Annotated in this window: 54 protein-coding genes and 1 riboswitch (1 of these 55 only partly in view); of the genes, 31 read left to right on the top strand and 23 right to left on the bottom strand. The window is 62.8% G+C overall.

Features of this window, described 5'->3' with window-relative positions:
• Together PSV05_RS05805 and PSV05_RS05800 are read right to left on the bottom strand one after the other, a co-directional pair.
• Positions 1–1037 carry the 5' portion of a 3-oxoacyl-[acyl-carrier-protein] synthase III C-terminal domain-containing protein gene (locus PSV05_RS05805; RefSeq protein ID WP_300062847.1) on the bottom strand. Its footprint begins 22 nt before the window's first position, so only the first 1037 of its 1059 coding nucleotides appear in the window; its start codon is at positions 1035–1037; its stop codon lies off the left edge, out of view.
• 88 nt (positions 1038–1125) lie between these two features.
• Positions 1126–1503 (bottom strand): YciI family protein, encoded by a 378-nt coding sequence (locus tag PSV05_RS05800; protein ID WP_300062844.1) that lies wholly within the window; start codon positions 1501–1503, stop codon positions 1126–1128.
• Between the two features lie 169 nt (positions 1504–1672).
• Here PSV05_RS05800 and PSV05_RS05795 point away from each other — a divergent pair, with 169 nt between their 5' ends.
• From PSV05_RS05795 to PSV05_RS05780, 4 genes are read left to right on the top strand one after another with little or no spacing between them, the layout of a single operon-like run.
• Positions 1673–2095 (top strand): YciI family protein, encoded by a 423-nt coding sequence (locus tag PSV05_RS05795; RefSeq protein WP_300062841.1) that lies wholly within the window; start codon positions 1673–1675, stop codon positions 2093–2095.
• 47 nt (positions 2096–2142) lie between these two features.
• Positions 2143–2550, top strand: a complete 408-nt coding sequence (locus PSV05_RS05790) for a VOC family protein (RefSeq protein WP_300062838.1) — start codon at positions 2143–2145, stop codon at positions 2548–2550.
• A 59-nt stretch (positions 2551–2609) separates the two neighbouring features.
• The gene (locus PSV05_RS05785; RefSeq protein WP_300062835.1) at positions 2610–3014 is read left to right on the top strand and encodes a VOC family protein; all 405 of its coding nucleotides are present in this window, start codon (positions 2610–2612) and stop codon (positions 3012–3014) included.
• 21 nt (positions 3015–3035) lie between these two features.
• Positions 3036–4331 carry an RNA polymerase sigma factor gene (locus tag PSV05_RS05780; RefSeq protein WP_300062832.1) on the top strand — a complete coding sequence of 432 codons (1296 nt, stop codon included), beginning with the start codon at positions 3036–3038 and terminating at the stop codon, positions 4329–4331.
• A 24-nt stretch (positions 4332–4355) separates the two neighbouring features.
• On the opposite strand, the gene PSV05_RS05775 is transcribed toward PSV05_RS05780, so the two are convergent.
• From PSV05_RS05775 to PSV05_RS05755, 5 genes are all read right to left on the bottom strand, one after another.
• Positions 4356–5132 carry a LytTR family DNA-binding domain-containing protein gene (locus tag PSV05_RS05775; protein ID WP_300062830.1) on the bottom strand — a complete coding sequence of 259 codons (777 nt, stop codon included), beginning with the start codon at positions 5130–5132 and terminating at the stop codon, positions 4356–4358.
• Positions 5125–6408: a histidine kinase gene (locus tag PSV05_RS05770; protein WP_300062827.1), complete on the bottom strand. Its 1284-nt coding sequence runs from the start codon at positions 6406–6408 to the stop codon at positions 5125–5127. The genes PSV05_RS05775 and PSV05_RS05770 overlap by 8 nt, the downstream gene beginning before the upstream one ends.
• A 214-nt stretch (positions 6409–6622) precedes the next feature.
• The gene (locus PSV05_RS05765) at positions 6623–7189 is read right to left on the bottom strand and encodes a DUF3016 domain-containing protein (RefSeq protein ID WP_300062824.1); all 567 of its coding nucleotides are present in this window, start codon (positions 7187–7189) and stop codon (positions 6623–6625) included.
• 71 nt (positions 7190–7260) lie between these two features.
• Positions 7261–7560 (bottom strand): DUF3297 family protein, encoded by a 300-nt coding sequence (locus PSV05_RS05760; protein ID WP_300062822.1) that lies wholly within the window; start codon positions 7558–7560, stop codon positions 7261–7263.
• A gap of 80 nt (positions 7561–7640) precedes the next feature.
• Positions 7641–7967: a DUF6249 domain-containing protein gene (locus tag PSV05_RS05755; protein WP_300062819.1), complete on the bottom strand. Its 327-nt coding sequence runs from the start codon at positions 7965–7967 to the stop codon at positions 7641–7643.
• Between the two features lie 152 nt (positions 7968–8119).
• Between PSV05_RS05755 and PSV05_RS05750 the strand changes: the two genes are divergently transcribed.
• From PSV05_RS05750 to PSV05_RS05735, 4 genes are read left to right on the top strand one after another with little or no spacing between them, the layout of a single operon-like run.
• Positions 8120–8698, top strand: coding sequence for a sigma-70 family RNA polymerase sigma factor (locus tag PSV05_RS05750; protein ID WP_300062816.1), 579 nt, complete (start codon positions 8120–8122; stop codon positions 8696–8698).
• Positions 8695–9135: a hypothetical protein gene (locus PSV05_RS05745; protein ID WP_300062814.1), complete on the top strand. Its 441-nt coding sequence runs from the start codon at positions 8695–8697 to the stop codon at positions 9133–9135. Before PSV05_RS05750 ends, PSV05_RS05745 begins: the two co-directional genes overlap by 4 nt.
• Before the next feature lie 39 nt (positions 9136–9174).
• Positions 9175–10296 (top strand): methyltransferase, encoded by a 1122-nt coding sequence (locus tag PSV05_RS05740; protein WP_300062811.1) that lies wholly within the window; start codon positions 9175–9177, stop codon positions 10294–10296.
• Entirely contained in the window at positions 10293–10994 is a 702-nt protein-coding gene (locus PSV05_RS05735) for a pseudouridine synthase (protein WP_300062808.1), read from the top strand. The genes PSV05_RS05740 and PSV05_RS05735 overlap by 4 nt, the downstream gene beginning before the upstream one ends.
• A 162-nt stretch (positions 10995–11156) precedes the next feature.
• Here the strand turns inward: PSV05_RS05735 and PSV05_RS05730 are convergent, their stop codons facing one another.
• The 3 genes from PSV05_RS05730 to PSV05_RS05720 form a co-directional block, all read right to left on the bottom strand.
• Positions 11157–11702, bottom strand: a complete 546-nt coding sequence (locus tag PSV05_RS05730; RefSeq protein ID WP_300063152.1) for a DUF1415 domain-containing protein — start codon at positions 11700–11702, stop codon at positions 11157–11159.
• A 24-nt stretch (positions 11703–11726) separates the two neighbouring features.
• Positions 11727–12209 carry a YajQ family cyclic di-GMP-binding protein gene (locus PSV05_RS05725; RefSeq protein ID WP_300062805.1) on the bottom strand — a complete coding sequence of 161 codons (483 nt, stop codon included), beginning with the start codon at positions 12207–12209 and terminating at the stop codon, positions 11727–11729.
• A gap of 83 nt (positions 12210–12292) precedes the next feature.
• Positions 12293–13999 carry an endonuclease gene (locus PSV05_RS05720; RefSeq protein WP_300062802.1) on the bottom strand — a complete coding sequence of 569 codons (1707 nt, stop codon included), beginning with the start codon at positions 13997–13999 and terminating at the stop codon, positions 12293–12295.
• A gap of 154 nt (positions 14000–14153) precedes the next feature.
• Here PSV05_RS05720 and PSV05_RS05715 point away from each other — a divergent pair, with 154 nt between their 5' ends.
• The 15 genes from PSV05_RS05715 (at position 14154) to PSV05_RS05645 (ending at position 30171) form a co-directional block, all read left to right on the top strand.
• Positions 14154–15074 carry a DMT family transporter gene (locus PSV05_RS05715; RefSeq protein ID WP_300062799.1) on the top strand — a complete coding sequence of 307 codons (921 nt, stop codon included), beginning with the start codon at positions 14154–14156 and terminating at the stop codon, positions 15072–15074.
• A gap of 113 nt (positions 15075–15187) precedes the next feature.
• Positions 15188–16561, top strand: coding sequence for a dihydrolipoyllysine-residue acetyltransferase (gene aceF / locus PSV05_RS05710; protein ID WP_300062796.1), 1374 nt, complete (start codon positions 15188–15190; stop codon positions 16559–16561).
• A gap of 3 nt (positions 16562–16564) precedes the next feature.
• The gene (locus PSV05_RS05705; RefSeq protein ID WP_300062793.1) at positions 16565–17728 is read left to right on the top strand and encodes a mechanosensitive ion channel domain-containing protein; all 1164 of its coding nucleotides are present in this window, start codon (positions 16565–16567) and stop codon (positions 17726–17728) included.
• 15 nt (positions 17729–17743) lie between these two features.
• Positions 17744–19306, top strand: coding sequence for a bifunctional GNAT family N-acetyltransferase/carbon-nitrogen hydrolase family protein (locus PSV05_RS05700; RefSeq protein WP_300062790.1), 1563 nt, complete (start codon positions 17744–17746; stop codon positions 19304–19306).
• A 12-nt stretch (positions 19307–19318) separates the two neighbouring features.
• Entirely contained in the window at positions 19319–21241 is a 1923-nt protein-coding gene (lpdA, locus tag PSV05_RS05695) for a dihydrolipoyl dehydrogenase (RefSeq protein WP_300062787.1), read from the top strand.
• Positions 21242–21598: 357 nt separating this feature from the next.
• Complete coding sequence (locus tag PSV05_RS05690) at positions 21599–22006, top strand: ATP synthase subunit I (RefSeq protein ID WP_300062784.1); 408 nt, start codon at positions 21599–21601, stop codon at positions 22004–22006.
• 4 nt (positions 22007–22010) lie between these two features.
• Entirely contained in the window at positions 22011–22901 is an 891-nt protein-coding gene (gene atpB / locus PSV05_RS05685) for a F0F1 ATP synthase subunit A (protein WP_300062781.1), read from the top strand.
• A 68-nt stretch (positions 22902–22969) separates the two neighbouring features.
• Complete coding sequence (gene atpE / locus PSV05_RS05680) at positions 22970–23245, top strand: F0F1 ATP synthase subunit C (RefSeq protein WP_300062778.1); 276 nt, start codon at positions 22970–22972, stop codon at positions 23243–23245.
• Positions 23246–23308: 63 nt separating this feature from the next.
• Entirely contained in the window at positions 23309–23779 is a 471-nt protein-coding gene (locus tag PSV05_RS05675; protein WP_300062775.1) for a F0F1 ATP synthase subunit B, read from the top strand.
• A gap of 10 nt (positions 23780–23789) precedes the next feature.
• Positions 23790–24317, top strand: coding sequence for a F0F1 ATP synthase subunit delta (locus PSV05_RS05670; protein WP_300062772.1), 528 nt, complete (start codon positions 23790–23792; stop codon positions 24315–24317).
• A gap of 62 nt (positions 24318–24379) precedes the next feature.
• Positions 24380–25945: a F0F1 ATP synthase subunit alpha gene (atpA, locus tag PSV05_RS05665; RefSeq protein ID WP_300063150.1), complete on the top strand. Its 1566-nt coding sequence runs from the start codon at positions 24380–24382 to the stop codon at positions 25943–25945.
• Positions 25946–26054: 109 nt separating this feature from the next.
• Positions 26055–26918 carry a F0F1 ATP synthase subunit gamma gene (atpG, locus tag PSV05_RS05660; protein ID WP_300062769.1) on the top strand — a complete coding sequence of 288 codons (864 nt, stop codon included), beginning with the start codon at positions 26055–26057 and terminating at the stop codon, positions 26916–26918.
• A gap of 140 nt (positions 26919–27058) precedes the next feature.
• Positions 27059–28462, top strand: coding sequence for a F0F1 ATP synthase subunit beta (gene atpD, locus PSV05_RS05655; protein WP_300062766.1), 1404 nt, complete (start codon positions 27059–27061; stop codon positions 28460–28462).
• A 9-nt stretch (positions 28463–28471) separates the two neighbouring features.
• Positions 28472–28897 (top strand): F0F1 ATP synthase subunit epsilon, encoded by a 426-nt coding sequence (locus tag PSV05_RS05650; RefSeq protein ID WP_300062763.1) that lies wholly within the window; start codon positions 28472–28474, stop codon positions 28895–28897.
• 257 nt (positions 28898–29154) lie between these two features.
• Positions 29155–30171 carry a hypothetical protein gene (locus PSV05_RS05645; RefSeq protein ID WP_300062760.1) on the top strand — a complete coding sequence of 339 codons (1017 nt, stop codon included), beginning with the start codon at positions 29155–29157 and terminating at the stop codon, positions 30169–30171.
• A 33-nt stretch (positions 30172–30204) separates the two neighbouring features.
• On the opposite strand, the gene PSV05_RS05640 is transcribed toward PSV05_RS05645, so the two are convergent.
• Both PSV05_RS05640 and PSV05_RS05635 read right to left on the bottom strand, forming a co-directional pair.
• Positions 30205–30615, bottom strand: coding sequence for a GtrA family protein (locus tag PSV05_RS05640; RefSeq protein WP_300062757.1), 411 nt, complete (start codon positions 30613–30615; stop codon positions 30205–30207).
• On the bottom strand, positions 30612–32618 hold the full coding sequence (locus tag PSV05_RS05635) for a hypothetical protein (protein ID WP_300062754.1): 2007 nt from the start codon (positions 32616–32618) through the stop codon (positions 30612–30614). The genes PSV05_RS05640 and PSV05_RS05635 overlap by 4 nt, the downstream gene beginning before the upstream one ends.
• Before the next feature lie 110 nt (positions 32619–32728).
• Here PSV05_RS05635 and glmU point away from each other — a divergent pair, with 110 nt between their 5' ends.
• On the top strand, positions 32729–34099 hold the full coding sequence (gene glmU / locus PSV05_RS05630; protein WP_300062751.1) for a bifunctional UDP-N-acetylglucosamine diphosphorylase/glucosamine-1-phosphate N-acetyltransferase GlmU: 1371 nt from the start codon (positions 32729–32731) through the stop codon (positions 34097–34099).
• 129 nt (positions 34100–34228) lie between these two features.
• On the opposite strand, the gene PSV05_RS05625 is transcribed toward glmU, so the two are convergent.
• The 7 genes from PSV05_RS05625 to PSV05_RS05595 form a co-directional block, all read right to left on the bottom strand.
• Entirely contained in the window at positions 34229–35557 is a 1329-nt protein-coding gene (locus PSV05_RS05625) for a HAMP domain-containing sensor histidine kinase (RefSeq protein WP_345782240.1), read from the bottom strand.
• The gene (locus PSV05_RS05620; RefSeq protein WP_300062748.1) at positions 35557–36897 is read right to left on the bottom strand and encodes a sigma-54 dependent transcriptional regulator; all 1341 of its coding nucleotides are present in this window, start codon (positions 36895–36897) and stop codon (positions 35557–35559) included. The genes PSV05_RS05625 and PSV05_RS05620 overlap by 1 nt, the downstream gene beginning before the upstream one ends.
• Positions 36898–36963: 66 nt before the next feature.
• Positions 36964–38196, bottom strand: coding sequence for an FtsX-like permease family protein (locus PSV05_RS05615; protein ID WP_300062745.1), 1233 nt, complete (start codon positions 38194–38196; stop codon positions 36964–36966).
• A gap of 159 nt (positions 38197–38355) precedes the next feature.
• Positions 38356–39669, bottom strand: a complete 1314-nt coding sequence (locus PSV05_RS05610) for an ABC transporter permease (RefSeq protein WP_300062742.1) — start codon at positions 39667–39669, stop codon at positions 38356–38358.
• An 88-nt stretch (positions 39670–39757) separates the two neighbouring features.
• Positions 39758–40486: an ABC transporter ATP-binding protein gene (locus PSV05_RS05605; protein ID WP_300062739.1), complete on the bottom strand. Its 729-nt coding sequence runs from the start codon at positions 40484–40486 to the stop codon at positions 39758–39760.
• Between the two features lie 28 nt (positions 40487–40514).
• Positions 40515–40763 carry a hypothetical protein gene (locus PSV05_RS05600; protein WP_300062736.1) on the bottom strand — a complete coding sequence of 83 codons (249 nt, stop codon included), beginning with the start codon at positions 40761–40763 and terminating at the stop codon, positions 40515–40517.
• A 28-nt stretch (positions 40764–40791) separates the two neighbouring features.
• Entirely contained in the window at positions 40792–42087 is a 1296-nt protein-coding gene (locus tag PSV05_RS05595) for an efflux RND transporter periplasmic adaptor subunit (protein WP_300062732.1), read from the bottom strand.
• A 188-nt stretch (positions 42088–42275) separates the two neighbouring features.
• On the opposite strand from PSV05_RS05595, the gene glmS reads away from it, so the two are divergent.
• A complete protein-coding gene (gene glmS / locus PSV05_RS05590) occupies positions 42276–44108 on the top strand; it encodes a glutamine--fructose-6-phosphate transaminase (isomerizing) (RefSeq protein WP_300062729.1) in 1833 nt (610 codons plus the stop codon).
• A 16-nt stretch (positions 44109–44124) separates the two neighbouring features.
• Positions 44125–45957, top strand: coding sequence for a sialate O-acetylesterase (locus tag PSV05_RS05585; RefSeq protein WP_300062726.1), 1833 nt, complete (start codon positions 44125–44127; stop codon positions 45955–45957).
• Positions 45958–46057: 100 nt separating this feature from the next.
• On the opposite strand, the gene PSV05_RS05580 is transcribed toward PSV05_RS05585, so the two are convergent.
• The gene (locus PSV05_RS05580; RefSeq protein ID WP_300062723.1) at positions 46058–48145 is read right to left on the bottom strand and encodes a molybdopterin-dependent oxidoreductase; all 2088 of its coding nucleotides are present in this window, start codon (positions 48143–48145) and stop codon (positions 46058–46060) included.
• A gap of 160 nt (positions 48146–48305) precedes the next feature.
• Here PSV05_RS05580 and PSV05_RS05575 point away from each other — a divergent pair, with 160 nt between their 5' ends.
• Genes PSV05_RS05575 through PSV05_RS05560 form a run of 4 tightly spaced genes read left to right on the top strand, consistent with a single transcriptional unit; the run spans position 48306 to position 52211 of the window.
• Positions 48306–49550, top strand: a complete 1245-nt coding sequence (locus tag PSV05_RS05575) for an acyl-CoA dehydrogenase family protein (RefSeq protein ID WP_300062720.1) — start codon at positions 48306–48308, stop codon at positions 49548–49550.
• A complete protein-coding gene (locus PSV05_RS05570; protein ID WP_300062717.1) occupies positions 49547–50377 on the top strand; it encodes an SDR family oxidoreductase in 831 nt (276 codons plus the stop codon). The genes PSV05_RS05575 and PSV05_RS05570 overlap by 4 nt, the downstream gene beginning before the upstream one ends.
• Positions 50377–51465 carry a phosphotransferase family protein gene (locus PSV05_RS05565; protein WP_300062714.1) on the top strand — a complete coding sequence of 363 codons (1089 nt, stop codon included), beginning with the start codon at positions 50377–50379 and terminating at the stop codon, positions 51463–51465. The genes PSV05_RS05570 and PSV05_RS05565 overlap by 1 nt, the downstream gene beginning before the upstream one ends.
• Positions 51462–52211, top strand: a complete 750-nt coding sequence (locus PSV05_RS05560; RefSeq protein WP_300062710.1) for an SDR family oxidoreductase — start codon at positions 51462–51464, stop codon at positions 52209–52211. Before PSV05_RS05565 ends, PSV05_RS05560 begins: the two co-directional genes overlap by 4 nt.
• A 92-nt stretch (positions 52212–52303) precedes the next feature.
• On the opposite strand, the gene PSV05_RS05555 is transcribed toward PSV05_RS05560, so the two are convergent.
• The 3 genes from PSV05_RS05555 to PSV05_RS05545 all read right to left on the bottom strand — a co-directional run bounded on the left by PSV05_RS05555 (position 52304) and on the right by PSV05_RS05545 (position 55524).
• The gene (locus PSV05_RS05555; RefSeq protein ID WP_300062707.1) at positions 52304–54205 is read right to left on the bottom strand and encodes a TonB-dependent receptor; all 1902 of its coding nucleotides are present in this window, start codon (positions 54203–54205) and stop codon (positions 52304–52306) included.
• A gap of 123 nt (positions 54206–54328) precedes the next feature.
• A riboswitch (cobalamin riboswitch) is annotated at positions 54329–54587 on the bottom strand.
• Between the two features lie 74 nt (positions 54588–54661).
• The gene (locus tag PSV05_RS05550; RefSeq protein ID WP_300062704.1) at positions 54662–55018 is read right to left on the bottom strand and encodes a TfoX/Sxy family protein; all 357 of its coding nucleotides are present in this window, start codon (positions 55016–55018) and stop codon (positions 54662–54664) included.
• A gap of 20 nt (positions 55019–55038) precedes the next feature.
• Positions 55039–55524: a GAF domain-containing protein gene (locus PSV05_RS05545; protein ID WP_300062702.1), complete on the bottom strand. Its 486-nt coding sequence runs from the start codon at positions 55522–55524 to the stop codon at positions 55039–55041.
• 76 nt (positions 55525–55600) lie between these two features.
• Here PSV05_RS05545 and bioD point away from each other — a divergent pair, with 76 nt between their 5' ends.
• Complete coding sequence (gene bioD / locus PSV05_RS05540; RefSeq protein ID WP_300063148.1) at positions 55601–56284, top strand: dethiobiotin synthase; 684 nt, start codon at positions 55601–55603, stop codon at positions 56282–56284.
• The last annotated feature ends 24 nt before the right edge of the window (positions 56285–56308 follow it).

Here is a 56308-nt window from a genome sequence, read left to right as displayed (position 1 = left end):
CCGTGGCTGCTGAAGCCGGCACCGAATGAGGCCAGCCACCAATGACCACCTGGCTCGTCGGCGGCAAGCGCGGCCTGCAACACGAAATAGACGAACGCACTGCTGAGATTGCCGTAATCGCGCAGGATATCGGCGCTATGCCGGATATCAGTGTCGGAGAGCGATAAGCGCTTGCACAGCGCGGCAAGCACATCGCGGCCACCGGCATGCCAGATCCAACCGGTGATGTCGGTGCGTTGCAGGCCTTCGGCATTCAGTACTTCATCAAGCACGCGCGGCGCGTAGGTCGCGGCCAGCCCCGGTACCTCGCGGGTCAGGATATTGCGCAGCAGGCCGCCACGTTGCTCGAAACGCAAAGCATCGCGCTGCGATGGATCCATGATCGATGCCGCGCGCACCCAGCGCACGCTGCGCTTGCCTTCGACTGGCGTTGCCGACAGGACTGCTGCGCCAGCACCGTCGCCGAACAGGCAAGCGCTGATCAGCACGCCGATGTCGTTGTCCAGGTACATCGCCGCGCTGCTGACTTCCACGCAGATCGACAGCACCCGCGAACACCGGCCCGACGCGATCAGGGCCTCGCCGGTGCGCAGGTTTGGCAGGGCCGCGCCGCAGCCTTGGCCGACCAGGTCCAGGGCCATCACATCGCTGCGCAAGCCTAGTGACTCGGTGACGTAACTGCTAAGCGCCGGGCACAGGTAGCCGGTGCAGGTGCTGACGATCACCGCATCGATGTCGCTCGCCTGCATTCCGGCATCTGCCAGCGCGCGCGTCGCAGCCTGCGCTGCCAATGCCGGTGCATATGCCTGGAAACGCGCATGCAAGGTGTCCGGATCGATCGAGAAGACCTCGTCGAGCGTACCTACTGCAAGGTATCGGGCATCAATGCCGTTATCGCGTGAGAGCACCAGTTCTGTGACCATCCGCGCACGACGATCCAGGCGGTCGAACCATAGGGACGCTTTGAACGAGTCCCAGCAGTCGGCTTTCGTATAGCGCCATTCAGGGTGCGCGGTGCCCAAGCCTACGATGTACATGCCACCTCGATTCAATGTCGGGCGGCGTACCCGGGAGTCGTGATTTTAAGTGATGCTGGTGAAGCCAGTGTCAGCGCGGGCGTCGACTTCAGGTGGCGCCGACCCGATCGCGCACGGCCTGCGTGTCGCGCACCGGGCGCACTTCAATACTGCCGAAGCGCGCCCATGGGAACTGCTGGGCGATCTGCATCGCCGCGTCCATCGAATCGGCTTCGATCAGGTTGAAGCCGGCCAGGAACTCTCGTGTTTCGGCGAACGGGCCGTCGGTCACGCGGCTGATGCCATCGCGCACGCGCAAGGTCTTGGCGGTCTCGGGAGCTTCCAGCTGTTGCGAACCATGCAGGCAGCCGTCTTGCTGCAGGGCATCGGCTTTCTCGAAACAACCGCGCATCAGGCGGTCGAACTTGGCGTCCGGCAGGTCGGCCATCAACGTCGGGTCGATGTGGATCAGGGTCAGGTATTGCATCGCGGGCTCCGCATCGCACACTTCAGGACGCCGATCATGCACGCACCGGGTATCGAGCTCAAATCTTGATGTCGAAATAATTTGCATGGGCCTGTCGATCCCGGCCGCACCCATTCGTCGTCATCTCTGAAAGCGGCAAAAATGCTGTGCCGCGATGCAGGAGAACGACATGAAAGTCATGGTGATGGTCAAGGCCACCGTGGAGTCCGAAGCCGGCGTGATGCCGACGCAGGAATTGCTGGAAGCGATGGGCAAGTTCAACGAAGATCTGGTCAATGCCGGGGTGATGCTGGCCTGTGAAGGCCTGCATCCGAGTTCACGTGGCGTGCACATCGCGTTCGATGGTGCGCAGCGCCGGATGATCGACGGCCCGTTCACCGAAACCCGCGAGCTGGTCGCCGGATTCTGGCTGTGGCAGGTGCGCTCGCTGGACGAGGCGATCGAATGGGCGAGGCGCTGCCCGAACCCGATGCCAGGCCCGTCCGAAATCGAGATCCGCCCGCTCTTCGAAGCCGAGGACTTCGGCGAAGAATTCACCCCGCAACTGCGCGAGCAGGAAGATCGCCTGCGCGAACGCATCGGCAACAACTGATCGTTCAACTCAAGGCCAACTCATGGCCAAACCCAAGGAGAACCACCATGCAACTGGTCGCTTACCTCAACTTCCCCGGCAGCGCCCGCGAGGCCATGGATTTCTACGCCGCGGCACTCGGTGGCACTGTCACCCAGCGTTTCACCTACGGCGAGTCGCCGATGGCCGAGCAATGCGGCCCGGCGTCGGCGGACAAGATCATGCATTCACAAGTTGGGGCTGGCAGCGCGATGCTGATGGGCGCCGATGGCCCGCCCCCTCACGAGGCCGGCAGCACCACCATCAACATCATGCCGGACACGCCGGAAGAAGCCGAACGCATCTTCCACGCGCTGGCCGAAGGCGGGACCATCACCATGCCGCTGGAAGAGACGTTCTGGGCGCATCGCTTTGGGGGTATCAAGGACAAGTACGGAAAGGGCTGGATGGTCAATTGCCTGAAGCACATGCCGTAACCGATCTTTCATCTCCAATCCTCCAAATCCGCTTTTCCACATCCACTCAGGACATCACCATGCCCCGCAACCTTTATGTCAGCCTGCCCGTCAAGGACCTGGAACGCTCGGTGGAGTTCTTCGCCGCGCTCGGTTTCTCGTTCAACCCGAAGTTCACCGACGAAAACGCCGCATCCCTAATCATCAATGACAATACCGGCGTGATGCTGCTTGTCGAGTCATTCTTCACGACCCTGACCACCAAACCGATCATCGATGCGCGCATCGGCACCGAGGTACTACTGGCAATCTCGGTGGACAGTCGCGAGGCGGTGGATGCACTGGTGGCCAAGGCGATCACCGCCGGCGGGTCCGCGCCAGGCGAAGCCAAGGACTACGGCTTCATGTACGACCACGGCTTCGAGGACCTGGACCACCATCAGTGGGGTGTGTTCTGGATGGACGAATCGCAGATGCCGGGGTGATGATTGCCCGCAATGCAAGCAATGATGCCCGCCGACACTCGCCCTGACGCGATCCATCGGACCCTCGACACGCTGTGGCGAATGGAATCGCCGCGGCTGCTGGCGCGCATCGCGCGCATCACCGGCAGTCTCGATGTAGCCGAGGAACTGGCGCAGGACGTCTTGCTGGGCGCGTTGGAGCGATGGCCACGCGATGGCCTGCCAGACAAGCCGGCGGCGTGGCTGATGACTGCGGCCAAGCATCGCGCCATCGACCACCTGCGCCAGCGCGCGCTGCACGCACGCAAGCAGAATGAATTCGGCATCGAACTCGAACTGCACGGAGCCGACATGCAGGGCGACGACGCACAACGGCTGGCGGACGACGATATTGGCGACGACCTGTTGCGTCTGCTGTTCGTCGCCTGCCATCCGGCGTTGCCGATGGAATCAAAGGTCGCATTGACCCTGCGCCTGCTCGGCGGTTTGAGCACGGCGGAAATCGCGCGCGCGTTCCTGCAGGCCGAGCCGACCGTGGCCCAACGTATCGTGCGCGCCAAACGCACGCTGGCGAAGGAGCAGGTGGCGTTCGAGGTGCCTCGTAAGGCCGAACTGCCGGAGCGGCTGGACGCGGTTCTCGAGGTGGTCTACCTGGTGTTCAACGAAGGCTACGCGGCGACCAGTGGCGATGACTGGATGCGGCCGGCGCTATGCGAGGAAGCGCTGCGGCTGGGACGGGTGCTGGCCGGGCTGTTGCCGACCGAGCCCGAAGTGCTGGGTCTGCTCGCACTGATGGAACTGCAGGCCTCGCGGATGCCGGCACGCACCCAGACCGATGGCACGCCGATCCTGTTGCCGGAACAGAATCGTGCGCGTTGGGATCGGTTGCAGATCCAGCGCGGACTTGCAGCACTCGATCGCGCGCAACGCCTGGGTGGCGGCGGCGGTATATATGCGCTGCAAGCCGCGATTGCCGCTTGCCATGCACGCGCGCTGCGGATGCAGGACACCGACTGGCCGCGTATCGCCGCCCTGTATGCGCAACTGGCGCAAGTGCTGCCGTCGCCCGTTGTCGAACTCAACCGTGCGGTGGCCGTGAGCCGCGCGCAGGGTGCGCAGGCCGGTCTGGCCATCGTCGATGCCTTGGTCGACGTACCTCAACTGCGTGACTACGCACCATTGCCGGCGGTGCGTGGCGATTTGTTGCAGCAGTTGGGTCGTCTCGATGAAGCCCGCGAGGCCTTTATTCGTGCCGCAACGTTGACCGGCAATGCACGCGAGCGCGAGGTGCTACAGGCGCGCGCCGATGCATGCGCCGGCATGCCACCATCAGGGTGATGCCGCTGCCGCAACGCGCAGCGCTCACATGTTCCGGAACAAGGTCATGAACGGCACGCTGACGGTCAGGGTTTCGGGGCGATTCTTCAGGCGCATGATGCCGCGGCCGGCGTCGTCACGGGTGATCCCGGCGATTGCCTTGAGATTCACGATTGTAGAGCGATGAATCTGCTTGAAGCTGGCCGGGTCCAGCACCGCAACCAGCTCCTTGATCGGCGTGCGCAACAACGCTTCGCCCTCGGCGGTGACTACGGTGGTGTATTTGTTGTCGGCGCGGAAATAGGCGACTTCATCAATCAGGATCAACCGGGTTTCCTTGCCGGCGCTGGCGGTGATCCAGGTCAGCGGTTCGCGCGCTTCGTTCGCGCGCGACGTCGCGCCCAGGTGTTCGATCAATGCGATAAGCGTCGCCGCATCCGGATTGCCGCTACGCGCCTGCAGGCGTTCGATCGTGGCGGCCAGGCGTTCGGGATGGACCGGTTTGAGCAGGTAATCGATCGCGCCGCGTTCGAATGCGTCGATGGCGTACTGGTCATAGGCGGTGACGAATACGATCTGCGTGCGCGGGCTGGCCTGCACGGCGGCGGTGGCGACTTCCAGGCCGGTCAGGCCGGGCATGCGGATGTCGAGGAAGGCGATGTCCGGGGTGTATTCGGCCAGTGCTTCCACCGCGCTGGCGCCGTCCTCGCATTCGGCCAGCACCTGCAGTTCCGGCCATGACGCGCGCAACTGGTCGATGAGCGCTTGCCGCAGCAAGGACTCGTCTTCGGCAACGATGCAGGTGCGTACGAGTTCAGACATCGTCATGGCTCTTTATGGAGGCGTTGTTGTTAGCTGATTCCGCGCCAACTGCCGGAACCGTGATCGTGGCAGCGATGCCAGTCGGGAAATTGGCGATCACCGCCAGCGCAGCCTTGCCACCGAACATCAGGCGCAGGCGTTCACGCACGTTCTTCAGGCCGATGCCGGTACCGCTGTTCTTGGTGTTCAGGCCTTCGCCATCGTCCGCGACCGTGACTGCAACCATGCCGTCCTCGCCACGGCGCGCGCGGATCCACACGGTACCGCCGCCGGTGCGTGGTTCCAGTCCGTGCTTGATCGCGTTTTCGACCAGGGTCTGCAGCATCATTGGCGGCAGGGGGGTGGCGCGCAGGTTGTCTGGTATGTCGACCTGCACCGACAGGCGATCGCCCATGCGGATCTTGAGGATTTCCAGATAGGCCAGCGCGCGTTCCAGTTCGGTGCCGAGCTGCGACATCGCATCATCGGCATCCGGCAATGAGTTGCGCAAAAACTGGATCAGGTGGCCAAGCATCTGTTCCGCGCGAACCGGGTCACTTTTCGTCAACAGCTGTGCGCTGGCCAGGGTGTTGTAAAGGAAATGGGGTTCCACCTGCGCATGCAACCGGCTCAGCTTGGCGACAGTGAGTTCCTTTTCGGTTTCGGTTTGCGCGGCGCTGGCTTGCTCGCCACGGCGACGATCGGCGACGCGACGACTGATGGCGCGGGTGATCGCCTCGGCGTTCTCGTAGTTGGTGCCATCATCGACCAGGAACCAATCGCTCCAGGCCGGGTTCTCGGGTTCGCAGATCAGCAGCACGCTGCCGGCGTCGTGGCCGGGGGTGACCGTGGCCAGGATCTGGTTGCGCGTGACCCCGAACCACAGCAGCGGGTTATAGCGACGCAGTGGTGGCTCCCCATACGTGCGCGGGCGGCTGAGCTTGGCGCGGATCTGCAAGCTGTCGCGCGCGCTTTCGACTTGTTCGATGCGCGGTAGTTCGCGGATCGCGGCATCCAGCAAGTCGAAGGCTTCGCCGGCTTCGAACGGGATCTCGATTTGCCGGCGTTGGCGGTTGTCGAGCGCGCCATTGTCGATGTGCCCGGCGATCAGCCGCACCCGCTTGAGATGCGAGAACGCGCCGGTGATCACCAACGCCATGGTGGCCATGCCGGCCAGCACCATCGGGAATTCCCAATCGCCAATCAGTGGCAGGCTGGAATACAGCGAAGCGACCAGCAGGACGGCCAAGCCCCAGGCAAGGGTGATGCGCAGGACGAAGAACGCGCTCTTGATCATGGTGACGCCTGTATACGACTTGATTGCAGGCGAGCATAGCGGGGCGTTTGCGGCCACGCGCCCGCCATGCGATGGAAGCGACCATGCGCCGATGGAATGGGTGGCGATGGTGATGGTCGCCGTGCAAGCCGCGATGGAATCGCATTGTGGCGCCGGGCCAGCAATATGAAAGCCGCCATGACGGTGGCTTTCCAAACTCTGTGGACTTGCTGAATCAGCGCGAAGCGATGTCCAGTTCGCGGCGCAGCCACGTATCTATCATGCGTTTCTCGTAACGCAGCGGATCGGTGCTGTTTATCGGACTGGCATGGAGCAGGAAGGCCAGGTCGGTCAGCTTGCGTTCGCCTTCGGCAAGTACCGCGCCATTGGCATCCACGCGGCGGAACTGCACTGTCATACGTGGCGGGTATTGGTCGCGGATGATGCGGACGTTCTGCATGTCGATGCTATGCCACGGTTCGTACTGGCCGGCCCGATCAATGTCGACGATGGTCAGGTCAAGATGTTCCCCCGGCGCCAGCTCCTGCTGCGCGCGTTTGCGCATGTATTGCGCCAGCTCCTGCAGCCAGTTGCCTTCGGAGGCCGCCCAACGGTTGCTGCTCAGGCGCACCTCGGTGAATGTTGCCGGGTCGTTCCAGTGCACGCTGACCGGGCCGGATTCCGGCAGGGCGCGCGGCGCATCGGCGGCCAGCATGCCGGTCGCGCCGGTGGATGCGCAGCCGGCCAGGGCAAACAACAAGGCCGCTGAGAGTGAGAGGGACAGGCCGTGATGGGTACGCATGGCGGACTCCTCAGCTTGGAAGGCTCTAGTCTGCGCCGGCGAGGATGTACCTGACGGCAACCGTCCGCGGATCAGTCAGCCGGTGTTTCGGCTTCGCCGTCATTGCCATCGACCAGGAACCAGGCCTCGACCTTGCCCTTCAGCTTCATCGTCATCGGCTGGCCGCGACGGTTCAGCGACTTGCCGACCGGCACGCGCACCCAGCCTTCGCTGATGCAGTACTCGTCGACGTTGTGGCGTTCCACGCCATTGAAGCGGATGCCGATGCCGCGTTCCAGCACGGACGGATCATGGAACTTGCTGCGTGGATCGTTCGACATGTGGTCGGGCGGGCTGCCCTGATTAGGAGTGTTCTGGTCTTGATCGGACATCGGAATGCTGCCGGCTTGCGGGGCCGACAGCATACCGGGATGTGTCTTTTCAATCAGCTGATGGAATCAGCTGCACGCGATCAGCCCAACTTGCGCGACAGCGCGTAGAAGGCCAGGTTGCCCAGCCCCAGCGAACCGACCAGCAGGGCGATCACGCCAGGATTGACCTCGGTCCAGCCAGCGCCCTGGACGATGCCGAAGCCGATGGCCAAGGCCACCATGGTGATGCCCCAGCGCAGCGAGGACAGGCGGCGGTTGGTTTCGTCGTTGGCCATGATCGACTGCACCAATTCCGGGGAACCATTGCTGCTGACCAGTTGCTTGCGGACGCGTGAATCCATTACGACCTTGATGGCATAAGTGATGCAGATGAAAAAGGTGATCGGGATCAGCAGTTCGAAGTTCATGGGAAATCCTTTGTCGTGGTGTGATGCGGTGCGCTTGTATTTGCCGTTCGGGCAAAGAGATACGGCGGGGGCGCACCCGGTTGCAGCTGACCCGTAAATGATTTCTGCCCGATGCTTGCAACCGATTCCGCCTTGGGCGTATCTGATGTTGGATGGATGCCACTCCGGACCTTGACCGCAGGCTTGTCGAAGCCGTGCTCGCCAATCGTGCGGGTGCGTTCGAACAGCTGGTGCGTGAGTACCAAGGTCTGTGTTGGCACGTGATCCAGCGCATGGTGCGCCATCCTGAAGACACCCGTGAGCTGTGCCAGGAAGCCTTCCTGCGCGTGCATCGTTACTTGCACCAATACCGCTTCGACAGTCCGCTGAAATCGTGGATCGGGCAGATCGCTTACTCGGTTGCGTGCCGGCACCTGGAGCGCAAGCGCATTCCGTTGGCCGAAGCGGCTGAGGATACTGACGGCCTGTCCCTGCTCGACAACATCGGTGATGGCCACGACCTACAGGCTGTGCATGCGCAGGGCGAGGACGAACGCGAGCTGCATGCTGCGATCGAGGCGCTACCACCGATGCAACGCATGGTGCTGACCCTGTATCACCTGGAAGAACTGCCTATTGCCGAGATCGCCACGATCACCGGCATGGCTGAAGGCACCATCAAAAGCCACCTGTTCCGCAGCCGCAAGCATTTGCGCGAGATACTCAGCCCGCGTATCGGAGTTGCCGCATGACCCATCGACCGAATTTTCCCGATTACGAGGAAGCCCAATGGCAGGCGCAAGAGCATGCGCGTCTGGCCGTTCGCGAGGGCACCGCCGATGCCGATGCCAGTGACCTGCGTGTCGCGCGTGCATTGCGGCAAGCGCCGCCCATCGGCTTGCCTATCGATTTCGCAGCGCAGGTGGCAGGGCTTGCACGCGTGCAGGCCACGAACAACTCGCTGTTCGAGCAGCGCCTGCTGCGCGGGCTGTCGGTGCTGTTCGGCCTGTCGGCGCTGGTCACCGTGGCCTGGTTTGGTCGCAGTTGGCCAGCCGATCTCGCGGCGATCCTGCCGGGCGGCAGCGAAGCGGCCAGCTGGAGCATGGCGGCAGGCCTGTGCGTGCTCGGTAACTGGGCGCTTACCCTGCTGCGCCGCAAGCACGAAGAACGTGATGCCGCATCGACCTGAGGCGTGCCTGTCTGTCCTGCACATCGTTAAACTTCGCGGATGTCATATACATCACGCGATATCGCCCTAGATGCCCTGTTCTACCCGTTCAGCGCCGGCCTGCTGCAATGGCCGGCCGATGGCGTGTTATTCCTGCGTGGTCGCGAAGGCGCGGCCCTGCATGCGCAGCGTGGCGACGGAATGGTCGGCACCCAGCCGTTCAAGCCGGAAGCCGTACGGCTGACCCGGATCGGCATCGACCTGATTGACGAAGACGCCCTGCCGCCCGGGAAATTTCCACTGGTACTGGTGCTGCCCCCGCGCCAACGCGAGGAAGCGCGTGCGCTGCTGGCCAAGGCCTGTGCAGCGGTCGCCGAGGGTGGCGTCGTCGTCGTGTCAGTGTCGAATGACGAAGGCGCGAAATCACGCGAGGCCGACCTGAAGCAATTGGCTGGCTCGGTTTCCCTGGTCAGCAAGCACCATTGCCGCGTGTTCTGGACCGCGCCCGACGCCGCCATCGATACGGCGTTGCAGGCGCAATGGGCATGCGGTGACGTGCCGCGTCGGATCGCATCGCCCGATGTGCCCGGCGACGGATTCCAGACCCGGCCTGGCGTGTTCGCCTGGGATCGGGTGGATGCGGCATCGGCGATGCTGGCTTCTGCGCTGCCAAACGACGTCCGTGGACGCGTTGCCGATTTCGGCGCGGGTTGGGGTTACCTCGCTTTGCAGGTCATGGCGCGCTGCCCGCAGGTCACGTCGCTGGATCTTTACGAGGCCGATGCGCGCGCATTGGCGCTGGCCGATGCCAACCTTGCCGACGCACCTGGCTCAGAACGGAAAGTCCCAGTGCATTTCCATTGGCAGGATGTCGCGGCCGGTGTGGCCGAGCGCTTCGATGCCATTGTCTGCAATCCGCCATTCCATGCGCTTGGTCGTGGCGACCGACCTGACATCGGCCGCGCCTTCATCGATGCCGCAGCGCAGGCGCTGAATCCGGGTGGCCGGCTGTGGCTGGTCGCCAACCGGCATCTTCCCTACGAACAGGCCTTGGCAGACGGTTTTGCCGACGTGGCCATCGTCGCCCAACAAGGTGGTTTCAAGATCGTGCAGGCGACGAAAGCGGCGGCTGCACGGGCTGTACAGGTACGTGCCCCCAAGTCGACTCGGAACAGGCGATGAAACTGCTCAAGCACATCGCCAATCTGGGCTACGGCAGTCGCAAGCAGGTTGCCTGGTTGTTCCGCGAAGGCCGCATCACCGATGCCGCCGGGGAGGTCCTGTATGCCGACGACACGCCGACTCACGACGAGATCCGCGTCGATAGCGAGCCACTGGATCCGGCGCCCGGCATCCTAGTGATGCTGCACAAGCCGCTCGATGTGACCTGTTCCAAGAAGGATCGGGGGCGGGTGGTGTTCGACCTGCTGCCGCCACGATTCCGCCTGCGCGATCCGGTGCTGTCCACGGTTGGCCGGCTCGACCGCGACACGTCGGGCTTGCTGTTGCTCACCGACGACGGTCTGTTGTTGCACCGGATCATTTCGCCGAAATCAAAACTGCCAAAGGTGTATCTGGCAACGTTGGCGCAGGACCTGCGTGGCGATGAAGTCGCGAACTTCGCCAATGGCGGTCTTATGCTGGAAAGCGAGAAGACGCCGCTGTTACCGGCGGAGCTTGAAGTGCTCGGCCCGCGTGAGGCGCGCTTGACCCTGCACGAAGGCCGCTACCACCAGGTGCGACGGATGTTCGCCGCGGTCGGCAACCATGTCGATGCGCTACACCGCGAACGGATTGGTGGGCTCGATCTTGGCGATCTTGTCGAAGGCCAATGGCGGATGCTGGGTGAAGCGGAGCGAGAGGGGTTGTTCGGCTCTTGATGTTGTATAGAGTCGCGGTGGGAATTCATGCGTGTGAGGTCCCGCTTGCCATGGCTGCGGAAAGCGCGCCATGGATGGCGCGCGGCGGCGCCTCGAACAGGACGTTCGCAGAAGCCGAGGAGCAGCCATGGCAAGCGGGGCCTCACACGCTTCTACGCAGATCTAGTTCGCCAGCAGCTTGCGGAACCCCTCGACCCCCAATTCCCGCATCGTCGCGACATTGCGTTCGATGATCGCGTCCGGTTCCGGATAGGCCTCGACCGCACGCGCCACGCTGTCTTCGCGCAGCAGGTGCAACGTGGGGTATGGCGCGCGGTTGGTCAGGTTTTCGGCATCGTCCGGCCGGGTATCGGCGAACTGGTAGTCCGGGTGGAAACTGGCGACCTGCAACACGCCTTCCAGGTCCATCGCATCGATGAGCGCATCAGCCTGGTCGAGGAAATCGTTGTAGTCCAGGAAATCCTGCAGTACTTGTGGATGCACCAGCAGGGTGGTGTCGACCTGGTCGGCCGGCGTGTCGCGCAACAGGACGAGTTCTTCGCCCAGCTGTTCGAGCAAGGCGGCTTCGGTGCTGGCATCGCTGATGACGATCCGCACCTGGTTCTTCGCGTACACCGCCTTGGCGAACGGGCACAGGTTCAGCCCTATGACGGCGCGTTCCAGCCAGCGCCGGATATTCCGTTCAACAGACGTGGCCTCGACCTGCATCGCATCCATCGCCATCTATTGCCTTTAATCGCGGAAGTTATCGAACTGCAACGGCACGCCGAACTCGCCTGCGCGCAGCAGCGCCATCGCCGCCTGCAGGTCGTCGCGCTTCTTGCCGTTGACCCGCAGCTTGTCGCCATTGATCTGCGAGTCGACCTTGAGCTTCGCGTCCTTCATTGCAGTCTGCAGCTTCTTCCCCATCTCGCGTTCGATACCTTGTTTGACGGTGACAGTCTGTCGCGCACCTGCAAGATTGGTTTCGATGTCGCCGAACTCCAGGCAGCGCGCATCTATCTTCCGTGCGACCAGCCGCGCGCGCAGGATATCGGTCATCTGCTGCAGCTGGAATTCGCTGGGCGCGGACTGCTTGATCGTCGCGTCGTCCAGCTCGAAGCTGGCTTCCACACCCTTGAAATCGAAGCGGGTGGTGAGCTCGCGGTTGGCTTGATCGACCGCGTTGGTGAGTTCGTGGGTGTCGACTTCGGAGACGATATCGAAGGAAGGCATTGGAGTGACCGGTTGATTCTGGTCCAGTCAGGATAACGCGCACCGGCACGGGACCGAAGCCCGTGCCGATGCCGTCGTCATGCTCAGGGGCAGACGTTCTGGTAGATGCAGGCGATCCACTCGGGATGGTCGACGAACGGATTGCGGTTGCCCTGGTAGGTTTGTATCGCGTCGTTGCGGATCCGCTCATAGGCATCGACCGGATCCTGCTGGCTCCACTGCAACAGCACCGACAGCAGCCCCATGTAGGCGATGGAGGCATTGCCATTGGTGTTGGCGATCAACGATGCGTTGTCGGTCAGGCGCAGGTCGGGCTCGCTGTTGCCGCCATTGGTACCGCCCTCGTAGCGGATGTCCATGTAAAGCACGGCGCGTGCGACGTTGCCCTTCATTCCGCTCCAGGTCTGGAAGATGCTGCCGTTGCTCCAGTTGGAATTGCCCGGGAACGTGCCGCTGCCGCCGCCGCGGCCGTTATGGGCAACGGTCGGATATTCGGAGCAACTGGCCGTGCAGTTGCCGTAGGGCAGATTGCTGCGAGCGCTGTTGTAGCTGATGTCGGCCAGCATCAGCATGTGCAGATCGGTATAGGCAAAGTTGGTCGGGCCATCGACCGAGAAACCGTACGAATTCGGCCAGGTGTGCTCTCGGTTGTAGAAGTTGTTGCCGCCGCCCGCCTTGGCATACGCGGTGTTCTTGTAGACGTCGAGAATTTTGGTGGAATCCAGCGGGTCTTCGTCGGCGAAGTCCAGTGCGTCCCAGCTGTCGGTGGTGCTGGCGGTGTACGGGATCTTGGTGCTGGCCATGATCTTCGCGTGCAGAGTGCTGCGCAACGCCGCCGCACTGGAGGTGTTGACGCCGCTGTAATACGGATCGCTGCCACCACCGCCACCGCCACCACCGCCCGCTGCGGTGAAGCTGCCGGCGAGGCTGGCGCCGGAGAAGGTGGTGTACGTCCGCAGCATCACATGCCAGGTGCCCGCCTGAGGTGCGGCGAAACTGCAGCTCTCGTTGTTGCCGCTGAGGTAGGGACGGCAGTCATAGCTGGTGGTGGTCGGTGCGCTGCCGAAGCGTACGTACAGGTCCGCGTCGCCGCTGCCGCCATTGCTGGCGACTTGCAGGTTGCTCGCGCCCGTGGGCACCACGAGTGTGTAGGACACGCTATTACCCGTGGTCGCAGTCAATCCGGTGACCGGTACGCCGTTCTGCAGCACAGTGCCGCCGGTTCCGCCGCCACCCGTACCGCCGGTTGGGGTTTGCCCGGTATTGCAGGCGCCGAATGAACTGGTGCGCGACGCCTGCCAGCTGAAGTCCACATAACGGCTGCCGCTCCCGGCCAGCTGCAGTGAGGTGCCGGTGGCGGTGGAGGACGTTTCCGATTGCGGAATCGCGATGCTGGCCTGACCGGAGGCCGGGCCGTTGGTCGCGGTGAACGTGCCCTCGTAGCTTAACAACTGAACCAGCACGCCGCTGGGATTGACCAGAGCTACGCCGTCCGGTGCGCCGTTCTGGATGCCGGGAGCAGCCACGCTCGCGGTGCCGAAGCCATTGCACTGGTTGGCGACGGTGCCCGACAGCGACAGCGTGGCGTAGCTCTTGCCGTCGCCGCCGTTGTAGAGCACGACGCTCCAGCCGGCGAGGTTGGTGCCGGCGGGGGCCAGCACCTCGATTTTCTCCGACACGTCGGTACCGACGTTGTCGTAGTGGATTTCGTTGATGAAGACGTCGGCACGCGCGGGGGCGGTGGCGAGCATTCCCAGGAAAACGGGCACGGCAATAGCAGAAAAGCGCATGGCGCAACCTCTTTGACGTTGGATGGACAGGGGTGGCGTCGCGCTGCGGGGGAGGTGCAGATTCTGGTTGGCGACGTTTCCGAGGCCTAGTCTGCGGGCTGAGTGTGACAGCAAGGCGCGTGACGCAGGTGCTGCTCTGCCGCATGCTCCCGCGATGCCAGCCCACGTGAATGCCGACCATGATCATCGCCGCAGCGTCTGGATGATGCTTGTCGCCGTGCTGATGTTCGCGCTGATGGATGCCGGCCTGAAGACTTTGACCGCACATTACCCACCGTTGCAGGTTGCGACCTTGCGCGGCCTGTCGTCGCTGCCGCTGGTGCTGGCGTGGGCGCTATGGACCACCGGGTTGCGGCCACTGTTGCGTATCCGTTGGCCGCTGCACCTGCTGCGCGGCTGGCTCGGCATCCTGATGATGGGCAGTTTTGTCTACGCGCTGAAGCGCCTGCCACTGTCCACCGCGTATTCGATCTTCTTCGTTGCACCGCTGCTGATCACCGCATTGTCGGTGCCGATCCTGGGTGAAAAGGTCGGGCCGCGCCGCTGGACAGCGATTGGCGTGGGCCTGATCGGCGTGCTGACCGTGCTGCGTCCGACCGGCGCAGGCATGTTCACTTGGGCGGGACTGGCTGTGCTTGTCGCGGCGCTGGCCTATGCGGTGTCGGCCATTACCGTGCGAGTGCTGGCGCGCACCGACTCCAATCAGGCAATGGTGGTGTGGATGCTGGCGATGATGGCGCTGGGTGCAGGCGTGCTGGCGTGGCCGGGTTGGGTGTCATTGCGATTACAGGATGCCTGGATCATCGCGGTGGTAGGCATCACCGGCTCGCTGGGCCAATACACGATCACCGAGGCCTTCCGCCGCGGCGAGGCCTCGCTGATCGCGCCACTGGAATACACCGCGTTGGTCTGGGGGGTGGGGCTGGACCTGGCGCTGTGGGGCGTATTGCCGAAGGCCATGACCTGGCTGGGCGCGGCGATCATCATTGCCAGTGGCCTGTACCTGCTGCGCCGCGAGCGCGTGCCGAGGCCGAGCATCCCTGAGGCCCGTGCATGCCCTTGGGCGGGCGAGTGATGTGGCTGTGTTTGTAAATCATCCGGATAAAAATAGAAATCCACGCAAGATTTGTTCCAAAGCTCTGGATATGGCAACAATACCGGTCTTAAATTGCACAATCGGAGTAGCGCATGGCCGACCTGAAGGAAGCACGTGTTCCCGATATTGGCAGCCATGGCGATGTGCCGGTGATCGAATTGCTGGTCGCGGTGGGCGATACCGTCACCAAAGACCAGGGCCTGGTCACGCTGGAATCGGACAAGGCGACGATGGAAGTCCCGTCGCCGTTTGCCGGCGTGGTCAAGGAGCTCAAGGTCAAATTGGGCGACAGCCTGTCCGAAGGCGGGCTGGTGGCGATGATCGAAACCGCCGACGCGGCGCCAGAGACGGCAAAAGCGCCTGCCGCCGAAGCGCCAGCAAAGCCGGAGCCGAAACAGGAATCCGAGCCCAAGCCCAAGCCTGAACCGAAGGCCGAACCCGCGCCGCCCGCGAAGCCATCGCCCACCGATAGCGCCGCGCCGATGGGCGCAGGCCTGCCGCCGGTCCGCTTCGAGGCCGATGCGGTGCTGCCGGACAAAGTCCCGTATGCCAGCCCGGCCGTGCGCCTGTTCGCGCGCGAGCTCGGCGTGGATCTGTCACAGGTCAGCGGCAGCGAGCGTGGTGGCCGGATCAGCAAGGATGATGTGCAGAAGTACGTCAAGGGCGTGCTGTCCGGCGGCGCGCCGGCATCTGCCCCGTCTGTTGGCGGCGGCAATGGCCTGAACCTGATTCCGTGGCCGAAGGTCGACTTCGCCAAGTTCGGCGAGATCGAAACCAAGCCGCTGTCGCGCATCCAGAAGATTTCCGGCGCCAACCTGGCGCGCAACTGGGCAATGATCCCGCACGTCACCCAGTTTGACGATGCCGACATCACCGCGCTGGAAGACCTGCGGGTCACGCTCAACGACGAGAACGCCAAGGCGATTGCCGCGGGCAAGGCCGGCAAGGTGACCATGCTCGCTTTCATGATCAAAGCCTGCGTGGCTGCGTTGCAGAAATACCCGAACTTCAATGCTTCGCTGGATGGCGAGCAGCTGGTGCTGAAGAAGTACTTCCACATCGGCTTCGCCGCCGACACCCCGAACGGGCTGGTGGTGCCGGTGCTGCGCGACGTAGACAAGAAGGGAGTGACCCAGATCGCCCGCGAAATGGGCGAACTGGCTGGCCTGGCCCGCGACGGCAAATTGAAGCTTGACCAGATGCAGGGCGGCTGCTTCACCATCAGTTCGCTGGGCGGGATCGGCGGCACTGCGTTCACCCCGATCATCAATGCGCCGGAAGTAGCGATCCTGGGCGTGTCGAAGTCGTCGATGAAGCCGGTCTGGAACGGCGAGAAATTCAAGCCGCGGATGATCCTGCCGCTGTCATTGAGCTACGACCATCGGGTGATCGATGGCGCCGCCGCGGCGCGCTTCACCGCTTATCTCGCGCAACTTCTTGGCGACATGCGCCGGGCGATGCTGTAGCCAGTGGGCCTGAATCCCGACATAGGCCAAAAGCTGGAGAAAGCCGGGGATGCCGTGCGTGACGCGGCCAACGATTCCGCGCGTGCCGGCTGGAATGGTTTGCAGCCGTTGCTGGATTTCCAGCTGCTTTACCTGGGGGGCATCTCCATCACCGTTGGCGGGCTGGTGGGCGCGGTGGTCGCGTTCGTGCTTGCCTGGTTGGTTTCACTGTTGCTGCGTCGTGCGCTCAAGCGCTATGGCGAACGCAATCAGTCGGCGAATCAAGCTGCGCTTTACACGCTGTCGACACTGCTCCATTACTTCTTGCTGGCGATCGGGCTGTTCATGGCGCTGGATTCGATCGGCGTATCGCTCGGAAAGTTCGCGGTGTTCGCCGGCGCGATTGGCGTGGGCTTGGGCTTCGGCTTGCAGGCGATCTTCAGCAATTTCATTTCAGGCCTGATCCTGCTGTTCGACCGCTCGTTGAAGGTGGGCGATTTCGTCGAACTGGATGCCAGCACGCGCGGTACCGTGCGCGCGATCAATATCCGCGCCACCCGCATCACCACCAACGACAACATCGATCTGCTGGTGCCGAACTCGGAATTCGTCACTGGACGCGTGGTGAACTGGACCCATGGTTCCGAGAATCGCCGGATCCGTGTGTCATTCAGCGTGGCCTACGGCGCTGACAAGGAGTTGGTGAAGAAAGCGGCGCTGGAAGCGGCCAGCCGGGTTTCTTTCACGCTGGCCACCGAAGGCGACAAGCGTCCGCAGGTGTGGCTCACGAATTTTGCGGACAGCAAGGTGGAGTACATGCTGGTGGTCTGGTTGACGGTGGAGGCCGCGCGCCGCAATGCCGCCATCAATGCCGCGTACCTGTGGGAGATCGATACCGCGATGCGGGCGCATGGCATCGAAATGCCGTTCCCGCAGAGTGACCTCAACCTGCGCAGCCTGTTCGGGCTTACTGGCGACGAGGCCTTGGCCGCATTGCAAGGAAAAAGTGTACAAGCGAAGACTAGTGCCGATGTATTCACAGCACCCGAGCGACTTCCGGCGCATGAGCGGGAGCAGCTGGCGAGCAACGATGCCGGCAAGGATGTCGAGGCTGGCGTCACGCAGGCCGCGGCCGAGGACGCGAACCAGCCACGCGACGAAGACCACCGTGACCCCGCCTCGCCATGACCTGAGGGACGCCTGATGCCCACCACGCAAGATCACAAACCCCGTCTGCTGATTCGCCCGTTGCAGCAGTCCGACTTCGGCGCGGTCGCTGCGCTGTCGGCCCGCGTGTATGGCAAGGGCTACAGCCAGGACATGGTGCGCGGCCAGCTGGGCAACTTCCCCGAAGGCCAATTCGTGGCCGAGTACGACAGCAAGATCGTCGGCCATTGCGCCACCTTCCGCATTGATGAAGCCACCTCGATGGCACCGCACACCTGGCGTGAAATCAGTGCCGGTGGCTATGCCGCCCGCCACGACCCTTTGGGCGACTGGTTGTACGGCATGGAAGTGTGCGTGGACCCGGAATACCGCGGACTGCGCATCGGCCGTCGCCTGTATGACCAGCGCAAGAAGCTGTGCCAATCGCTCGAGCTCAAGGGGATTGTCTTTGTCGGCCGCCTGCCCGGGCTCAAGCGCAAGCTGCGCCAACACGGCAGCGTCGAGGCTTACGTCGAGGCGGTTGAGTCGGCGCGCGTGCGCGATGCCACCCTTAGTTTCCAGCTGCGCAACGGATTCGTAGCGCATGGCGTGATCCCTGATTACCTGCCCAGCGATGCGGAGTCGATGGGCTATGGGGTGCGCCTGATGTGGCGCAATCCCAAGCGTGCGGAGAACCCCGTGGTGCGGCTGCACCAGAAGCGCGGAAACCTGCCGGACAGCGTGCGGGTAGCCACGGTCCAGTACCAACAGCGGCGCATCGCCGACTTCGCTGCGTTCGCCCAGCAGGTCGAATACTTCGTCGATATCGCCGCTGACTACCGCAGCGATTTCGTGGTGTTCCCGGAACTATTTACCTTGCAGCTGCTGTCGGTCGCCAACGAACCGCTGTCGCCGGCTGATTCGCTGCGCACCCTGACCCAGTACACCGAACAGCTGCGCGACCTGCTCAAGCGGCTGGCGGTGCAATACAACATCAACATTATTGGCGGCTCGCACCCGACTTACGTCGAGGACGGCGATATCCACAACGTCTGCTACGTGGCGTTGCGCGATGGTTCGCTGCATACCCAGGAAAAACTCCACCCGACGCCTAACGAGCGTCACTGGTGGAAAATCACCGGCGGCGAACAGGCCGCGGCGATCCTGACCGACTGCGGCCCGATCGGCGTGATGATCTGCTACGACTCCGAGTTTCCGGAGCTGGCACGCCACCTGGTCGACCAGGGCGCGCTGATGCTGTTCGTGCCGTTCTGTACCGACGTGCGCCAGGGCTATCTGCGGGTGCGCTACTGCTGCCAGGCGCGCGCGGTCGAGAACCAGTGTTATGTCGTCACCTCTGGCAACGTCGGCAACCTGCCGGGCGTGACCAATTTCGATATCCAGTACGCGCAGAGTGGCATCTTCACGCCGGTCGATTTCCCGTTCCCGCCGGACGGGATCGCGGCGATCTGCACCGAGAACACCGAACAGGTGGCCTTCGCCGATCTTCGGCTGGACGCACTGGTGGAGTTTCGCGCCAACGGCACAGTGCTCAACCTAAAGGACCGCCGCCACGACCTCTACCAGACCACCTGGGCCGTGGTCGACCACAAGAATTGACCGGGAGCTGACATGGGCAATGCAATCGAAGTACGCGTCCCCGACATTGGTGGGCACGGCGATGTACCGGTGATCGAACTGCTGGTCGCGGTAGGCGACACCGTTACCAAGGATCAGGGACTGGTCACGCTGGAATCCGACAAGGCCACGATGGAAGTGCCGTCGCCGGCGGCCGGCGTGATCACCGCGCTGAAGATCAAGCTGGGCGATACCGTCTCGGAAGGTGCGGTGATTGCGATGCTGGAATTGGAAGGCGCCAGTTCCTCACCTGTGCCGCAGGCAGGAGAAGTCGACGCGCGTAGCGCGGCGGGTGAAGGTGGCGGCCAGAGTGCTGTGACTGCAAAAGCGCCCCCATCCCAACCTTCCCCCGCGCCCCAGCCTGCGCCAGCGGCGCAGGCGTTCGATTCCGCGCGCGCCGTTGGCACGCCAGCTGCGGGCTCTCACCCCGCTTCGCAGGAGAAGGAGCCAGAAGCAACCGCTCCGAAAGCCGCAGGCGCTTCCGGCCGCAGCGCTGACATCAGCTGCGCCATGGTCGTGTTGGGCGCCGGTCCCGGCGGCTATACGGCTGCGTTCCGCGCCGCCGACCTAGGTCTCGATACGGTGTTGATCGAACGCTACGCCGAGCTGGGCGGTGTCTGCCTCAACGTCGGTTGCATCCCGTCCAAGGCGCTGCTGCACGCCGCCGCCGTCATCGACGAAGCTGCGCATGCCAGCGAGTACGGCGTGGAGTTCGGCGCACCGAAGATCAGCCTCGACAAGCTGCGCAGCTACAAGGAAAAAGTGGTCGGCCAGCTCACCAATGGCCTGGCAGGCATGGCCAAGCAACGCAAGATCCGCGTGGTGCACGGCACGGGTCGGTTCGTCTCGGCCAACGAGCTGGAAATCACCGATGCCGACAGCAAGGCCCAACTGCTGCACTTCACCAACTGCATCATCGCCGCTGGTTCGCAGCCGGTGAAGCTGCCGGGCTTCCCGTGGGACGACCCGCGGGTGATGGACTCCACCGATGCGCTGGAGCTGGCCGAAGTACCGAAGAAGTTGCTGGTCGTCGGCGGCGGCATCATCGGGCTCGAAATGGCCACTGTCTATCGCGCGCTGGGTAGCGAAGTGACCGTGGTCGAGTTCATGCCGCAGCTGATGCCGGGGGCGGACCTTGATCTTGTCAAGCCGCTCGCTGATCGCCTGAAGAAGCAGGGTGTGGCCGTGCACCTGAAGACCAAGGTGATTGAGGCCAAGGCACAGAAGAACGGCATCACCTGCACGTTCGAGGGCGAAAGCATGCCTGACGGCAAGCTCTTTGATCGCGTTTTGGTGGCCGTGGGTCGCAGCGCCAACGGCGGAAAACTCGATGCCGAAAAGGCCGGCGTGCGCGTCGGCGAGCGCGGGCTGATCCCGGTCGATGTTCAGATGCGCACCAATGTGCCGCACATCTTCGCCATCGGCGACCTGGTCGGCCAGCCGATGCTGGCGCACAAGGCCACGCACGAAGGCAAGCTCGCCGCCGAAGTCGCGGCCGGCGAAAAGAAAGAGTGGGTGGCCCGCGTGATTCCGTCGGTGGCTTATACCGATCCGGAAATCGCCTGGGTCGGCGTCACGGAGATCGAAGCCAAGGCCAAGGGGCTGAAGATCGGCGTCGGCAAGTTCCCGTGGGCGGCCTCGGGGCGTGCAATCGGCATTTCGCGCACCGAAGGCTTCACCAAGCTGATATTCGACGAAGCCAGCCATCGGGTGATCGGCGGCGGCATTGTCGGGGTGCACGCGGGCGAGCTGATCAGCGAAGTCGCGCTGGCGATCGAGATGGGCTGCGAAGCTGCCGACATCGGCAACACGATCCATCCGCACCCGACCCTGGGTGAGTCGGTGGGCATGGCGGCCGAGGTCTACGAAGGCACGATTACCGACCTCTACATCCCCAAGGCGAAAAGCCGCGCTTAACCATGTGCCTTGAATGGCACGTTGTGCGGCTTTGAGCGCCACGGCCGCCACGGCTGTGCGACTTGGTGAGCGCATGGGTGCGCGAGCCTAGGCGCCTGGCTCAGTTTGCCTAGAACAAAAAAACAAGCCCCGGCCAGGAGTCGGGCCGGGGCTTCAGCGCCCGTCCCGAGCTGACGAGGAAGGTGGGGGCGCTGATTGATGCGACCTGCCACGCTGTAGAAGGTTCCGCGATCGCCCGAAGTCTTTTGGCGGTTGCCGGTACATTTTCACGCCTGCTATACTTCTACGGCTCCGCAGGACGGTTTTCGTGCCTTTCATGAGGCCGGGCCTGTGGTACCGGGTAGCTTGGATGTTCGCGTGCTGAATTCACTGGCCGCGGGTCGACGCTCGGCACTGCGTGCGGTGGCCTGCCAGGCCGTTGTCGGGGTGCTGGTCTCACTCGCTTTCTTGGTACAGGGGCCGCAATCGGCGGCCTCGGCCGGGATTGCGGGCGGTTCCCTGGCGTTGGCAAGTGCGTTTGCGGCGATGTTGGCATTGGGGGGCATCGTGAATGCCCGTGCCGCGTTCGCCAGGTTGCTGCTGGGGATGTTGGTCAAGTGGTGTGTACTAACAGCGACTTTCGTGGTCGCGCTCGGGATCTGGCGCTTGCCGCCGCTACCGATGTTGGTGGGGTTGGTCGTGGGGATGCTGGTGTATTCCCTGGCAATCAATTGGTTGGGCCCGTTCCGCATTGCGGCTGGGCATGCTGAAGAGACGAAGGATTGATTACGTGATCGCCGAAAGCATTGCTGCTGTCGCACAGGCGCCCGAAACGGGTGGTACGACCGAATACATCAACCACCATCTGCATCACTTGCAGGTGAGTGTGGGTGATAGCTCTTTCATGACCCTGAACGTCGATACCCTGTTCTTCACACTGCTGCTGTCGCTGCTCTTCGTGGGCTCATTCATCTTCACTGCGCGCAAGGCGACTGCCGGCGTGCCGGGCAAATTCCAGGCGCTGGTGGAGATCATCGTCGGGTTCGTCGACGGTTTGGTCCGCGAGACCTTCCATGGCCGCAGCAAGCTGATTGCGCCGCTGGCGATCACCATCTTCTGCCTCGTATTCATGATGAACTTCATGGACATGCTGCCAGTCGACCTGTTGCCCTGGGCCTGGGCCTCCGGCCATGTTGCTGCCGGTCAGGATGCCGCCCACGCCTATCTGCGCGTGGTGCCGACCGCCGACCTCAACACCACCTTCGGCTTGTCGCTGGCCGTGTTCCTGCTGATCCAGGTGTTCGGGATCAGCCACAAGGGCTTTGTCGGCTTCACCAAGGAAATCTTCACCGCACCGTTCCACGCCGAGGGCATGGTCGGCAAGATCGCGCTGGCACCGGCCAACTTCCTGCTGCGGATGATCGAGGAGGGCGTTCGTCCGCTCAGCCTCAGCCTGCGACTGTTCGGCAACATGTATGCCGGCGAGTTGATCTTCATCCTGATCGCGTTGATGACGCTGGGCGCATCGATGTCCAGCGGCATGACTTACTTGATGGGCCCGATGCAGCTGATTGCCGGCTTCATGTGGACCGCTTTCCACGTGCTGATCATTACGCTGCAAGCCTTCATCTTCATGATGCTCACTATTGTTTATCTCAGCATGTCGGCCGAAAGCCACTGATTTCTGCCTCTGCTTATCGTTTTTCCTTTAACCCTGTTCAATCGCAACAATCCAACCGGAGCAACACCATGGACCACGCAACCCTCGTCGCCGAAGTTCTCAAGTTCACCGTCATCGCGGCCGGCCTTCTGATCGGCCTTGGCGCCCTCGGCACCGCGATCGGTTTCGCCATCCTCGGCGGCAAGTTCCTCGAGGGCGCAGCGCGCCAGCCGGAACTGACCCCGATGCTGCAGACCAAGATGTTCATCGTCGCCGGCCTGCTCGATGCCGTGCCGATGATCGGCGTCGCGATCGCCCTGCTGCTGCTGTTCGCCAACCCGTTGCTGTCGCAGCTCGCCGGCTGATCGCAGGCAACAGGTCCAGGCAACGCCGGCGGCCCGATCCGCCGGCATCAGGAGCAAAGCATCATGCTACCCAACCTCACTCTGGTCATTCAGGGCCTCGCGTTCTTCGCGGTGGCCTGGCTGGTCATGAAGTTCGGCTGGCCGCACATCATCGCGGCCATCGAAGAGCGTCAACAGAAGATCGCCGAGGGTTTGGCGGCTGCCGATACTGCACAAGCCAACCTGGCCCAGGCGCAGGACAAGGTTGCCGATGAACTCAAGGCTGCGCGTGGCAAGGCCAACGAGATCATCGAGCAGGCCCACCAGCGTGCCAACCAGTTGATCGATGCTGCCAAGAACGACGCCATCGCCGAAGGCAATCGCCAGCGTGCGCTGGCCGAGGCCGAGATCGATGCCGCCGCCAACCGCGCCAAGGAAGACCTGCGCAAGCAAGTCTCCATGCTGGCCGTCAGTGGTGCTTCGAAGCTGCTCAATCGCACGATCAATGCCGACGACCACAAGGCGCTGATCGACGATCTGGCGGCACAGCTGTAAGGAATCGACGATGAGTCAAGCCATGACCCTCGCACGTCCCTACGCCCGCGCCGCGTTTTCGCTGGCGCACGATGCCGGCAGCTTGCCGGCATGGTCGGACGCGCTTGCGTTCGCCGCGCACATCGCTGCCGATCCGCAGGTTGCCGACTTGCTCGGTAACCCGCGGCTGAGCGATGCCGACGCGGTGACACTGTTGTCACCGGAAGTGGCGGACGACACCTTCGGGCGCTTCCTCGCGCTGTTGGCGGAGAACAGCCGGTTGCCGTTGCTGCCGGAGATCGCCGGCCTGTACGACGAGCTGCGGTTTGAAGCCGAGCGTGTGGTCAAGGCCAAAGTGACATCCGCCGTCGAGCTGCCTACGGGTGAGCTCGAGACAATCAAGTTGGCGCTGGCGAAACGCTTCGGCCGCAAGGTCGAGATCGAAACCGCGATCGATGCCAGCCTGATCGGTGGCGCGGTGATCGATGCCGGTGATGTCGTGATCGACGGTTCACTCAAGGGCAAGCTCGGCCGCCTCGAAGCGGCGTTGTCGCACTAATCCGATTTGAAAATGCTTTTTTGAATATGGCTGGCGGCGACGCCGGCACCAAGGAAACCAAGATGGCCACCACCACGCTCAACCCGTCCGAAATCAGCGAACTGATCAAGACCCGCATCGAGAAGGTCAAGCTCGTTGCCGAAGCGCGCAACGAAGGCACCGTGACCTCGGTGTCCGATGGCATCGTGCGCATCCACGGCCTGGCCGACGCGATGCAGGGCGAGATGATCGAGCTGCCTGCCTCCGAAGACGGCGCTGCAACCTATGCGCTGGCGCTGAACCTGGAGCGCGACTCGGTCGGCGCCGTGGTCCTCGGCGACTACGAGCACCTGCGCGAAGGCGATGTCGCCAAGACCACTGGCCGCATCCTGGAAGTGCCGACCGGTCCTGAAATGCTCGGCCGCGTGGTCAACGCGCTGGGCGCGCCTATCGACGGCAAGGGTCCGATCGATGCCAAGGTTTCGGCGCCGGTGGAAACCATTGCCCCGGGCGTGATCTGGCGCAAGTCGGTCAGCCAGCCGGTGCAGACCGGCTACAAGTCGATCGACAGCATGATTCCGATCGGCCGCGGCCAGCGCGAGCTGATCATCGGCGACCGCCAAACCGGCAAGACCGCGGTAGCGATCGACGCGATCATCAACCAGAAGCATTCCGGCGTGAAGTGTGTCTACGTCGCGATCGGCCAGAAGAATTCAACCATTGCCAACATCGTGCGCAAGCTAGAGGAATTCGGCGCGATGGCTTACACCACGGTGGTCGCCGCCGGCGCGTCCGAATCGGCCGCGATGCAGTACATCGCGCCGTACGCAGGCTGCACCATGGGCGAGTACTTCCGCGACCGTGGCGAAGACGCGCTGATCATCTACGACGACCTGTCCAAGCAGGCCGTGGCTTACCGCCAGATCTCGCTGCTGCTGCGCCGTCCGCCGGGCCGTGAGGCCTATCCGGGCGACGTTTTCTACCTGCACAGCCGCTTGCTGGAGCGCGCCGCGCGCGTGTCCGAGGAGTGGGTGGAGAAATTCACCAACGGCGCCGTTACGGGCAAGACCGGTTCGCTGACCGCGCTGCCGATCATCGAAACCCAGGCTGGCGACGTTTCCGCATTCGTGCCGACCAATGTCATCTCTATTACCGATGGCCAGATCTTCCTCGAGACCGACCTGTTCAACGCCGGCATTCGTCCTGCCGTGAACGCCGGCATCTCGGTGTCGCGCGTGGGTGGCGCGGCGCAGACCAAGATCATGAAGAAGCTGTCGGGCGGCATCCGCATCGCGCTCGCGCAGTACCGTGAGCTGGCGGCGTTCGCGCAGTTCGCCTCGGACCTCGATGACGCGACCCGCAAGCAGCTCGAGCGCGGCCAGCGCGTGACCGAACTGATGAAGCAGAAGCAATACGCGCCGATGTCGGTGGCCGAGCAGGCACTGTCGATCTACGCGGTCGACAAGGGCTACATGGACGACGTGGCGGTCAACAAGATCGGTGCGTTCGAAGCCGCGCTGCACGCGCACTTCGCCAATACCATGGGCGAGCTGATGACCTCCGTCGCCGACACTGGCGACTGGAACGACGACATCGAAGCTTCGTTCAAGAAGGGCATCGAAGAGTTGAAGGCAACCGGTAGCTGGTAAGCAATGCCTTTGTAGAGCGGGGCTCGCCCCGCTGCATTAGATGCACATGCGGAGCTTGCTTCGCGATGAGACTCAAGCGGGGCAAGCCCCGCTCTACGGGAAACACGATATGGCTGGCGGCAGAGAAATCAAAACCAAGATCAAGAGTGTGCAGAACACCCGCAAGGTGACGCGCGCGCTTGAAATGGTCTCGGCCTCCAAGATCCGCAAGGCGCAAGAGCGGATGAAGGCGTCGCGCCCGTATGCGCGCGCTATGAAGCAGCTGATTGGGCACCTGGCGCAGGCCAATTCCGAGTATCGCCACCCATACCTGGTGCAGCGCGCAGACGTGAAGCGCGTCGGTTACGTGGTTATCTCGTCCGACCGCGGCCTGGCCGGCGGCCTCAACAACAACATGTTCCGCAAATTGCTGGGCGAGTTCCGCAAGTGGCAGGAGCAGGGCGTCGAGGTCGACGTGGTCACCATCGGCCAGAAGGCCTCGGTGTACTTCCGCCGGATCAAGGTCGGCATGCTGGGCTCGGTCACCCATCTGGGCGACATTCCGCGTGTCGAACAGCTGGTCGGCGTGATCAAGGTCATGCTGGACGCCTATACCGCCGGCAAGGTGGACAAGGTGTTCCTGTCGTACAACGACTTCGTCAACACCATGACCCAGCGCGCGACGATGGACCAGTTGCTGCCGTTGCCGGCCGCGGAGACGCAAGTCGCCAGGCATGACTGGGACTATCTGTACGAACCCGACGCGCAGATCGTGCTGGAACATGTGCTGACCCGTTACGTGGAGTCGCTGGTGTACCAGGCGGTGATGGAGAACGTGGCGTCCGAACATGCTGCGCGCATGGTCGCGATGAAGTCGGCTTCGGATAATGCGAACAAACTGATCGACACGCTGAACCTGATCTACAACAAGGCTCGGCAGGCGGCGATCACGCAAGAAATTTCGGAAATCGTCGGCGGTGCGGCGGCAGTCTAGTAAGAACGCGGAAATCGTCGGCGGTGCCGCCGCGGTTTGATGGATGCATCGTGGGAGGGGCTGTAGCCCCGACTGCAACAGGCTAGCGGCTGAAGCCGCTCCCACAAAACACAGATTATCGAGTTCCAGAGGACACAGTGATGAGCAACCAAGGCAAGATCGTTCAGATCATCGGCGCAGTCGTCGACGTCGAGTTCCCGCGCGAGAGCGTGCCGAAGATTTACGACGCGTTGAAGGTGCAGAACACCGAGATCACGCTGGAAGTGCAGCAGCAGCTGGGCGATGGCGTGGTGCGTTGCATCGCACTTGGCTCGACCGACGGACTGAAGCGCAACCTGCTGGCCGAAAACACCGGCCGCGCGATCTCGGTACCGGTTGGCACCGGCACCTTGGGCCGCATCATGGACGTGCTCGGCCGCCCGATCGACGAGGCCGGCCCGATTGATGCCGCCGATCATTGGGAAATCCACCGCGCTGCGCCGACTTACGAGGACCAGGCGGCGGCCAATGAATTGCTGGAAACCGGTATCAAGGTCATCGACCTGATGTGCCCGTTCGCCAAGGGCGGCAAAGTCGGCCTGTTCGGCGGCGCCGGCGTCGGCAAGACCGTCAACATGATGGAGTTGATCAACAATATCGCCAAGGAGCACGAAGGCCTGTCGGTGTTCGCCGGCGTGGGTGAGCGCACCCGCGAGGGCAACGACTTCTATCACGAGATGAAGGACAGCAATGTCCTCGACAAGGTCACGATGGTCTACGGCCAGATGAACGAGCCGCCGGGCAACCGCCTGCGTGTCGCGTTGACCGGCCTGACCATGGCCGAGTATTTCCGCGACGAGAAGGACGCCGACGGCAAGGGCCGCGACGTGCTGTTCTTCGTCGACAACATCTACCGCTACACCCTGGCCGGCACCGAAGTGTCCGCGCTGCTGGGCCGCATGCCGTCGGCGGTGGGCTACCAGCCAACCCTGGCCGAGGAAATGGGCGTGCTGCAGGAGCGCATCACCTCGACCAAGACTGGTTCGATCACCTCGATCCAGGCCGTGTACGTGCCCGCCGATGACTACACCGACCCGTCGCCCGCGACCACCTTCGCCCACCTGGATTCGACCGTGGCGCTGTCGCGCAGCATTGCCTCCTTGGGCATCTACCCGGCCGTGGATCCGCTGGATTCGACCAGCCGCATGATGGACCCGAATGTGATCGGCAACGAGCACTATGAGACCGCGCGCCGGGTCCAGGGCACGCTGCAGAAGTACAAGGAACTGAAGGACATCATCGCGATCCTGGGCATGGACGAGCTGTCGGAAGAAGACAAGCAGGCCGTGGCCCGCGCGCGCAAGATCGAGCGTTTCTTCAGCCAGCCGTTCCATGTGGCCGAAGTGTTCACTGGTTCGCCGGGCAAGTACGTGTCGCTGAAGGACACGATTCGCGGCTTCAAGGGCATTGTCGACGGCGAATACGACCATCTGCCGGAGCAGGCGTTCTACATGGTCGGCTCGATCGAGGAAGCCGCCGAGAAAGCCAAGAAGATGGCAGCCTGAGGAATCACCATGGCATCCACCATCCGTTGTGACATCGTCAGCGCCGAAGCCGAGATTTTCCGTGGCGAGGCCGAGTTGGTCGTGGCCACCGGTGAACTCGGCGAGCTGGGCATCGCGCCCAAGCATGCGCCGCTGATCACTCGCCTGAAGCCCGGCAAGGTCGTGGTCACACTGCCGGGTGGTGAGAAGCTGGACTTCGCCATCACCGGTGGCATCCTCGAGGTGCAGCCGACGGTGGTCACAGTGCTGGCTGACACCGCGATCCGCGCGCAGGACATCGACGAAGCCGCGGTGCGCGCAGCCAAGGAAGAAGCCGAGCGGATCATCGCCCACCGTGGCGAAGCGATGGAAATCGCCGAAGCACAGCAGCGCCTGGCGGAAGTGACCGTGCAGCTGCAGGCACTAGAGCGCCTGCGCAAGAACCTCAAGCACTGAGCTGACTGCATCGCTCATCAGGAACGCCGGCGCAAGCCGGCGTTTTTGTTTGTGGCGATCTGGAAAAGGGGACTAGAAAAGGGGATGGAGGTGGTTAAGGTGCGCGTTTACCACCTCCGCCCCCTTTTCAGCTGCCGCGTGCAGCGGCCTGTTTTGCCACGCAATCACGTTTGATCTCAATGAGTGATGAGTAACCTGCCACACGTGCGTGCTGGCAACGTGGTGATCGTGTTCAATCGAATCGGGAGAAAGTGACGATGTGGGATTTCAGTCTAGGCCGCGCATTCGGCATGTTGTTGAAGACGATGCCGTACCTGGTGTTCCGGGCCATGGTGTATTTCGGCATCGCGCTCGGCTATGTGCTGCTAAGCGGGATCGGTGCCGGCATTGGTTATGGCATCGGCGGGTTGGGTGGTGCTGACGGCCATGCCGGTGGCGCGCTATTGGGCGCACTGATTGGCTTCGGTGTGGGTTCCGGAATCATGTTCTTCCTGCGCGAGTACCTGCTGTACGTGGTCAAGGCCGGGCACATCGCGGTGCTGGTGGAATTGCTGGATGGCCGCCCGTTGCCAGACGGCAAGGGGCAGGTAGCCTACGGCGCCAGCGTGGTCAAGGAACGCTTCGTGCAGTCCAGCGTGCTGTTCGCGCTCGACCGCCTGCTCAAGGGCGTGATCCGGATGATGACGCGGGTAATCGAAGGTATTGCGAATTTCTTGCCGATACCTGGTACGCAGGCCATCGTCGGGCTGATCCGCGGCATGCTGAAGCTTTCGGTCGGGTTCCTGGATGAATTGATCCTGGCACATGCCATCCGCAGCAAGAGCGACAACCCGTGGCAGTCCTCGGCGGATGCGCTGGTGCTGTACGGGCAGAACGGCAAGGCGATGATGAAGAACGCGTTCTTCGCCACCTTGCTGATGTATGTCGTGTCCGCCTTGCTGTTCGCTGTGTTCCTGGTGCCGGCGGGACTGCTGGTATGGATGCTGCCGGGCCAGCTGTCGGCGCTGACCATGATCATCGCGCTGGTATTTGCCTGGGCGGCCAAGGCCGCGCTGCTCGAACCGCTTGCACTGGTCTGCATGATGCAGGCCTATTTCAAGGTCATCGATGGCCAGCAACCTGATCCGGTTTGGGACCAGCGACTGACCAAGATGACCGGCAAGTTCGGCAAGATCAAGCAACAGGCGATCGATTGGGTGCCGCAGCCGTCAGCGGCTACGGACAGCACCGCATCGCCAGCACCTGCGACGCTGTCCGGCAGCAGCGAAGGCTGATCGCGGCGTAAATAGAAAAGGGGACGGAGGGAATCAAGGTCTGCCTTGATTCCCTCCGCCCCCTTTTTTGTAGACCCAGTGGCGTGACAGCAGGAAGCCGATGCCGCCGGACAGCATGTCGACCAGTGGCTTCAGCAGCTGCGCGCGCCGCAATCCATAGTCTTCATCGATGACGCCGACCAGCCAGGTATTGAGCAAGGTCAGCACCAGCCACATCAGCACGAAGCGCAGCACGGCACGGCGACCGACGTGGGTGCCTTCGCCAGCGAAGGTCCACTTGCCATTGAGCCAGAAGCCCAGCATCGCACCGGCGAGGCGGCCGATGACGTTGGCCGGTTCCACGGGCATCACCCATTCGCTGAGCGCCAGCATGAATCCGTACTCGACCAGCCATTGCAGCAGTCCGATGGCGGCATAGCTGCCAAGGTGGCGTCGCAGGGTCATGGCTGCGCATTGTCCGGGATGCGCCACCATTGCGCATCGCCCGCAGACTGGATCAGCTGTGCATCGGAAAGTGCCAGTCCCGCACGTTGCGCAGGTGACAGCAGCGCTGGCTGCAGGATCACGTGGCGAATGTGGTTATCGCGCAGCAACGTCGCCCAGGCCTTGCCACTCGGGTCGGCTTCCACGCGTGAGGCCTCGGATTTCCAGCGCGGCGAATACGACAGCATGTTGCGCCCACGTGCGCCCAGTTCGGCCAGGGCGACATTGCTGCCGGGTAGCACCAGCACGATGCCATCTCGGTTGCCCGGTTCACGCAACCGCATCGCCAGCACGCGTTCGGGGATATAGTGCTGCAGCACGGGGGTGCTGTTGCCGATGTTGCGCACTACCAGTTTCAAAGCCCCCGTGTGGAGCATCCAGCTGGCATTGGTGGCGAAGGCCAGGTTCAACACGCAGAGCGCCCAGAAGGCGGCAGTACCGCGTTTCACGACGGGATAGGCGACCACCAGCGCCGGCAGCAGCAAGGCCAGCGAGGGTTGCAGGTAACGGGCGTATTGCATCGGCAGCAGCGGCAGCAGCAGCGCGATGCTGGCGACGCTGGCCAGACCGCGTGTGCGCAAGTCGCGCAGGGCCAGCAGCCACACGCCCAGCAGTGCGATCAGCACGAAACCGAAGCTGCCATCGAAGGATTCGGAGTAGTGCTCGGTGTCGAAGCTGATATCCCACAGCACATCGGCATCCAGACCACCATGCCAGCGCAGGTCATCGAAATTGCTCGCAGCGAAGAACGGTGAACGGAACCAGCCATTCATCAGCGGCAAGACCGGATTACCGGTCATCCACCATGCGTTGATGTAGCTGGAGCCGCCCACCGCCACGGCAAGTAGCAGCGCGATGGGAAGACAACGCCATGGGATGCGATGTCGATGCCGCCATGTCGCCCAAATCAGTACGGGCAAGGCCACCACGGCGTGCATGACCTTGAGTTCGCACAAGACGCCGAACAACACCGCGCCGGCCAACAGTCCCCGCCAATCTGCTGTCGTGCCTGGATGTACTGGTGGACGCAATACCAGCCAGGCCAACGCGGGCAGCCAGGCCATCGCCGGCAGCTCAGTCTGCATGCCGCCGGCCAGGGCCATGCTCAAGGGCAGGCTGGCGAGCAATGCCACCGACCACCAGCGCCTGCGTGCATCGCCGCCCAGCGCAGCCGCCAACGCAAAGGCCACACCTGACGCAATCGCCAGCCACAACGTATCCAGCGCGCCGCGCGCTTCACCGCCCGCCAGCACCTGCGTTACCCCTTGCAGGATATCGCCCGCCCAAGGTGCCAGTGCCCACACCTGCACCACCGGATCGGGAAGGTAGCGTGCGGTTTCCTGCAACTGCGATGGCAAACCGAGGTGATAGACCACATCGTCGTACTGCATGGTCGGCAACCATGCCCCGGTGCTGGCCAGTCCAAGCAACAGCATTGCCGCGGCGGCTGTGCGCGGGCAAGTGCGTTCAGCTTCTTCGAAACGTCCGAATACGCGATGCCATGTCGCGATGACCTCGTCGCGACGCCATGCAATCAGTGCGACACATACCACCGCGTACACCGCGCGATAGTGGATCTGCAGTGGCAACAGCCAACCCAGTACGCCGGCAATCAGCGCAAGTCCAAGCGGCAAGGCGATTGGCCCGGGCATCAGCAGGCTACCCACGGCCACCGCGGTTGCCGCGAGCAGCACAACCGCAAGCACCGGCATCGGCCCGGTGAAAGCGACCAGGCCCGCCAGCCACAGCAGCGCGAGTGCCGGAGCCCATGACCAGCCACGCCAGCGCACCAACGGCCAAGCTGCTGCCAATGCGCACAAGGCGATCAGCACGTGCTCGAAGAAACGCGGGAACGGCAACGCCTCCCACATCCGGTTCGATACCAGGCCGACCACGCACAGCGCCATGCCCAGCCATAGCAAGGTGGCGAGCAAAAGGCGGGAGACGCGCGGGGATGCCGACATTTCCAGAATCCTAGAGGTTTCCGGGTGCTGGTCAATCACGCCGACGTGCTGACAACGGGCATGTCGCTAGAATTGCCCATTCCACGCCGAAGACACACCCGAGATCGCCCATGAGCGCACCGTTGCACGTTGTCATCCTCGCTGCCGGCGAAGGCAAGCGCATGAAGTCGGCCTTGCCGAAAGTGCTGCAGGCCATCGCCGGGCGCCCAATGCTCGCCCATGTGATCGACGCGGCGCGCGCGTTGCAGCCGGCTGGCATCCACGTCGTGCATGGCCACGGCGGCGACCAGGTGCGTGCGGCGTTTGCCGATCAGGGCGATCTGCACTGGGCCGAGCAGTCCGCGCAACTCGGCACCGGCCATGCCCTGCAGCAGGCGATGCCGGGCGTGCCGGACGATGCCAGCGTGCTGGTGCTGTATGGCGACGTACCGCTGATTACTGCTGCATCGCTGCGCGAGTTGCTGGACGCGCCGGGTCGGCTGGCGGTGCTGGCGGCCCAACTCGATGATCCGACCGGCTATGGCCGCATCCTGCGCGATCCCGAAGGCCATGTCGCGGCAATCGTCGAACACAAGGACGCCGACGCCGCGCAGCGGCGCATCCACCTGATCAACACCGGGGTGATCGTGGCCGATGCCACTGCGCTCATGCGCTGGTTGGCGAACCTGTCGAACCAGAACACCCAGGGCGAGTACTACCTGACTGATGTGTTCGCGGCTGCTGCAGACGAATACTCCGCAGCGGAAATCGTGATCGTCGATGATCCGATTGAAACCGAAGGCGCAAACGATCCATGGCAGCTCGCCCAGCTGGAGCGTGCGTTCCAGTTGCGCCAGGTGCGTGTGCTGTGCGCGGCCGGTGCGCGCGTGGCGGATACTGCACGGCTGGATATCCGTGGTGAAGTCACGGTCGGGCGCGATGTGGAGATCGACGTCGACGTGGTGTTCGAAGGCCGCGTCGAACTGGGCGACGGCGTGCGCATTGGTCCGTTCTGCCGGATCAAGGATGCGACCCTGGGCGCCGGCACCGAAGTGCGCGCGCATTGCGACATCGACGGTGCGCGCTGCGAGGGCGCGGTGGTGGTCGGTCCGTTCGCGCGGTTGCGCCCCGGCACGGTGCTGGCCGATGGTGCGCACATCGGTAATTTCGTCGAAATAAAAAATACGCGGCTCGGCGTCGGCAGCAAGGCCAACCACTTGACCTACCTCGGCGACGCCGTGGTCGGCGCCGGGGTGAATATCGGCGCCGGCACGATTACCTGCAACTACGACGGTGTGAACAAGGCCACCACCACCATTGAAGACGGCGTCTTCATCGGATCCAACAGTTCACTGGTGGCGCCGGTGACGATAGGCGAAGGCGCGACGATTGCCGCAGGCTCGGTCATCACCAAGCCCGCCCCGGCCGGCAAGTTGACCGTGGCGCGCAGTCGGCAGGAGACGCTGGATGGTTGGTATCGACCGATGAAAAAACCGAAGTAGGTTTTCATAAGCGTGCCGAGGCCCGCTCCAAAAACCGGGGTCAGAGTCGACTTTTACACGAGTGTGAGCCACGACTTCAGCAAGTCGAAAAAGTCGACTCTGACCCCGGTTTTTCGCAGATAGGCGCTTCTACAGCGGCAATGTCAGGCTCACGCACAGGCCGCCACCATCCCGGTTGAGCAGGGCGATGCGGCCGTCGTGCGCTTCGGCGATTTCGCGTGCCAGCGCAAGTCCCAGCCCGGTACCGTTGCGCTTGGTCGAATAGAACGGCAACAGCGCATTCGCCAGCACCGCTTCGTTCATGCCGGTGCCGCGATCCAGCACCTCGATCCGCCAGCCCACCGGCAACCGGCGCACATGCAGTCGCACGTCGCCCGGTGCGGAGCCGGATTCATGCGCGTTCTTGAGCAGGTTGATCAAACCTTGTTCGAGCTGCGCAACATCGACGCGCACGATGCCATCGGTCGGGGTGAGCTCGGCGACGAATTCGACCTGGGTGCGCAGTTGCTCGATGAAGCGTGCCCATTCGATCGGGACAAGCCGAGGTGAGGGCAGCTTGGCGAAGCGTGCGTAGTCGCGGATGAAACCTTCCAGATGCCGCGCGCGTTCCTCGATCGTGGCCAGTGCGACCGGCAGGCGTTCGTACTGCTTGCGACGCAGCAGCTCGCTGCCCGAATGCGCGAGTGATGCAATCGGTGCCAGTGAATTGTTGAGCTCATGGCTGATGACCCGGATGACTTTTTTCCAGGTCTGCACTTCCTGCCGCCGCAGTTCAGCGGTGAGCAGGCGCAGCAATACCAGTTCGTGCGCGCGCCCATTCAAGCGGAAGGTGCGCCGCGACAGGTGGTAGATGTCCTCGTTACCGCTTGCATCATCGCCGCTGTCGCCCACCGTGAACATGCCATCGCCGCCACGCGCGAATGCATCGCGCACGGCTTCATCCGTGCGCGCCAGGATGTCTTCGAACGACTGTCCTTCCAGCCGATGGCCGTCGCCGAACACCTTGCGCGCGGCGAGGTTGCCGAGCACCACGCGCCGGCTAGGATCGAGTAGCACCATGGCCACCGGCGTGTTCTGCACGATGGTGTCGAGCAGCAGTTCGCGTTGCACCAGCGTTAAGCGTTGTTTGCGAAGCGTGTCGCCTAGTTCACGATGGCTTTCCACCAACTCGCGCAGTTCGCCTTGTCCATGCCACGCGATGCCGAAACTGTAGTCGCCATCGCGATAACTGGCGACGCTCCCAGCCAGCGCACGGAACAACGAACGCACCGGTGCGAACAATCGATGCACCTGGTAAATGAGGAATGGTGCCAGCACTGCCGCGGCTACCAGCGTTGCTGACCAAGTGTGCAACCAGCGCGTCAACAGCATCGCCAAGCCGCCTGCCGCAAGCATGTACGCGCACGCCAGTGCGGCGTACAGCCAGGCCAACGACATGCGATGCCACCAGCGCATCATCAGTCGCGCTTGATGCCGTGGCGGTCCAGCCGCCGGTACAGCGCCTGCCGCGACAAGCCCAGCTCGGCTGCGGCCTGCGCCAGCACGCCACCGTTGTGTACCAGCGCAGCCTCGATCATCGCGCGGTCGGGCTCGTCGCCATGGGTGTTTGTAGTCGCCGACATGGCGGGCTGCAGGTTGAGGTCAGTCGCAGATACGATATCCCCGCGCGCCAGCAGCGCGGAGCGTTGCATCACATTACGCAGCTCGCGCACGTTGCCCGGCCAGGCATGCCGAAGCAGCACGCGTTCTGCATCATCGCCCAGGCGCTTGTCAGCAGGCAGGAAATGACGCGCCAGCGGCAGGATGTCGCGCGGGCGCTGGGCCAAAGGCGGCAACCGCAGTTCGATGCCGTTGAGCCGGTAAAACAGGTCCTCGCGAAATGAACCGCTGGCAATCAAGGTCGGCAGGTTTGCATTGGTCGCACTGATGATGCGCACCTTGACCGTGCGCTCTTGGTTGCTGCCCAAGCGCTGGAAGCGGCCGGTCTCCAGCACCCGCAACAACTTCACCTGACCAGCGAGTGGCAGCGTGCCGATTTCGTCGAGGAACAGCGTGCCGCCGTGTGCGGCTTCGAATTTGCCTTCGCGCACCTTGCTTGCGCCGGTATAGGCACCCGGTTCGGCACCGAACAGTTCTGCTTCGATCAAGTCTGCTGGCAGCGCGCCGCAATTGAGTGCGATGAACGGGCCGTTGCGAACGCCGGAGTTGGCATGCACGATTTCCGCATATTTCTCTTTGCCTGTGCCGTTCGGACCGGTGATCAGCACCGGGATGTCGGCACGTGCAATCTGGCAGGCGAGTGCCAGCATGTTCTCGCTGGCATTGTCGGCGAATACCAGTCCACGCAGGTCGAAGTCGCGCAGCAATGCTTCACGCCTGCGCCGTTCGCCGGCACGTTCCTGCGCCAACTCGCGTTGCGCCTGAGCAAGTTCCAGCAGGTTGTTGACGGTGGCCAGCAGCTTGCGGTCATCCCAGGGTTTGGCCAGGTAATCGACGGCGCCGGCCTTGACCAGGTCGATCGCCGATTCCAGGTGCGTCCATGCGGTGAGCAGTATCACTGGCAGGTCGGGATGGTCGCTGCGGATCTGATGGAACAGCGCGACGCCTTCCTCGCCCGAGGTTGTATCTGTCTCGAAGTTCATGTCCTGGATGACCAGGTCGATGCCGTCGTCGCGCAGCCGCTGCAGGCCATGCCGTGGCGAGGCGGCATGCACCACGTCGATGTCGTGCAGGCAGAACAGCATCTCCAGCGCGGTGGCCACGGCAGGGTTGTCGTCAATGACGAGGATCGAGGGCATGGGAAGTCCGTGCGTGGGCCGCTAGCTTAGCCCGTCGGCGCACAAGCCGACGGGCTGGCAATGTGCTTATGCACTCCGTGTCGCGACCGCAGGCGGCACTGCGGCGCCGCGGCGTGCCGGCCAGAACACTGCGAACTGGCCAAGCAGCCACAAGGCGATCGCGCCAACCGGCAGGTAGGCCAATGGCAGGCGCGGCAATTCGTACTTGGCCATCAGCAGTTGGTTGATCGCGTACGCCAGCAACATGCCAAGCGCGATACCAATGGTGGCCAACAGGAAATTCTCGGTCTGGAAGTAACGCAGGATCTGCCCGCGGGTCGCGCCCAACGCGCGCCGTATGCCGATCTGCTTGGTTCGTTGCTGCACCCAGAAACTCGCCAGTCCAACGATGCCGAGCGCGGTCACCACCAGCAGCGCAATGATCACCGTGGACAGCAGCCAGGCCATCGCGCGGTCCTGCCGGTAATAGTCGGCGCGCATGGCTTCCATCGTCTTGGTGTTTTCTTCAATCACGATCCGGTTCGGGCCGTTCTTGCGAAGCGCATCAACCGCGGACTTCATCACTTCGTCGCGGCGGCTTTCTTCGCTGCGGATCAGATAGGTGGCGCCCAAGGTATAAGGCGCCCTGATCGGGAACATCATCGAGTATTCGCGCTGGGCCGGACCGCCCTGCTCGTTGGGGCGGGCCAGGTGCTCGACCACGCCCACCACGCGGAGCGGGTTGTCACCCCAGCTGTAGAAGGTCTTGCCCAGTGCATCGCCGGCCGGGAACAGCTTGTCGGCCATGCTGTGGGTGATGATGACCGCCGGGATCTGGGCCTTGCTGCCCGGCGCATTGAGTACGGACCATTCGATGAATTCATCGGTGTTGAATCGGCGACCCGAGACCAACTTGAGCCCCATCGTGTCCATGAAACTGTCGTCGGTCATGTAAACCGTCGCACTCATCGTGGGCTGCTTCTGATCCTTGACCATCTTGATCGAGGTATTCCACGATCCATTGCCGTACGGCACCTGGTTGGTCGAGGTCGCGGCCTTGACGCCTGGTAATCCTTGCAGGATCGCCAGGTCGCTGCGGGTCAGGGCTTCTGCATTGTCATCGGTGCCGATACCGGTAATCTGCACGTGCACGATCTCGTTTTCGACCGCGCCGCTACCCTGCTTGATCCGATCGATGCGGTTGCTGATCAGGAACAGGGCGTTGCAGATGATCGCGCAGCTCAATGCGATCTCCAGCACGATCAGCGCGGCGGCCATCTTGTGGCGCAGCAGCGTGGAGAGGATGGGGCGGATGTTCATGGCAGTTCTCCTAGTGGCTTTTCGCCCCTTCCCCTGCGTGCGGGGGAAGGCTGGGATGGGGGTGTATGACGACACTCGACAATCGGTCCATGACTTTGGGGTGGACGGGAACCGGCGCCCCCACCCCAACCCTCCCCCGCAAGCGGGGGAGGGAGTGAGCTATTGAGATTTCAACTGCATGGCGGGCGACACCTGCATCGCGCTCCAGGCCGGCAGCAAGCCGGCAAGCAGGCTGGTGATCAACGCGAGTGCGAAGGTCGTCAGCAGCATGCTCGGATCCAGATGGGCGAGATCCGCGTAGTCGGTAGGCTGCTGGCGCACCGCCCACAGTCCCAGCCACGCAAGCGCCAGTCCGACGATGCCGCCAGCCAAGCCAATCGCACCGGCCTCGACCAGGCATTGCATGAAGATGGTCTTGCGCGATGCGCCCAGCGCACGTCGCACACCGAGTTCGCCACTGCGCCGCAGGAACTTCGCCAGCAGCAGGCCCACCGTGTTGAGCAGGCACACCAGCAGGAAGCCCAGCGCCAGCCAGACCTGCAAGCGCACGTCGCCCGGCACCACCTTGTTGAAGTCCAGCCATTCCATCAGCCCGCGCAGGCGGACATTGGTCGGAAGCACGAAGCGCCCCGCCGCCCGTTGCTGGTCGGAATAGTTGGTGAGGTACTGCTTGTATGCCGCGGCCTTCTCGGGTGTGTCCAACTGCACCCAGTACTGGATCCAGGCGCAGGGCGCATTGATGCCAGTTTCACCCTCGGGGTCAGCGCCGGTATCGCCCCAGCAGTTCATGTTGCCGTTGCGACCCATCTTCAGGTCGCGCGAAGTCGAGAACGGCAGGAACGCCTGGTCGCTTTCGCCGTAGCCATTGTTGCCATTCATGTCATAGAACTTCGGCGTCGGCCGCCACGTATCGAGCACGCCACTGATGCGGAAGTCGGCTTTGTCGATGCGCACGTTCTTGCCGATGCTGTCCTTGCCGCCGAAGAGTTTTTCGTTCAGCGCCTTGCTGACCACCACCACCCGCGCATGCCCCGCGTCGTCGGTCGCGCTCCAGCCATTGCCGTACAGGAAGGGCATCGCGAACATCGGGAACATGTCGGCGGTCGTATAGCGCGCATCAATGCTCATCGGCGACAGGCCCGCGTGTTGCGGTTCGATCGCCACGCTGCCGCCGGTCATCATCGCCTGGCGGTCGCCGCGCTTTTCGCGCAGCAATGATTCGGCATCGAAGCGGGTCAACTGGCCGTTAGGCTCCTCGCCCGGAACATAGCCGTCCATGCTTTCCGGCGCCATCTGCGGATAGAACAGGGTCGCGCTGCGCTCCGGTAGCGGGTCGCCGGACAGGATATGGAATACGGTCAGCGTGGTCATGCTGGCGCCGATGCCGAGCGCGATTGCCAGCACCATCAGTGCGGTCAGCGCCTTGTTGCGCTTGAAGCTGTGCAGGGCGAGTTTGAGGTAATAGCCGAACATGGAAGGCTCCGTAGAGCGGGTCTTGACCCGCTATGATTTTGATCTGTTTTCTTCATGCATCCTGGCGAAGGCGGGTCAAGACCCGCCTCTACGAGGCCGTTGCTTCACTGTGGTGCGAGGCTTCCGCGACGCGGGACAGGCTGGGTTCGACCGACAGATCGGTCGCCATGCCATCAACGATGTGCACGTTGCGTTGCGCGCGTGCGGCCAATTCCGGGTCGTGGGTCACCATCACAATGGTGGTTCCCTGCTGGTTGATGTCTTCCAGCAGCTCCAGCACGCTGCGCGCCATTTGCGAATCCAAATTGCCGGTGGGTTCGTCCGCCAGCAGCAAGCGCGGACTGCCGGCCAGTGCGCGCGCGATCGCGGCGCGTTGCTGCTGGCCGCCGGAGAGTTCGGCGGGGAAGTGCTTCATGCGCGAACTCAGGCCGACCAGTCCCAGTGAATCCTCGATCCGCAATTTGCGTTCACTGGCCGACATCCCGCGGTAGCGCAACGGCACATCGACATTGTCGAAGATATTGAGGTCGGGGATCAGGTTGAATCCCTGAAAAATGAAGCCGATTTTCTGGTTGCGCAGCTTGCTGCGCGCATCGTCTGACAAGCCTTGGACGTTCACCCCATCGAGCAAGTATTCGCCGCCGGTGAAACCCTCCAGCAGGCCGGCGATGTTGAGGAAGGTGGTCTTGCCGGAACCAGACGGGCCAGTGACGGCGACGAATTCGCCTTCCTTGACCTGCAGGTCGAGCGAGCGCAGCGCGTGTGTCTCGACGAGTTCGGTACGGTAGACCTTGGTGACCTGGCGCATGTCCAACATGGGAGGGTTCCTTTGTAGTGGGGTCTGGTTAGCGGGTGCGAAACAGCGTCAGTGCAGGAGCCGGCAGGAAGGTCGTGCTCCTGCGGATGCCGTGCATGGCGGCTGCGTTGGCGCTTGCGCGGTCGCATGCGCGCAGCGTGTCGGCACTGAAGTCGAGCAGCTGCGACAGCCGCAGCGGCACTGCGTCGGCCAGCTGCCGTGAGTCCCAATGGGTCTGCAGCGGCATGACGGCGGCATGTGTATTCAAGGCGTGTGTCGTTGCGGAACGAGTCTTCATCGTGTTGTCCATGGTCAGTTGTCTCTTTTCAAAGTCCGGAGATGCGGATGCGTTCCGCGTTGTCGAATTGGTCGCTGCCGGAAACGACGATGCGTTGCCCGGGCTGCAACCCCGAAATGATTTCCACTGCGTTGAGGCTGCTGGCACCAGCCTGTATTGGACGGCGCACGGCGCTGCTGCCGTCGACCACGTAGGCGAAGCGCCCGCCGTCCTGCTCCAGGAACGGGCCACGTTCGACCATCAATACGTCGCGACGCGTGTCCAGCACGATGCGTGCGGACAGGCGCTGGTTCTGCCGCAACGCCGGCGGCTGCTGGCCGGCATCAAAGCGCAGGCGCGCATTGACTTCGCCGTTGACGACTTCCGGCGACACCGCCGAAACCTTGGCCGGGAATGCCTTGCCGTTGCTGGTGATCTGCGCCGGCATCCCAATCGCCAGGTCGCGGGCAAAACTTTCCGGGACCTTGATCTCGACTTCGAACAGGCTCAGGTCAACCACGCCAAGGATCGGTGCATTGGCCACCACATTGGTGCCTTGCGCGATCTGCACCTGGCCGACTTGACCATCGAACGGTGCGCGCAGCGTGAGTGCATCAACCTGCCGCTGCAATTCATCGACCACGGCGCGCTGGCGATCGGCCAGCAGTTGCTTGTTGCGCGTGTCCAGGCTGGCGCCGCGGCCCTGCAGGCCGAGATCGGAACGTGCGTGGGCGACGCCAATCTCGGTTTTCTGCACGTCGTCCTGGGCCTTGGCCACATCGACCTGGGCCACTGCACCGCCCGCGAACGCGCGCTGGTAACGGTCGAGGTCGCGCTTGGCGGCAGTTTGTTCGACCTGCGCCTGGTCCAGCGCCTTGCGCGCGGCCGATTGCACCAGTTGCGCATCCAGCACCGAGCGGCCCGCCCCGGCCTGCAGGCTGGCCAGGGCCGACTGCTCCTGGGCGAGCCGGCTGCGCAGTTCGGGGCTGTCGATCACCGCCAGCGGCTGGTCTTTCTTCACGACATCGCCTGCCACGACTTTCAATGCCACGGTGCCACCGGCGATTGCGTACAAGGTCGGACTGTTGGCGGCGATCACCCGGCCATCGGCACTGAGGTCGCGGACCAGGTCGCCACGCTTGACCTCGGCGATGCGCAGGCGCGAGGCATCGAACGAGCGACCGCCGCCGGCCCAGCCGGAGATCACCCATCCAGCCAGTGCGAGCACCGCGATTGCGACGGCAGCGATGGGCAACCAGCGCTTGTGGCGCCAGCCAGTTTGCGCGGCCTGCGAGAGCCTCTGGTCCTGGCCGGAGGTATCGGCGATGCGGGAGCGGTTGTTCATGCGAGTCGGGCGGATGTGTGGGTCATGCATGTGTTAATGCAATCTCCGTGCCAAGTCCTAACTATCTGATTTAAAAGTAAATATCAAAGATAAAAAGTGTCCGCCCGGACACTCGCGGCGTCCGTGCGGACGCTCGCCGAAGGACGCACTCGCTTACACTGTGCCGACCCCAGCAGGAATCAAAGCGCATGTGCGGAATCGTCGGTGCGATCGCAGGCCGTGACGTGGTCCCGTTATTGATCGAAGGACTCAAGCGCCTGGAATACCGCGGCTACGACTCCGCCGGCATTGCCGTGGTGGATGGCGACATGGTGCGCCGAGTACGCCGCACCGGGCGCGTGGCTGCAATGGAATCCGCGGCACAGGCTGAGCACTTCACCGCATCGCTGGGCATCGGTCATACGCGTTGGGCCACCCATGGCGGCGTCACCGAGCACAACGCACACCCACATATCAGCCATGGCGACCTCGCGTTGGTGCACAACGGCATCATCGAAAATCACGAGGCGCAGCGCGAGCGCCTGGAGGCGCTCGGCTACGAGTTTGAATCTCAGACCGACACCGAAGTAGTTGCCCACCTGATCCACTATTACCGTGCACAGGGCGCCGATCTGATCAGCGCGCTACAGCAGGCGGTGAAGGAACTGGACGGCGCGTATGCGCTGGCGGTGATCGATAAACGCGATCCATCGACCATGGTCGCCGCACGCATGGGTTGTCCGTTGCTGATCGGCTTGGGCGAGGGCGAGAACTTCATTGCCTCGGACGTCTCGGCGATTTTGTCCGCCACGCGCAAGGTCATCTTCCTGGAAGAAGGCGACACCGCGTCGCTGACCCGCGAGGCCGTGCATGTGTTCGATGCGGACGGCGCCGAAGTGCAGCGCGACATCCACTTGTCCGACGTGTCGCTGGCCTCGCTGGAACTGGGCCCATATCAACACTTCATGCAGAAGGAAATCCACGAGCAACCGCGTGCGATCAGTGACACCCTCGAAGGTATCGTCGCTGCTGGCGGATTCGACCCGGCGCTGTTTGGCGCGGATGCGGAGGCCTTGCTGCGCGATGTCGACTCGGTGCAGATCCTCGCCTGCGGTACCAGTTACTACGCCGGCCTGACCGCGCAGTACTGGCTGGAAGACATCGCCGGGATTCGCTGCGCGGTCGACATCGCCAGCGAGTACCGCTATCGCAAGGTGGTGGCCAATCCCAACCAGCTGATCGTGACGATTTCGCAATCGGGTGAAACGCTCGACACGATGGAAGCGCTCAAATACGCGAAGTCATTGGGTCAGCTGCGCACGCTTTCAATCTGCAACGTGCCGGAAAGCGCGATTCCGCGTGCCAGCAAACTGGTTTTCTTCACCCGTGCCGGCGCCGAGATCGGAGTGGCCTCGACCAAGGCCTTCACCACGCAATTGGTGGCACTGTTCGCGTTGACTGGCGTACTGGCGAAGTTGCGCGGCGCGATTGATGAAGTCCAGGAAGCCGCCTACCTGGATGAGTTGCGCTACTTGCCCGGCAGTGTGCAGCACGCGCTGAACCTGGAGCCGCAGGTCGCGCTATGGGCCGAGAAATTCGCACCGAAGCAGCATGCGTTGTTCCTCGGCCGCGGCAGGCACTATCCGATCGCGCTGGAAGGCGCGTTGAAGCTCAAGGAAATTTCCTACATCCACGCCGAGGCGTATCCGGCCGGCGAGCTCAAGCATGGTCCGCTGGCACTAGTCGACGAGGACATGCCGGTCGTGGTGATTGCCCCGAACGACAGCCTGCTGGAAAAGGTGAAGTCCAATATCCAGGAAGTGCGCGCGCGCGGAGGCGAGATGTTCGTGTTTGCCGACGCCGACAGCCACTTCGGTGACTCCAAGCAGGTGCACGTGATCCGCACCCCGCGCCATATCGGCGTGCTCAGCCCCATCGTGCACACCATCCCGGTGCAGTTGCTGGCTTACCACACCGCGCTGGCACGCGGCACCGACGTCGACAAGCCGCGCAACCTCGCCAAGTCGGTGACGGTGGAATAGGTGGCTCCGCGGCCACTTGCCGCTAGCCATAACTATTCATGATATTGACAGTGATAACCCTGTCTTCAATGTTTTTAATGTTTTTAGTAATTTTTCATTTTTTTCAGATATTCAGCAAAAAGCAGAGCCTATATTCATGGAAAAAATGAGACTCAAGTGGAATAGAATTCTAAGATCAGGGACATCACGCGCCATCAATCAACGTCAACTGACTGCAGCATCTGTCTTTAACGACAACATGGTGTTGCAGCGAGAAATTCCGGTCGTTATCTGGGGCCAAGCCGATCCTGGAGCTTCCGTTCAAATCGCTTTTGCCGGTCAGAAACAATCCACCGCAGTGGCTGCTGACGGCAGTTGGTCGTTGAAACTCAGGCCTATGCAAGCCATTGCCCAAGGCCAGACATTGACGATAACGTCCGGCTCACAGAAGCTCTCGTTCGCCAATGTCGTGGTGGGCGAGGTGTGGCTTTGTTCGGGACAATCCAACATGGGCTGGACCTTGGTAGTCTCTACCGACGCCACCGAGCACATTATTAACGCAGTCAATTCCAACATTCGCTTTCTTTCAGTGCCTACCACCCGCTCCGACAAAGTGGAGCCAAGCCTGCCTGCCTGCAATTGGTTGCCCAGCCGACCCGGTCACGCCAAGAATTGGTCCGCAGTTGCCTACCACTTTGCAACCGAGCTATATCAAGAACTGCAGGTGCCGATTGGGATTATGTGGGCCTCTCTGGGCGCCACTAAAATCCAGGAATGGACGAGCCAGGAAATCAATGCAATCCACGCCTACGATATTCAGGAAGAATGGAACGATAACCAGCCATCAAGTCTGTTCAATGGCATGATCGCACCGCTCATTCCGTACACCATGCGCGGTGCAGTTTGGTATCAAGGTGAGGAAAACCATTGGGGCGCGGGCGTCTACCAGACCCAGCAAGCCGCGTTGATTGAAGACTGGCGCGAACGTTGGGGCCAGGGCAGCTTTCCCTTCATCTATGTGCAGCTGGCCAATTATGGCAGGACCAATACCGACCCCTGGAGTGCATGGGCAGAATTGCAGGAAGCCCAATTGAAAAGCTTGAGCCACCCCAATACCGCCATGGCCGTCGCCATTGATGTGGGCGAGGCCGATGACATCCATCCACGCCGCAAGCACCCTGTAGGCCAGCGCCTGGCCATTGCGGCCCTTGGGAAAGTCTATAGGCGCCGCGAGTTATTTTCAGGCCCGCTATTTCGCGACTTTAAAATTGAAGGCGATAAGCTGCGTCTTTTTTTTGATCATGCGGAAGGCGGACTAAAAACGACCGACGGAGAGGCATTGCGTTGGTTTGAAATTGCCGAGGCAGACCCAAGCAATACCAACTGCGCTAAGTATGTCCCCGCAAATGCAGTGATTGATGGCGAAACCATTATTGTAAGTGCCGCTGGCATCACCAACCCGGTCGCGGTGCGCTATGCATTCAACTCCAATCCGGAAGGCTGCAACCTCAGCAACTCCGCTATGTTGCCAGCGTCGCCCTTTCGTACCTCAAAAGATTGGAGCATAACCCTCGGCAATGATATGTACCGCCCGGTAAAGCAAATCCCGGTTGCGATTCATCAGCGAATTACCGTGGTGCGCTTGGCCTCGGTGGCGATAAATCTGGATATCACCAATCAATCCGGGGCGTCGTTTGACTATGAAATTATTGATAGCCCGACCCAGGGTAAACTTTCCGGCAGCTCACCCAGCCTAGTTTATCAGCACCATTCCAATGCGATGAATGAAGACAAATTCACCTTCAGGGTTTACGACTCGACGCAAAGCAGCAACATTGCCAGCATTATTATTGATGTCAGGGAAGGCTGAACGAATTCGTTGCACCGTTGAATGATGGCGGCGAGGAAGACTCGCTGAACCGACAGTCGGATCATGGCTGTGCACCGGCAGCAAAAAGTCGCCGCGCACTTCAAACCAGCGCTTCGACCTCGATGGGCAACGCATTGAGTGCTGCATTGCCGCAGCCACCTTCGACCGCAAGTGGATCCGTCAGGTCGTTGTAGCTTTCACCAGATAACGTCGACGCGCGCGACAGCTGGATATCTGGGCGTCCATGCCCGAATCCGTGCGGCAGGCAGGCAACGCCCGGCATGAGCCCGCAATCTGCCTGGACATCGGTGTGGATTTCGCCGACACGCGAACGCACCGACACGCGAGCGCCATCGCACAGACCGCGCGCGGCCATGTCGTCGGGATGCATCAGCAACTGGTGGCGCGGCTTGCCCTTGGCCAGACGTGGTGCGTTGTGCATCCACGAGTTGTTGCTGCGGACATGCCGCCGGCCGATCAGGCGCAGGCCACCACTGGCGGCATCGCTGACATCGCGCGCGGCGAAGCGCGTCAACTCATCCATCAGCGGCGCGGGCGCGCATTCGATGCATCCGCTCGCGGTCTGCAGCCGCGCAAGCAATGACGGTCGCAGGGGACCGAGGTCAATACCGTGCGGAGCAGCGTCGAGCGCTTGCATATCCAGCCCACTGTCGCCTCGCGCCAGTCCGGTGTCGATGAGCTCTCGCGGTGACGGCAGCGGACGCCATTGCTTGTCGGCACACGCCGAATACGCGGCGCCGATGCCGTTGATGATTTCCCAATCGGCGCGCTCGCCTTCGGGTCGATCATGCAGGGCTCGGTTGAGCCGCGCGACACGTCGTACCGCGAAGGCGTTGAAGATCGAGTCGTAGTGATCCTGCGTCAGCGGTGATGCCGGCGGCAGGATCAAGTCTGCGTGGCGCGTGGTCTCGTTGATGTAAATGTCGATGGCGACCATGAATTCGAGCCCTTCTAGGGCGTTGTCCAGCGCACGTCCATCTGGCGTGGACAGGACCGGGTTGCCAGCGCAGGTAAGCAGCGCACGCACCTGGCCAAGACCGGGCGTGGCGATCTCCTCGATCATGCACGCGACGGGAAGCTCGCCAGCGAATTCCGGCAGACCCCGCACGCGGCTGTGCCAGCGTCCGCGCGTGCCCGGGTTGGTTCCCGGACCGGTGATCGGGATTGCGGGTTCGTTCGGAAGTGAGCCGCCTACGCGATCCAGGTTGCCGGTGACCAGGTTCACCAACTGCAAGAGGTACTGGCATAACGTTCCCCAGGGCTGCACCGACACGCCCATGCGTCCATAAGCCACTGCACGCGGCGCTGCATGGAATTCAGCGGCGACCTGCACCACGATGGCCGGCGCGACACCGGTTTCGGCCTCAAGCGAGGTCGTGTCGATGCCCGCTATTTCCGAAAGCACGCGATCCAATCCGGCCACGCGACCTGCATATCCGTCCAACCGTGGCGGTCCGATTTCCAACAGCGCTTTCAACAGTTCGATCAGGAACAGCGCATCACCACCCGGACGGATCGCGATGTGCTGGCTGGAAACTGCCGCGGTTTCCGTGTGTCGAGGATCCACCACGACCAGCTTGCCGCGAGCCATCAGTGCCTTGAGCCGGCGCGGAAATCCAGGCGCGGTCATCAGGCTTCCGTTCGAGGCCATCGGGTTGGCGCCGAGCATCAGGAAGTAGTCGGTGTGATCGATGTCGGGGATCGGCAACAGGAACTGGTGTCCGTACATTTGCGCGCAGGTGAATTGATGTGGCCACTGGTCGACCGACGAGGCGCTGAAGATGTTCGGCGTGCGCAGCATGCGCAGCAGGGACGGCAAATACGCGATGTGCCCGAAGTGATGCACATTGGGGTTGCCAAGGTAGGCGGCGACCGACGCCGGGCCATGCGCCTGCTGGATCGCAGCCAAGTGCGAACCGGCAATGGCGAATGCCTCATCCCAGCCGATGGCGCGCCAGCGTGAACCCTCTCGCAGCATGGGCACGCGCAAGCGGTCGGGATCAGCTTCCAGATCGATGATCGCGTTGCCCTTCGGGCATATATGCCCTTGGCTGAAGGGATCGGCGGCATCACCGCGAATCGCCACCAGCGCATCGTCCTCGAACCCGAACTCAAGTCCGCAGATCGCCTCGCAGAGATCGCAGGCGCGGAATGCAGTAGTGCGCATATGCGAGACTCCATGATGGCAAATGACGTGGGAACGATCCTAATGTATGACCGCTGTCGTCGGTACTTATCGGTGGTTGCATGGCCGAAGCGGTGCCATGCATTGATTGCTCTGGTGCCCACAGCCTAAGCTGGCAACTTCCCTGTGTGGAAGCGACAGCATGAATTTCCAGCCTTCACCCCGTTCGCAGGAAACCCTGCAGCGCCTGCGCCACTTCATGCGCGAACACATCGAGCCTGTCGAAGCCGATTACCTGCGTGATGCGCGCGCGCTTAACCCGGGTGCCGACTGGACGCGTTGGCAGGTGCCGGCGCAGATGGAAGAACTGAAAGCCAAGGCGCGCGCCGAAGGCCTGTGGAACCTGTTCCTGCCCGACGCTGAACTCGGCGCTGGGCTGACGACGCTGGAATACGCGCCACTTGCGGAAGCGATGGGCCGCAGCCTGATCGCGCCGGAGGTATTCAATTGCAGCGCGCCGGATACGGGCAACATGGAAGTGCTTTACCACTTCGGCAACGATGAGCAGAAGCTGCGCTGGCTGGCACCTTTGCTGGCGGGTGAGATCCGCTCGGTGTTCTGCATGACCGAGCCCGAGGTGGCTTCGAGCGATGCCACCAACATGCAGGCGACGATCCGCGAGGATGGTGATGAGCTGGTGCTCGACGGCCGCAAGTGGTGGAGCACCGGCCTCGGTCATCCGAATGCCAAGTTCGCGATCTTCATGGGTCTGTCCAATCCCGAAAACGACCGCCACGCACGCCACAGCATGGTGCTGGTGCCGCTGGATACGCCGGGCGTGCGCATTGAACGCATGCTGCCGTGCTTTGGCGAGCTCGACGCGCCGAGTGGTCATGGCGAGGTGATGTTCGAGAAAGTGCGGGTGCCGCGCGCGAACCTGGTCAAGGAACTCGGCGCAGGTTTCGCGATTGCCCAGGGTCGGCTTGGACCGGGTCGTATCCACCATTGCATGCGCGCGATCGGCGCGGCCGAACGTGCGCTGGAACTGATGATCGAACGTGGCCTTTCGCGCGTCGCATTCGGCAAGCCGTTGCTCGAGCTTGGCGGAAATCATGAGCGGATTGCCGATGCACGCATCGCCATCGACCAGGCTCGCCTGCTGACGTTGCATGCGGCGTGGAAGATCGATGCCCACGGAGTAGCTGCGGCAATGTCGGAAATATCCGCGATCAAGGTGGTCGCGCCCAACGTGTTGCAACACGTGGTCGACGAGGCGATCCAGTTGTTCGGTGGCGCCGGCGTGTCGCACGACGTGCCGCTGACCTCGCTGTTCGCGATTGCCCGTGCGCTGCGGATCGCCGACGGGCCGGACGCGGTGCATCGCAGCCTGATCGCGCGAATCGAGATCGGCAAGCATCGCAAGCGGATTGCAGGGGCAGCGGCATGACCGCAGGCAAGCGCGTTTTCATCACCGGGGGTGCTTCTGGCCTGGGCCAGGCGCTGGCCTTGCACTACGCCGGGCAGGGCTGGCGTGTGCTGATCGGCGATCTGGACCGCGAACGTTGCGCCGACACCGTGGCGCAGTTGCAGGCAGCGTCGCCCGAGTCCGAAGCAATCGCATGCAACGTCACTGTCGAAACCGACCTGCAGGGCGCCGCGGACTGGTTGCACCGGCATTGGGGCGGCGTGGACGTGGTGATCAACAATGCCGGCGTAGCGCAGATGGGCGGCATCGACATTGCCAGCGCGGATGACTGGCAATGGATCGTCGACATCAACCTGCTCGGGGTCGTCCGTGGCTGCCGGGTATTCACCCCGATGTTGCGCGTGCAGGGCGGCGGGCAACTGGTCAATATCGCTTCGATGGCCGGACTGGTGCACATGCCGCACGCGTCCGCCTACAACGCGACCAAGGCGGCCGTGGTGGCACTGTCGGAAACCTTGCAACTGGAACTGGAGGTCGACGGCATCGGGGTCAGCGTGGTGTGCCCGGCCTTCTTCCGCACCGCATTGGCGCAAAACATGCGCGCCAGCGATCCGAAACTTGAAGCGATGACCAAGCGGCTGGTCGAGCGTGCGCGAATTGGTCCCGAAGTCATCGCACGCCAGGTATTCGAAGGCGTGCAGCGCGGCGATACCCACATCCTCACCCATCCCGAAGCGAAGCGCGCCTGGTGGCTGAAGCGCATGCTTCCGTACGCGATCTACCTCAAGCTGATGCGGCGGCAACTGGCACGCGTGCAAGTGCGCATGCAGCGCAAGGCCTCGTCCTGATGGCCGTGGTCACCGACACGGCGGGCGACGTGCGTGATGGCGAAGCACTGGACCTTGCACGGCTGGATCCATGGCTCAAGCAACACGTGCCAGGTCTTGTCGGCATACCCAAGGTCACCCAATACGCAGGCGGCGCATCCAACTGGACGTATCGACTGCAATACGACACGCATGACTTGATCCTGCGGCGTCCGCCGGCCGGGACCAAGGCCAGGTCGGCGCACGACATGGGCCGCGAGTTCCGCATCCAGCAGGCGCTGCAGCCGGTGTTCCCGCTGGTGCCGGCAATGCTGGTTCATTGCGACGACGAATCAGTGATTGGCGCCGAGTTTTACGTGATGCAGCGGCTGGAGGGAATCATCCTGCGCAAGCATCTTCCGCGCGGTTTGGAGTTGACGCCAGAACAAGTGCGCACGCTGTGCACCAACATGCTCGACACCCTGGTCGCATTGCATCGCATCGATGTTGACGCGGCAGGGCTGGCGCAACTCGGCAAGGGTGCGGGCTATGCGCAGCGCCAGGTCGAAGGCTGGATTGTTCGCTATGAAAAAGCCCGGACCTGGAACGTGCCGCGCAGTAGGGGTATTGCTGCGTGGTTGCGCGCGAATATCCCTGCCGATGGTCGCAGCTGCGTGGTCCACAACGATTTCCGCTTCGACAATCTGGTGCTGGATGCGCAGGACCCGACCCGCGTCATCGGCGTGCTGGATTGGGAGCTGGCGACTATTGGGGATCCGTTGATGGACCTTGGCAACACGATTGCCTACTGGGTGCAGGCTGATGACGATTCGATCATGCGCAAGTTGCGTCGCCAGCCCACTGATCTTCCTGGCATGCTGACCCGGCGCGAAGCGGTTGATTACTACTGCGCGCAGATGGGAATCGCGCCCGGCAACTGGACCTTCTACGAAGTGCAGGGCCTGTTCCGGATTTCAGCCATCGCGCAGCAGATCTATTACCGCTATCACCACAAGCAGACCAACAACCCGGCGTTTCGCCATTTCTGGTTGTTCGTCCATTACCTGCATTGGCGCTGCCGGCGCCTTATTTTGCAACACGCCCGCCAACACGAGGCCGCCACCGCATGATCCGTCAAAATATATTGATCACTGGTGCCAGCTCGGGTCTTGGCGCCGGCATGGCGCGTGAGTTCGCCGCACGCGGACGTAACCTCGCGCTGTGCGCGCGCCGAACGGATCGGCTTGAGGAACTCAAGGCCGAACTGCTGGCCGCGTATCCCGGCATCACCGTGTCGCTGCGCGCTCTGGACGTGAATGACCACGCGCAGGTGTTCGAGGTGTTCCGCGAATTCGCCGCCGAGCTCGGCACGCTGGACCGGGTCATCGTCAATGCCGGCATGGGCAAGGGTGCATCACTTGGCACTGGATATTTCCATGTCAACGTGGCGACCGCGCAGACCAATTTCGTCGCCGCGCTGGCGCAATGCGAAGCGGCGCTGGAGATTTTCCGCAAGCAGGGCAATGGCCACCTGGTGACGATTTCCTCGATGAGCGCGATGCGCGGGATGCCGCGCGCGATCACCGTGTATGCCGCGACGAAAGCAGGCCTTGCGGCGCTCAGCGAAGGCATCCGCTCCGACCTGTGGGGATCAAAGATCAAGGTCAGCACGATCTTCCCCGGCTACATCCGCTCTGAGATCAACGAGAAGGTGAAGCACACGCCCTTCATGATCGACAACGATGTCGGTTGCCGTTTGCTGGCAAAAGCGATCGAACGCGAGCCGGTCAAGGCCTATGTGCCGTGGTGGCCGTGGGCGCCGATAGGACTGCTAATGCGGGTCCTGCCACTTGGCCTGGTGCGCAAGCTCGCTTGAAGGTGTGGTGCCAGCCTGCAAAGAACGTACATGCATAAAAAAGCCCGGCATCCATGCCGGGCTTTCGCTTCCTTGCGACGACAAACTCCGTGTTACTTCGGCTGCCAGCGAAGGCTCAGTGAAACTTCGCGGCCGGGTTGCATATAAAACGCACTTGTTTCGTAATTCCGGTCAAACGCATTGACCAGGTTGGCCTGCAACGTCCACGCATCCGCGAAGCGCCATGACACGCGTGCATCCAGCGTGCCGTAGCCGGCCACGCGCAGGCTGTTGCCGACATCGTCCCAACGCGCGGCTTCGGCAATGCCGCTGATGCCGAAGCCCCACGCACCAAACTCGCGATCCAGGTCGAGTCGCGCACTGCTGGACGGCCGGCGTGCCAGGCGCTTGCCGTGGTTGAAGCCGGCGCTGAGATTGCGTGCATCCAATGTGCCGACTTGCCCGTGCACGTCCCATTCGTCAAGGCGCATATCGCCGATGAGCTCCACACCACGAATGCGCGCGCTGTCGATATTGTTAGGCACGCCAAGTGATGCGTCAAAGGCGATCAGGTCGTTGACCGTCGTCTGGTACGCATTGAGTTGCAAGTGCCAGGCGTCGCCGCGTTGGCTCAGGCCGAGTTCGCTGCTACGCGAGGATTCCGGGCGCAGCAGTGGATTGCTGAAACCCGGGTAGTACAACTCGTTGAAGCTGGGCGCCTTGAACGCAGTCGCATGGCTTGCGGTCAACTGCCAGCCATCGCCGAAACCCATGCCCCAGGCGATGCCGCCGGTGCCGTGGCCGCCGAACTGGTCGTTGTCGTCGCGGCGCAGGCTCAGTTGCAGGTCTTGCGCGTCGAACTTGGCCTGGTATTGCGCGAACACTGCGCGGTTGCCGCGTTCGGCAGCGAACGGTGACCATGGATCAACGACGTCGGCGCGATCGCGCAACCAGTCAAAGCCTGCCGTCAGCACATGTCCGGCGGCCATCGTGAAATCACCCTGCAGGCTGGCACTGTCGCGGGTGGTGTCGTAGCGATTGGCAAAACTGCTGCCGAGGTAGTTGTCGGAGATGTCGCTATTGCGGCCCAATGTCAGCTTGAGTTGGGTCGCCGCAGACGGCGCCCATCGCACGCTGCCGCCCACCACCTGCTGCACGATGTCGGAGTTGTCGACGTAGTCGCCATCGTAGTTATTGTGGCCGGTCGCGCGGAAGCCGCGCGCATCGAACTGCCACGCGTCGCTGGGCGCGAAATCCGCGCGGACGGTGGCGCTGTTGTTGCGGTAGCCGTCGCGGTCCAGGTGCGTGCCGGGCACGATGAAGCAGCCGGCGCCGGCCCAGGTCAGCGGGTCATACGTGCCGCGACAGGCGTTGATGCCGTCGGTGGATTGATGCGCCAGATCCACGCCGACACCGCCACGCGTGCTGCGCACGTCCAGCCCGGCCGAAGCTTCACGCAATCCATGACTGCCGGCGCCGATACGGCCGCGGCCGTGCATGCCTTCGCGTCCCGTGCCACGGCGGGTAAAGATCTGGATCACGCCACCGATCGCATCGGCGCCATACAGCGAGGAGCGCGGTCCGCGCACGATTTCAATGCGCTCGATCTGTTCCAGCGGGATGTCCTGCAGCGACGTCAAGCCGGAGGTCGGCGACCCCATGCGCACGCCATCGACCAGGAACAGGGTGTGGTCGGATTCGGTGCCACGCATGAACAAGGTGCTGAGCTTGCCCAGTCCACCCTGGTTGATGATCGTGATGCCGTCGCGGCCACGCAGCAGTTCCGGCAGCGAACGTGCGCTGCTGTGTTCGATCTCGACGCGGTCGATGACCTCCATCGCGGCCAAGGACGCGTCGACGGTCACCGCGGTGCGGGTGGCGGTGACGACGATATTGTCGAGGTCGGTGGCATTGCCAGTCGCCTTGTCGCTGCTTTGCGCATGCGCGAGTGACGGCAGGGATAGTGCGAGTGCAATGGAAAGAGCGGTAAGGCGGAAGGTGTTGCGCGACTGCATTGAAGTTCTCCGGCGCGCTCGCCCGCGCGCCCATGAGTGGAGGGGCAGTTGCGGTGGAAGCGGGAAAACGAACGACGGCCATGCGACGCGCGCATGCACGACGTCGCCCGATGCCCGCCGCATCGCAACCAGTCACTCCAAGGCCGGTCTCCGGGCTCGCGGGCGGAACGTTGAGCCGATGAAGGCAGGTCGTTCCCGCCTGGCGCCTTCCCATGCCGCACCATGACGATGCGTTGCACAGTGGCCGATGCCAGACTTGTCTCGCTTACCGTTGCGGGGGCAGCGCCGGGATGTTCCTGCACATGTTGTGCAAGGGGTCACCGGCTTCCCGTTTCAATCCGTTGGCGATAGCCGCCGGATCACCTTGAAGCGCGGGCAGTGTAGCCGGGGAAATGGGGTCAGAGTGAATTTCCTGCCCGTGTGAAACGTTTTCTCAGTATTGCTGCTCAGGAAACTTCACTCTGACCCCATTTCCTTGCCGTTATCGAGAAACGCCATATCTGCCATCGAGCTGTCATCAATAATCGTGGTGGTGACAGGTCCTGCCGCAGGCCGCCCACGCGGCGGCGGCAAGAGGGCAATTGCCGCCTCGGCGGCACTGACAAGCTCGGTGCGGCGCGCATCCGGCACTTCCTGCCAGTGGCAGTCGAGCACCGCGCCTTCCAGCGCATACAGCAGATTGAGGCTGGGCTTGAAGCCGGCGCGGCGCACCTTCATGAAGGCTTCGACGACGCCGATGTGGCTGATGTCATCCAGCGTGCGCAGCCCGACTTGGCGTAGCCAGGCAGCGGACTTCGGGCCGATATTGCGCATTTTTTGCGTGCTTGCCGCCACTACAACGACTCCAGGTAGGCCTTGGCGATGTTTTCCAGGCCTTCCTGGTCTTCAACGGAAAAACGCGAACGAAGCGGACTGTCGATGTCGAACACGCCGATCAGTTCGCCATCGGCGCCTACCAGCGGCACGACGAGTTCGGACTTCGAGGCCGAATCGCAGGCGATATGCCCGGGGAAGGCATCGACGTCCTCGACCCGCTGTGTCGTGCGGGTCGTTGCCGCGGCACCGCACACGCCTTTGGCGAGCGGAATGCGCACGCATGCTGGCATGCCCTGGAACGGACCGACCACGAGTTCGGTGCCGTCGAAGAAATAAAAGCCGACCCAGTTGAGGTCGGGCAACGCGTGGTAGACCAGCGCCGAGAGGTTGGCCGCATTGGCGATCCGGTCGCGCTCCCCATGCAGCAGGGCGCGCGTCTGTTCCAGCAACTGGGCATAGCGTTCCGGCACGCTGCCGGTGAGTGCAATTGTTGAGAAGCTCATTAGTCGAGTTTAGCAGCGGATCGTAAGATGCCCGTTTGTGTAGCGGCTTCATGTGGAAGTCCGGCAAATGGAGGTCATCCAGATGTTCTCGGTCTACGTCACCGGCACCGACACCGGCATCGGCAAGACGCTTGCCAGCAGTGCCTTGTTGCATGCCTTGCGCGATCACGGCCTGCGCGCGATCGGCATGAAGCCGGTGGCCAGCGGCTGCGAATACGTCGATGTTCAATGGCGCAATGCCGATGCGCTGGCCCTGCTTGCCGCCAGCGACCCGCGGCCGGATTACGCCGATCTCAATCCGTATGCGTTGCCGTTGCCGTTGGCGCCGGAACTGGCCGCGAGTGACGCCGGCATCGAGGTCTCGCTGCAAGGCTTGCTGGATGCGCATGCCCGGCTCGCTACCCAGGCCGATGCACTGGTGGTGGAGGGCGTGGGCGGCTGGGCCGCGCCATTGTCGGAGACGCTGATGCAGGCCGACTTCGTGCATGCACTGCGGATGCCGGTGCTGCTGGTGGTCGGGCTGCGGCTGGGTTGCCTCAACCACGCACTACTGAGCGCGCGCGCTATTGCCAACGATGGCGCACATCTGGCCGGATGGGTCGCATCGCATGTGGATCCTGACATGGAGCGGGTTGCAGACAACCTGCGAATGCTGCGCGAACGCTTGCCGGCGCCATGCTGGGGCGTGCTGCCGCATGCGGTCGACCCTGATCCGGCGCTGATGGCCACGTGCCTGCGATTGCCGATGCTGGCACAGTAATAAAACAAAAAGTGGGGTCAGAGT

The organism is Thermomonas sp. (genome assembly GCF_029945965.1).
In the GTDB taxonomy this organism is placed as follows: Bacteria; Pseudomonadota; Gammaproteobacteria; order Xanthomonadales; family Xanthomonadaceae; genus Thermomonas.
This window is presented reverse-complemented; position numbering and strand designations above follow the sequence as displayed.

Excerpts from the sequence above, each read along its gene's own strand:
- PSV05_RS05730 (WP_300063152.1), bottom strand. The coding sequence starts at position 11,702 with ATGCAGGTCGAGGCCACGTCTGTTGAACGGAATATCCGGCGCTGGCTG.
- PSV05_RS05790 (WP_300062838.1), top strand. The coding sequence starts at position 2,143 with ATGCAACTGGTCGCTTACCTCAACTTCCCCGGCAGCGCCCGCGAGGCC.
- glmU (WP_300062751.1), top strand. The coding sequence starts at position 32,729 with ATGAGCGCACCGTTGCACGTTGTCATCCTCGCTGCCGGCGAAGGCAAG.
- PSV05_RS05725 (WP_300062805.1), bottom strand. The coding sequence starts at position 12,209 with ATGCCTTCCTTCGATATCGTCTCCGAAGTCGACACCCACGAACTCACC.
- aceF (WP_300062796.1), top strand. The coding sequence starts at position 15,188 with ATGGCCGACCTGAAGGAAGCACGTGTTCCCGATATTGGCAGCCATGGC.
- PSV05_RS05715 (WP_300062799.1), top strand. The coding sequence starts at position 14,154 with ATGCCAGCCCACGTGAATGCCGACCATGATCATCGCCGCAGCGTCTGG.
- PSV05_RS05640 (WP_300062757.1), bottom strand. The coding sequence starts at position 30,615 with ATGACCCTGCGACGCCACCTTGGCAGCTATGCCGCCATCGGACTGCTG.
- PSV05_RS05775 (WP_300062830.1), bottom strand. The coding sequence starts at position 5,132 with ATGTCTGAACTCGTACGCACCTGCATCGTTGCCGAAGACGAGTCCTTG.
- lpdA (WP_300062787.1), top strand. The coding sequence starts at position 19,319 with ATGGGCAATGCAATCGAAGTACGCGTCCCCGACATTGGTGGGCACGGC.
- PSV05_RS05580 (WP_300062723.1), bottom strand. The coding sequence starts at position 48,145 with ATGCGCACTACTGCATTCCGCGCCTGCGATCTCTGCGAGGCGATCTGC.
- PSV05_RS05755 (WP_300062819.1), bottom strand. The coding sequence starts at position 7,967 with ATGAACTTCGAACTGCTGATCCCGATCACCTTTTTCATCTGCATCACT.
- atpD (WP_300062766.1), top strand. The coding sequence starts at position 27,059 with ATGAGCAACCAAGGCAAGATCGTTCAGATCATCGGCGCAGTCGTCGAC.
- PSV05_RS05800 (WP_300062844.1), bottom strand. The coding sequence starts at position 1,503 with ATGCAATACCTGACCCTGATCCACATCGACCCGACGTTGATGGCCGAC.
- glmS (WP_300062729.1), top strand. The coding sequence starts at position 42,276 with ATGTGCGGAATCGTCGGTGCGATCGCAGGCCGTGACGTGGTCCCGTTA.
- PSV05_RS05555 (WP_300062707.1), bottom strand. The coding sequence starts at position 54,205 with ATGCAGTCGCGCAACACCTTCCGCCTTACCGCTCTTTCCATTGCACTC.
- PSV05_RS05570 (WP_300062717.1), top strand. The coding sequence starts at position 49,547 with ATGACCGCAGGCAAGCGCGTTTTCATCACCGGGGGTGCTTCTGGCCTG.
- PSV05_RS05620 (WP_300062748.1), bottom strand. The coding sequence starts at position 36,897 with ATGCCCTCGATCCTCGTCATTGACGACAACCCTGCCGTGGCCACCGCG.
- PSV05_RS05645 (WP_300062760.1), top strand. The coding sequence starts at position 29,155 with ATGTGGGATTTCAGTCTAGGCCGCGCATTCGGCATGTTGTTGAAGACG.
- PSV05_RS05675 (WP_300062775.1), top strand. The coding sequence starts at position 23,309 with ATGCTACCCAACCTCACTCTGGTCATTCAGGGCCTCGCGTTCTTCGCG.
- PSV05_RS05750 (WP_300062816.1), top strand. The coding sequence starts at position 8,120 with ATGGATGCCACTCCGGACCTTGACCGCAGGCTTGTCGAAGCCGTGCTC.
- PSV05_RS05745 (WP_300062814.1), top strand. The coding sequence starts at position 8,695 with ATGACCCATCGACCGAATTTTCCCGATTACGAGGAAGCCCAATGGCAG.
- PSV05_RS05650 (WP_300062763.1), top strand. The coding sequence starts at position 28,472 with ATGGCATCCACCATCCGTTGTGACATCGTCAGCGCCGAAGCCGAGATT.
- PSV05_RS05625 (WP_345782240.1), bottom strand. The coding sequence starts at position 35,557 with ATGATGCGCTGGTGGCATCGCATGTCGTTGGCCTGGCTGTACGCCGCA.
- PSV05_RS05635 (WP_300062754.1), bottom strand. The coding sequence starts at position 32,618 with ATGTCGGCATCCCCGCGCGTCTCCCGCCTTTTGCTCGCCACCTTGCTA.
- atpA (WP_300063150.1), top strand. The coding sequence starts at position 24,380 with ATGGCCACCACCACGCTCAACCCGTCCGAAATCAGCGAACTGATCAAG.
- PSV05_RS05795 (WP_300062841.1), top strand. The coding sequence starts at position 1,673 with ATGAAAGTCATGGTGATGGTCAAGGCCACCGTGGAGTCCGAAGCCGGC.
- PSV05_RS05720 (WP_300062802.1), bottom strand. The coding sequence starts at position 13,999 with ATGCGCTTTTCTGCTATTGCCGTGCCCGTTTTCCTGGGAATGCTCGCC.
- PSV05_RS05605 (WP_300062739.1), bottom strand. The coding sequence starts at position 40,486 with ATGTTGGACATGCGCCAGGTCACCAAGGTCTACCGTACCGAACTCGTC.
- PSV05_RS05770 (WP_300062827.1), bottom strand. The coding sequence starts at position 6,408 with ATGATCAAGAGCGCGTTCTTCGTCCTGCGCATCACCCTTGCCTGGGGC.
- PSV05_RS05670 (WP_300062772.1), top strand. The coding sequence starts at position 23,790 with ATGAGTCAAGCCATGACCCTCGCACGTCCCTACGCCCGCGCCGCGTTT.
- atpG (WP_300062769.1), top strand. The coding sequence starts at position 26,055 with ATGGCTGGCGGCAGAGAAATCAAAACCAAGATCAAGAGTGTGCAGAAC.
- PSV05_RS05785 (WP_300062835.1), top strand. The coding sequence starts at position 2,610 with ATGCCCCGCAACCTTTATGTCAGCCTGCCCGTCAAGGACCTGGAACGC.
- PSV05_RS05545 (WP_300062702.1), bottom strand. The coding sequence starts at position 55,524 with ATGAGCTTCTCAACAATTGCACTCACCGGCAGCGTGCCGGAACGCTAT.
- PSV05_RS05765 (WP_300062824.1), bottom strand. The coding sequence starts at position 7,189 with ATGCGTACCCATCACGGCCTGTCCCTCTCACTCTCAGCGGCCTTGTTG.
- PSV05_RS05600 (WP_300062736.1), bottom strand. The coding sequence starts at position 40,763 with ATGAAGACTCGTTCCGCAACGACACACGCCTTGAATACACATGCCGCC.
- PSV05_RS05740 (WP_300062811.1), top strand. The coding sequence starts at position 9,175 with ATGTCATATACATCACGCGATATCGCCCTAGATGCCCTGTTCTACCCG.
- PSV05_RS05565 (WP_300062714.1), top strand. The coding sequence starts at position 50,377 with ATGGCCGTGGTCACCGACACGGCGGGCGACGTGCGTGATGGCGAAGCA.
- PSV05_RS05735 (WP_300062808.1), top strand. The coding sequence starts at position 10,293 with ATGAAACTGCTCAAGCACATCGCCAATCTGGGCTACGGCAGTCGCAAG.
- PSV05_RS05550 (WP_300062704.1), bottom strand. The coding sequence starts at position 55,018 with ATGCGCAATATCGGCCCGAAGTCCGCTGCCTGGCTACGCCAAGTCGGG.
- PSV05_RS05610 (WP_300062742.1), bottom strand. The coding sequence starts at position 39,669 with ATGTTCGGCTATTACCTCAAACTCGCCCTGCACAGCTTCAAGCGCAAC.
- PSV05_RS05700 (WP_300062790.1), top strand. The coding sequence starts at position 17,744 with ATGCCCACCACGCAAGATCACAAACCCCGTCTGCTGATTCGCCCGTTG.
- PSV05_RS05560 (WP_300062710.1), top strand. The coding sequence starts at position 51,462 with ATGATCCGTCAAAATATATTGATCACTGGTGCCAGCTCGGGTCTTGGC.
- PSV05_RS05595 (WP_300062732.1), bottom strand. The coding sequence starts at position 42,087 with ATGAACAACCGCTCCCGCATCGCCGATACCTCCGGCCAGGACCAGAGG.
- PSV05_RS05760 (WP_300062822.1), bottom strand. The coding sequence starts at position 7,560 with ATGTCCGATCAAGACCAGAACACTCCTAATCAGGGCAGCCCGCCCGAC.
- PSV05_RS05615 (WP_300062745.1), bottom strand. The coding sequence starts at position 38,196 with ATGAACATCCGCCCCATCCTCTCCACGCTGCTGCGCCACAAGATGGCC.
- atpE (WP_300062778.1), top strand. The coding sequence starts at position 22,970 with ATGGACCACGCAACCCTCGTCGCCGAAGTTCTCAAGTTCACCGTCATC.
- PSV05_RS05575 (WP_300062720.1), top strand. The coding sequence starts at position 48,306 with ATGAATTTCCAGCCTTCACCCCGTTCGCAGGAAACCCTGCAGCGCCTG.
- PSV05_RS05780 (WP_300062832.1), top strand. The coding sequence starts at position 3,036 with ATGATGCCCGCCGACACTCGCCCTGACGCGATCCATCGGACCCTCGAC.